This is a genomic window from Rhodanobacter hydrolyticus, from assembly GCF_044904645.1.
In genome coordinates, this window is record NZ_JADIKK010000008.1 from 2,224,543 (window position 1) to 2,281,426 (window position 56,884).

Annotated in this window: 53 protein-coding genes and 2 tRNA genes (1 of these 55 cut by a window edge); 17 read left to right on the forward strand and 38 right to left on the reverse strand. The window is 65.1% G+C overall.

The window, feature by feature from the left end:
• Nucleotides 1-841, forward strand: partial view of an aldo/keto reductase gene (locus ISP25_RS12625; RefSeq protein ID WP_404614327.1) — the 3' portion only. 152 nt of this gene lie to the left of the window's left edge; only the last 841 of its 993 coding nucleotides appear in the window; its start codon lies off the left edge, out of view; its stop codon occupies nt 839-841.
• Nucleotides 842-921: 80 nt separating this feature from the next.
• On the opposite strand, the gene ISP25_RS12630 is transcribed toward ISP25_RS12625, so the two are convergent.
• On the reverse strand, nt 922-2,886 hold the full coding sequence (locus ISP25_RS12630; protein ID WP_404614329.1) for a M1 family metallopeptidase: 1,965 nt from the start codon (nt 2,884-2,886) through the stop codon (nt 922-924).
• 88 nt (nt 2,887-2,974) lie between these two features.
• Between ISP25_RS12630 and queF the strand changes: the two genes are divergently transcribed.
• Together queF and ISP25_RS12640 are read left to right on the forward strand one after the other, a co-directional pair.
• Nucleotides 2,975-3,799, forward strand: coding sequence for an NADPH-dependent 7-cyano-7-deazaguanine reductase QueF (gene queF / locus ISP25_RS12635; RefSeq protein ID WP_404614331.1), 825 nt, complete (start codon nt 2,975-2,977; stop codon nt 3,797-3,799).
• Between the two features lie 90 nt (nt 3,800-3,889).
• Complete coding sequence (locus ISP25_RS12640; RefSeq protein WP_404614333.1) at nt 3,890-4,426, forward strand: hypothetical protein; 537 nt, start codon at nt 3,890-3,892, stop codon at nt 4,424-4,426.
• Nucleotides 4,427-4,511: 85 nt separating this feature from the next.
• On the opposite strand, the gene ISP25_RS12645 is transcribed toward ISP25_RS12640, so the two are convergent.
• The 7 genes from ISP25_RS12645 to ISP25_RS12675 form a co-directional block, all read right to left on the reverse strand.
• Nucleotides 4,512-5,447, reverse strand: a complete 936-nt coding sequence (locus ISP25_RS12645; RefSeq protein ID WP_404614335.1) for a hypothetical protein — start codon at nt 5,445-5,447, stop codon at nt 4,512-4,514.
• Nucleotides 5,444-7,837, reverse strand: coding sequence for an LTA synthase family protein (locus ISP25_RS12650; RefSeq protein WP_404614337.1), 2,394 nt, complete (start codon nt 7,835-7,837; stop codon nt 5,444-5,446). Before ISP25_RS12650 ends, ISP25_RS12645 begins: the two co-directional genes overlap by 4 nt.
• The gene (locus ISP25_RS12655) at nt 7,837-9,129 is read right to left on the reverse strand and encodes a YaiO family outer membrane beta-barrel protein (RefSeq protein WP_404614339.1); all 1,293 of its coding nucleotides are present in this window, start codon (nt 9,127-9,129) and stop codon (nt 7,837-7,839) included. Before ISP25_RS12655 ends, ISP25_RS12650 begins: the two co-directional genes overlap by 1 nt.
• On the reverse strand, nt 9,126-10,637 hold the full coding sequence (locus ISP25_RS12660) for a glycosyltransferase family 2 protein (protein ID WP_404614341.1): 1,512 nt from the start codon (nt 10,635-10,637) through the stop codon (nt 9,126-9,128). Before ISP25_RS12660 ends, ISP25_RS12655 begins: the two co-directional genes overlap by 4 nt.
• Nucleotides 10,634-11,695 (reverse strand): HEAT repeat domain-containing protein, encoded by a 1,062-nt coding sequence (locus tag ISP25_RS12665; protein ID WP_192155884.1) that lies wholly within the window; start codon nt 11,693-11,695, stop codon nt 10,634-10,636. The genes ISP25_RS12660 and ISP25_RS12665 overlap by 4 nt, the downstream gene beginning before the upstream one ends.
• Nucleotides 11,696-12,240: 545 nt before the next feature.
• A tRNA-Arg gene (locus tag ISP25_RS12670) sits at nt 12,241-12,317 on the reverse strand.
• 153 nt (nt 12,318-12,470) lie between these two features.
• Nucleotides 12,471-14,372: a M61 family metallopeptidase gene (locus ISP25_RS12675; RefSeq protein ID WP_404614343.1), complete on the reverse strand. Its 1,902-nt coding sequence runs from the start codon at nt 14,370-14,372 to the stop codon at nt 12,471-12,473.
• A gap of 256 nt (nt 14,373-14,628) precedes the next feature.
• Between ISP25_RS12675 and ISP25_RS12680 the strand changes: the two genes are divergently transcribed.
• Nucleotides 14,629-15,234, forward strand: coding sequence for an outer membrane protein (locus ISP25_RS12680; RefSeq protein WP_192155888.1), 606 nt, complete (start codon nt 14,629-14,631; stop codon nt 15,232-15,234).
• Between the two features lie 93 nt (nt 15,235-15,327).
• Here ISP25_RS12680 and ISP25_RS12685 read toward each other — a convergent pair whose 3' ends face one another.
• The 5 genes from ISP25_RS12685 to speA form a co-directional block, all read right to left on the reverse strand.
• Complete coding sequence (locus tag ISP25_RS12685; RefSeq protein ID WP_404614345.1) at nt 15,328-17,256, reverse strand: M61 family metallopeptidase; 1,929 nt, start codon at nt 17,254-17,256, stop codon at nt 15,328-15,330.
• A 168-nt stretch (nt 17,257-17,424) separates the two neighbouring features.
• A complete protein-coding gene (locus ISP25_RS12690; RefSeq protein ID WP_404614347.1) occupies nt 17,425-18,336 on the reverse strand; it encodes a DUF3667 domain-containing protein in 912 nt (303 codons plus the stop codon).
• A 384-nt stretch (nt 18,337-18,720) separates the two neighbouring features.
• Nucleotides 18,721-20,370: an Ig-like domain-containing protein gene (locus ISP25_RS12695; protein WP_404614349.1), complete on the reverse strand. Its 1,650-nt coding sequence runs from the start codon at nt 20,368-20,370 to the stop codon at nt 18,721-18,723.
• A gap of 181 nt (nt 20,371-20,551) precedes the next feature.
• Complete coding sequence (locus ISP25_RS12700) at nt 20,552-21,991, reverse strand: amino acid permease (protein WP_404614350.1); 1,440 nt, start codon at nt 21,989-21,991, stop codon at nt 20,552-20,554.
• Between the two features lie 396 nt (nt 21,992-22,387).
• Nucleotides 22,388-24,265: a biosynthetic arginine decarboxylase gene (gene speA, locus ISP25_RS12705; RefSeq protein ID WP_404614352.1), complete on the reverse strand. Its 1,878-nt coding sequence runs from the start codon at nt 24,263-24,265 to the stop codon at nt 22,388-22,390.
• Nucleotides 24,266-24,479: 214 nt separating this feature from the next.
• On the opposite strand from speA, the gene speE reads away from it, so the two are divergent.
• Nucleotides 24,480-25,334, forward strand: coding sequence for a polyamine aminopropyltransferase (speE, locus tag ISP25_RS12710; RefSeq protein ID WP_192155898.1), 855 nt, complete (start codon nt 24,480-24,482; stop codon nt 25,332-25,334).
• A 103-nt stretch (nt 25,335-25,437) separates the two neighbouring features.
• Here the strand turns inward: speE and ISP25_RS12715 are convergent, their stop codons facing one another.
• Entirely contained in the window at nt 25,438-25,632 is a 195-nt protein-coding gene (locus ISP25_RS12715) for an antitermination protein NusB (RefSeq protein ID WP_404614354.1), read from the reverse strand.
• Nucleotides 25,633-25,807: 175 nt separating this feature from the next.
• Between ISP25_RS12715 and ISP25_RS12720 the strand changes: the two genes are divergently transcribed.
• The 4 genes from ISP25_RS12720 (at nt 25,808) to ISP25_RS12735 (ending at nt 30,061) form a co-directional block, all read left to right on the forward strand.
• Complete coding sequence (locus tag ISP25_RS12720) at nt 25,808-26,869, forward strand: hypothetical protein (protein ID WP_404614355.1); 1,062 nt, start codon at nt 25,808-25,810, stop codon at nt 26,867-26,869.
• Between the two features lie 49 nt (nt 26,870-26,918).
• Nucleotides 26,919-27,551, forward strand: coding sequence for a ParA family protein (locus ISP25_RS12725; protein ID WP_192155904.1), 633 nt, complete (start codon nt 26,919-26,921; stop codon nt 27,549-27,551).
• A gap of 22 nt (nt 27,552-27,573) precedes the next feature.
• Nucleotides 27,574-28,047: a SixA phosphatase family protein gene (locus tag ISP25_RS12730; RefSeq protein ID WP_192155906.1), complete on the forward strand. Its 474-nt coding sequence runs from the start codon at nt 27,574-27,576 to the stop codon at nt 28,045-28,047.
• Between the two features lie 112 nt (nt 28,048-28,159).
• Nucleotides 28,160-30,061 carry a phospholipase D-like domain-containing protein gene (locus tag ISP25_RS12735; RefSeq protein ID WP_404614358.1) on the forward strand — a complete coding sequence of 634 codons (1,902 nt, stop codon included), beginning with the start codon at nt 28,160-28,162 and terminating at the stop codon, nt 30,059-30,061.
• 364 nt (nt 30,062-30,425) lie between these two features.
• Here the strand turns inward: ISP25_RS12735 and ISP25_RS12740 are convergent, their stop codons facing one another.
• The 3 genes from ISP25_RS12740 to ISP25_RS12750 are packed head-to-tail and all read right to left on the reverse strand — an operon-like array spanning nt 30,426 to nt 33,153.
• Entirely contained in the window at nt 30,426-31,172 is a 747-nt protein-coding gene (locus tag ISP25_RS12740; protein WP_192155908.1) for a glycosyltransferase family 2 protein, read from the reverse strand.
• Complete coding sequence (locus ISP25_RS12745) at nt 31,169-31,960, reverse strand: beta-ketoacyl synthase chain length factor (RefSeq protein WP_404614360.1); 792 nt, start codon at nt 31,958-31,960, stop codon at nt 31,169-31,171. Before ISP25_RS12745 ends, ISP25_RS12740 begins: the two co-directional genes overlap by 4 nt.
• On the reverse strand, nt 31,957-33,153 hold the full coding sequence (locus ISP25_RS12750) for a beta-ketoacyl-[acyl-carrier-protein] synthase family protein (RefSeq protein ID WP_404614362.1): 1,197 nt from the start codon (nt 33,151-33,153) through the stop codon (nt 31,957-31,959). The genes ISP25_RS12745 and ISP25_RS12750 overlap by 4 nt, the downstream gene beginning before the upstream one ends.
• A gap of 322 nt (nt 33,154-33,475) precedes the next feature.
• Between ISP25_RS12750 and hemF the strand changes: the two genes are divergently transcribed.
• Nucleotides 33,476-34,378, forward strand: a complete 903-nt coding sequence (gene hemF, locus ISP25_RS12755) for an oxygen-dependent coproporphyrinogen oxidase (RefSeq protein ID WP_404614364.1) — start codon at nt 33,476-33,478, stop codon at nt 34,376-34,378.
• Here hemF and ISP25_RS12760 read toward each other — a convergent pair.
• Nucleotides 34,356-35,300: an LpxL/LpxP family acyltransferase gene (locus ISP25_RS12760; protein WP_404614366.1), complete on the reverse strand. Its 945-nt coding sequence runs from the start codon at nt 35,298-35,300 to the stop codon at nt 34,356-34,358. The two genes, hemF and ISP25_RS12760, sit on opposite strands and share 23 nt — an antisense overlap.
• Before the next feature lie 12 nt (nt 35,301-35,312).
• A complete protein-coding gene (locus ISP25_RS12765) occupies nt 35,313-35,585 on the reverse strand; it encodes a phosphopantetheine-binding protein (protein ID WP_192155918.1) in 273 nt (90 codons plus the stop codon).
• Nucleotides 35,586-35,673: 88 nt separating this feature from the next.
• Between ISP25_RS12765 and ISP25_RS12770 the strand changes: the two genes are divergently transcribed.
• On the forward strand, nt 35,674-36,666 hold the full coding sequence (locus ISP25_RS12770; protein ID WP_404614368.1) for a chorismate transformation enzyme, FkbO/Hyg5 family: 993 nt from the start codon (nt 35,674-35,676) through the stop codon (nt 36,664-36,666).
• 149 nt (nt 36,667-36,815) lie between these two features.
• On the opposite strand, the gene glmU is transcribed toward ISP25_RS12770, so the two are convergent.
• The 14 genes from glmU to ISP25_RS12840 form a co-directional block, all read right to left on the reverse strand.
• Nucleotides 36,816-38,189: a bifunctional UDP-N-acetylglucosamine diphosphorylase/glucosamine-1-phosphate N-acetyltransferase GlmU gene (glmU, locus tag ISP25_RS12775; RefSeq protein ID WP_404614370.1), complete on the reverse strand. Its 1,374-nt coding sequence runs from the start codon at nt 38,187-38,189 to the stop codon at nt 36,816-36,818.
• A gap of 51 nt (nt 38,190-38,240) precedes the next feature.
• Nucleotides 38,241-38,780 (reverse strand): energy transducer TonB, encoded by a 540-nt coding sequence (locus ISP25_RS12780; RefSeq protein WP_404614372.1) that lies wholly within the window; start codon nt 38,778-38,780, stop codon nt 38,241-38,243.
• Nucleotides 38,781-38,997: 217 nt separating this feature from the next.
• Nucleotides 38,998-39,426, reverse strand: coding sequence for a F0F1 ATP synthase subunit epsilon (locus ISP25_RS12785; RefSeq protein ID WP_404614374.1), 429 nt, complete (start codon nt 39,424-39,426; stop codon nt 38,998-39,000).
• Nucleotides 39,427-39,468: 42 nt separating this feature from the next.
• Nucleotides 39,469-40,902 carry a F0F1 ATP synthase subunit beta gene (atpD, locus tag ISP25_RS12790; RefSeq protein ID WP_192155926.1) on the reverse strand — a complete coding sequence of 478 codons (1,434 nt, stop codon included), beginning with the start codon at nt 40,900-40,902 and terminating at the stop codon, nt 39,469-39,471.
• Nucleotides 40,903-41,086: 184 nt separating this feature from the next.
• Nucleotides 41,087-42,004 (reverse strand): F0F1 ATP synthase subunit gamma, encoded by a 918-nt coding sequence (gene atpG / locus ISP25_RS12795; RefSeq protein WP_404614376.1) that lies wholly within the window; start codon nt 42,002-42,004, stop codon nt 41,087-41,089.
• 62 nt (nt 42,005-42,066) lie between these two features.
• Nucleotides 42,067-43,617: a F0F1 ATP synthase subunit alpha gene (atpA, locus tag ISP25_RS12800; RefSeq protein WP_404614378.1), complete on the reverse strand. Its 1,551-nt coding sequence runs from the start codon at nt 43,615-43,617 to the stop codon at nt 42,067-42,069.
• A gap of 216 nt (nt 43,618-43,833) precedes the next feature.
• Nucleotides 43,834-44,364, reverse strand: coding sequence for a F0F1 ATP synthase subunit delta (locus ISP25_RS12805; RefSeq protein WP_404614380.1), 531 nt, complete (start codon nt 44,362-44,364; stop codon nt 43,834-43,836).
• A gap of 3 nt (nt 44,365-44,367) precedes the next feature.
• Nucleotides 44,368-44,838, reverse strand: coding sequence for a F0F1 ATP synthase subunit B (locus tag ISP25_RS12810; protein ID WP_404542345.1), 471 nt, complete (start codon nt 44,836-44,838; stop codon nt 44,368-44,370).
• A gap of 94 nt (nt 44,839-44,932) precedes the next feature.
• Nucleotides 44,933-45,217, reverse strand: coding sequence for a F0F1 ATP synthase subunit C (gene atpE / locus ISP25_RS12815; protein WP_450088476.1), 285 nt, complete (start codon nt 45,215-45,217; stop codon nt 44,933-44,935).
• A 63-nt stretch (nt 45,218-45,280) separates the two neighbouring features.
• Nucleotides 45,281-46,096 (reverse strand): F0F1 ATP synthase subunit A, encoded by an 816-nt coding sequence (atpB, locus tag ISP25_RS12820; RefSeq protein WP_404614382.1) that lies wholly within the window; start codon nt 46,094-46,096, stop codon nt 45,281-45,283.
• Nucleotides 46,097-46,099: 3 nt separating this feature from the next.
• The gene (locus tag ISP25_RS12825; RefSeq protein WP_404614384.1) at nt 46,100-46,465 is read right to left on the reverse strand and encodes a hypothetical protein; all 366 of its coding nucleotides are present in this window, start codon (nt 46,463-46,465) and stop codon (nt 46,100-46,102) included.
• A 263-nt stretch (nt 46,466-46,728) separates the two neighbouring features.
• Nucleotides 46,729-47,109, reverse strand: coding sequence for a phasin family protein (locus tag ISP25_RS12830; protein ID WP_404614386.1), 381 nt, complete (start codon nt 47,107-47,109; stop codon nt 46,729-46,731).
• Nucleotides 47,110-47,263: 154 nt separating this feature from the next.
• Nucleotides 47,264-47,626, reverse strand: coding sequence for a 6-carboxytetrahydropterin synthase QueD (gene queD, locus ISP25_RS12835; protein WP_192155942.1), 363 nt, complete (start codon nt 47,624-47,626; stop codon nt 47,264-47,266).
• 56 nt (nt 47,627-47,682) lie between these two features.
• A tRNA-Met gene (locus ISP25_RS12840) sits at nt 47,683-47,759 on the reverse strand.
• A 182-nt stretch (nt 47,760-47,941) separates the two neighbouring features.
• Between ISP25_RS12840 and ISP25_RS12845 the strand changes: the two genes are divergently transcribed.
• The 6 genes from ISP25_RS12845 to ampE all read left to right on the forward strand — a co-directional run bounded on the left by ISP25_RS12845 (nt 47,942) and on the right by ampE (nt 51,697).
• The gene (locus tag ISP25_RS12845; RefSeq protein ID WP_192155943.1) at nt 47,942-48,502 is read left to right on the forward strand and encodes an RNA pyrophosphohydrolase; all 561 of its coding nucleotides are present in this window, start codon (nt 47,942-47,944) and stop codon (nt 48,500-48,502) included.
• Between the two features lie 64 nt (nt 48,503-48,566).
• On the forward strand, nt 48,567-48,776 hold the full coding sequence (locus ISP25_RS12850) for a (2Fe-2S)-binding protein (RefSeq protein ID WP_192155944.1): 210 nt from the start codon (nt 48,567-48,569) through the stop codon (nt 48,774-48,776).
• Nucleotides 48,777-48,876: 100 nt separating this feature from the next.
• A complete protein-coding gene (gene bfr / locus ISP25_RS12855) occupies nt 48,877-49,347 on the forward strand; it encodes a bacterioferritin (RefSeq protein WP_192107942.1) in 471 nt (156 codons plus the stop codon).
• A gap of 74 nt (nt 49,348-49,421) precedes the next feature.
• Entirely contained in the window at nt 49,422-49,799 is a 378-nt protein-coding gene (erpA, locus tag ISP25_RS12860) for an iron-sulfur cluster insertion protein ErpA (protein WP_192155947.1), read from the forward strand.
• A gap of 11 nt (nt 49,800-49,810) precedes the next feature.
• Nucleotides 49,811-50,776, forward strand: a complete 966-nt coding sequence (gene nudC, locus ISP25_RS12865) for an NAD(+) diphosphatase (protein WP_404614389.1) — start codon at nt 49,811-49,813, stop codon at nt 50,774-50,776.
• Between the two features lie 51 nt (nt 50,777-50,827).
• Entirely contained in the window at nt 50,828-51,697 is an 870-nt protein-coding gene (ampE, locus tag ISP25_RS12870; RefSeq protein ID WP_404614391.1) for a regulatory signaling modulator protein AmpE, read from the forward strand.
• A 94-nt stretch (nt 51,698-51,791) separates the two neighbouring features.
• On the opposite strand, the gene ISP25_RS12875 is transcribed toward ampE, so the two are convergent.
• The 5 genes from ISP25_RS12875 to ISP25_RS12895 form a co-directional block, all read right to left on the reverse strand.
• On the reverse strand, nt 51,792-53,666 hold the full coding sequence (locus ISP25_RS12875) for an MFS transporter (RefSeq protein WP_404614393.1): 1,875 nt from the start codon (nt 53,664-53,666) through the stop codon (nt 51,792-51,794).
• 52 nt (nt 53,667-53,718) lie between these two features.
• On the reverse strand, nt 53,719-54,666 hold the full coding sequence (locus tag ISP25_RS12880; RefSeq protein ID WP_404614395.1) for a phosphatidate cytidylyltransferase: 948 nt from the start codon (nt 54,664-54,666) through the stop codon (nt 53,719-53,721).
• Entirely contained in the window at nt 54,666-55,283 is a 618-nt protein-coding gene (locus ISP25_RS12885) for a lysophospholipid acyltransferase family protein (protein WP_192155954.1), read from the reverse strand. The genes ISP25_RS12880 and ISP25_RS12885 overlap by 1 nt, the downstream gene beginning before the upstream one ends.
• Nucleotides 55,284-55,329: 46 nt before the next feature.
• Nucleotides 55,330-55,938 (reverse strand): CDP-alcohol phosphatidyltransferase family protein, encoded by a 609-nt coding sequence (locus tag ISP25_RS12890; RefSeq protein ID WP_404614397.1) that lies wholly within the window; start codon nt 55,936-55,938, stop codon nt 55,330-55,332.
• 101 nt (nt 55,939-56,039) lie between these two features.
• Nucleotides 56,040-56,795: a Bax inhibitor-1/YccA family protein gene (locus tag ISP25_RS12895; RefSeq protein WP_404614399.1), complete on the reverse strand. Its 756-nt coding sequence runs from the start codon at nt 56,793-56,795 to the stop codon at nt 56,040-56,042.
• Nucleotides 56,796-56,884: the final 89 nt, after the last annotated feature.

Genomic DNA, 56,884 nt, shown 5'->3' on the forward strand with positions numbered 1-56,884 from the left:
TACCGCCGACGCGTATGGCCCGCATCTCAATGAGGAGCTGGTGGGCAAAGCGATCAAGGACCGCCGCGAACAGGCCTTTGTCGCCACCAAATTCGGCCTCGTGCGCAACCCCGCGGAACCGCTGTCGCGCGGCGTCAACGGACGCCCCGAATACGTGCGCGCCGCCTGCGAGGGCAGCCTGCAGCGACTCGGCATCGAGACCATCGATCTGTATTACCAACACCGCGTGGACCCGAACGTGCCGATCGAGGAAACCGTGGGCGCCATGGCCGAACTGGTGCAAGCCGGCAAGGTGCGGTACCTGGGCCTTTCCGAGGCCTCCGCCGCCACGCTGGAGCGCGCCAGCAAGGTGCATCCGATCGCCGCGCTGCAGAGCGAGCTCTCGCTGTGGACCCGCGATCCCGAGGACAACGGCGTGCTCGATGCCTGTCGCCGGCTGGGCATCGCCTTCGTCGCTTATTCGCCGCTGGGTCGCGGTTTCCTTACCGGCGCGATCCGCTCGCCGGATGATTTCGATGCCGACGACTACCGCCGCTCCAGCCCGCGCTTCCAGGGCGAGAACTTCACGCGCAATCTGGCGCTGGTGGACAAGGTGAAGGCGCTCGCTGCCGACAGGGGTTGTTCGCCCGCGCAGCTGGCGCTGGCCTGGGTGCTGGCGCAGGGCAAGGACGTGCTGGCGATTCCCGGCACCAAGAAGCGCTCGCGGCTGGACGAGAACCTGGGTGCGCTGGACGTGACGCTGTCATCCGCTGACCTGGCCGCCATCGAAGCCGTATTCCCGCCCGAAGCGGCTGCAGGCGCGCGGTACGCAGCGGCGAGCATGGCGCATGTAGGTCGATAGGCCGCAGACGCTGTCACCTGCCGTTGCAGGAGCGCACAAGGTGCGCTCCTGCATTTTCGTCCCACATCTGGCCTAGGGCCTCAGTGCATCATGTAATCGTTGTTGGAGCGATCCGCGTCAGGCAGCTTGTGCTCGGGATCCAGCTCCAGCTTCGCGATGCGTTTGTCCGTATCCAGCGTGAGCTTGGGCGTGGCGCTGAAACGCCAGGTTTCCACCGGCAGACGGATGTCGCGATGCGTGCCGTCGGCGAAGTCCACGCGCAGCGTGGCTGGCATCACCAGCTTCTGTTTGCTGACCAGCGTTACCGTGACGCCCTTGGCCGGGTCGTTGCCCACGTAGCTGGCGCCGGTGATACCCATGTCGAGCTGCCAGTTGTTGAGGTACCAGCCGCGCCACCACCACGACAGGTCCTCGCCCGCCGCGCTGTCCATGAAGCGGAAGAAATCCGACGGCGTGGGATGGTGGTAGGCCCAGGTGCGAATGTAGGCACGGAACGCAGGATCGAAGCGCTCGGGGCCGAGGATCTGTTCGCGCAACAGGATCAGGCCCAGTGCGCCCTTGAAGTAGGTCACCGGGTGGCGGTACTTCTCGCTGATGGAATCGGCATGCGCCATCAGGGTGGGCGCATTCGGGTCGGCCAGCAGCGGCAGGATGTCGTCCACCGGGTTGCCGCCCTGCGGCGCGTATTCGCCGTCGCGCTTGGGCCCGTATTCGCCATGGTTGAAGGCGTCCGACGCGTATACGTCGATGAAAGTGTTGAAGCCCTCGTCCATGAACGCGTTGCGGCGCTCGTTGGAGCCGACCACCATCGGGAACCAGGTGTGGCCGATTTCGTGCGCGCTGATCCAGAACAGCGGCGCGCCGCTGTCGGTGTAGCCATCAAACACGATGCCGGGATATTCCATGCCGGCGCCATGGCCGCCGAGGTTGATCGCATTCGGCCACGGGTACGGGTACCACTTGGACGAGAAGTGCTCGATCGCACCCTTGACGTATTCGGTGGAGCGGTTCCACTTGTCGGCGCCGACACCCTCGATCGGATAGATCGACATCGCCATCGCGTGCTTGCCATCAGGCAGGTTGATGCGCGCGGCATCCCACACGAAGGCGGGCGAGGCAGCGAAGGCCACGTCGCGCGTGTGTTCCATGTGGAAGCGCCAGGTCTGCGTGCCGCTGTGCGTGGGGCGCGAGGACGGGTCGTTCACTTCCTCCGGCTTGCGGATGTATACGGTGCGGTCGCTGTCGGCTGCCTGCGCCAGGCGCTCACGCTCGGTGGCGGTGAGCACCTGGTCGGGGTTCGTCAGCTGGCCGGAGCCTTCCACGAGGTAGTTCCACGGCACCGTCACGGCATAGTCGATGTTGCCGTATTCGAGATAGAACTCCTGGCCGAGGTAGGGCAGCGTGTCCCACCCGCGCAGGTCGTCGTACACCGCCATGCGCGGGAACCACTGTGCGATCTCGTAGATGTCGCCGTTCTTGGTTGGCGTGACCGCGGTGCGGCCGCCCCACTCGCCGGGCACCGTGTAGTGGTAGCGGATGCGCAGCTTGAGCTGGCCGCCCTTGGCCTTGAGCATCTCCGGCAAGTCCACGCGCAGGCGCGTGTCGTCCACCAGGAAGTGGACCGGCTTGCCGTCCACTTCCACCGCGTCGAGCTGGTAACCGTCGGTGGACTCGCCATGCTTGCCCGGCCATGGCGAGGTGATCGCACCGCGCGAATCGGGCTTGTAGATGTTCTGGTCGAGCTGCACCCACAAGGCGTCCAGCGCGTCGGGGCTGTTGTTGGTGTAGGTGATGGTTTCATCGCCGGCAAGGCCGTGCGTGGCCGGGTCGATGCTGGCCTTGATGTCGTAGTCGGCGCGGTTCTGCCAGAACTCGGGGCCGGGCCTGCCGGCGCCGTCGCGGAACGCATTGACCGGGTACGGCAGGGAAAGCGGCGCGAAGAGCACCTGTGGATCGAAAGCCGAAGTCTTGTCCTGCGCATGCACGGGCGCGCACAGCGCGGCGGCGACGAACAGGGCGGCACAGGCCGGGAGGGAAGTTTTCATCGTGGGGATGGACTCGTGGGAGGCCTATCCATTATGGAAACCACGGCGCGCCGAGGGATAGGCCAGAAGTCACCGTTACACTAGACAAATGAGCACTCCTGACCAATCCCAGCTCGGCAAGGCCACCGTCTATGCCGACCGCTACGATCCCGGCCTGCTGTTTCCCATTCCGCGCTCGGCCAAGCGCGCGGAGATCGGCGTGGGCGATGCATTGCCCTTCTATGGTTGCGACATCTGGAACGCCTACGAACTGTCGTGGCTGGATGTGCACGGCAAGCCGCAGCTGGCCGTGGCGGAATTCCGGGTGCCGGCCAGTTCGCCGAACATCATCGAATCCAAGTCCTTCAAGCTGTACCTCAACGGCTTTGCGCAGGAACCGCTGGCCAGCGCGGACGCGCTGCGGGCCGTGCTGCAGAAGGATCTGGGAAACGCCGCCGGCAACGCGGTGGAAGTGATCCTGCATCCCGCACGCACCGCCGCGCATGCATTCGCCGACCTTGCGGGCGAGTCCATCGACACCCTGCCGGCGACGATCAGCGACTACGGCCCGCCCAGGGCCGATTACCTCCGAGCGGATGCGAACGCTGCCGTGGTCGAGGAATCCCTGGTTTCCGACCTGCTGCGTTCCAACTGCCCGGTCACCGGGCAGCCCGACTGGGGCAGCGTGCAGATCGCCTACCGCGGCGCGCCCATCGACCGCGAAGGCCTGCTGCGCTATCTCGTCTCCTTCCGCACCCACAGCGAATTCCACGAACAATGCGTGGAACGCATCTTCATGGACGTGATGGCGCGCTGCGCACCCGAGCGGCTCAGCGTGTACGCGCGCTATACCCGCCGCGGCGGACTGGACATCAATCCTTTCCGCAGCAGCATGCCGGACGTGCCGGACAACCCGCGCGGCGCCCGGCAATAAGCCCTTGGTAATTCGCGCTTCAGACCCCGGCCGCTAGCCTCGACGGGACTCGACTGCAGCGGCATCGCCGCCACCACCACGGGGTTCGCCATGCACCGCTACGCCCAACCACTCGCCTTGTGCTGCGCCATCGCACTGCTGTGCGGTTGCCACCGGCACAACGGTACGGCAACCGCGACGGGCACTGCAGCACCCGCAAAAGCACAAAGCAGCAAACCTGCGCCCGCTCCCGCTGCCAGCGCAGCCAAGCCCCTCGCCGCGAACGACAATGGCCTCCGCGTCGCCACCCTTACCCTCGGCACGGCCATCGATGCCGGCTATGCGGTGACCGCGCCTGCCACACGCTTCGGCACCGACACCCACACGATCTACGCCAGCGTCGCCACCACCGGCCGCGCCGCCAGCGCCAAGCTGGAAGCGCGCTGGCGCTATCTGGAGGGCCAGGGCGTGCTGGTCAACGAACTCGGCCAGACCATCTCCGCCGACGGACCTGCCGTCACCACGTTCGAGGTGCAGAACCCCAACCGCTGGCCCGCCGGCAAATACGTGGTGGAGATCTCGCTGAACGGCAAACCGGCGGCGCAACGCGACTTCGAAATGGTCGACGGTGCCCTGGAAAAGAACTGAGCGGTAGGCGAGACCCTCGCGCCAACGGCCCACACCCTGGCGCCCTCTGGACGATGGGCCTGGCAACGCGAATCGAAATTCCCGCTCAGTCCTGGTTCCGCTCGATCCAGCTCCGATACGTGCGGTAGTGATGGATGGCAAAGCCCGCGAACGACGGATCGTTGCGCAACGCCTGCTCCACGGTGCCCAACGCCTGCTCGAACACTTTCGGCCCGGCCTTGTCGAAGGTGACCTTTTCCGGTTCGTCCGGCGACACCTGGAGACCGATCACCACCTTCTTGCCGACACGGTCGGCGTAGGCGATCTCGCTGGCGGCGTGCGAGAGGATGCTGTCGCTGCCCTCGGCCTTGTGGCGGTAGTCCATCAGCGCGACGTAATCGAACAGGTCGATGACGTGCTCGCTGACCGGGCGCCTGACGCCCTTCCATTCCAGCTCGATGCCGTCCAGCCAGAACGGGATGGCCGGTCCCACGGCCAGGGTGGCGTGGTATTCCCGCTTGATCTTCATCAGCGCGTCGCCCATGTCCAGGAAATCGGTGAGCAGGCGCTCGCGGGTGTCGTCGTTCCACTCGTCGAGGATGTGCGGCTCGATGTCCAGGTTGGCGCCGTCGAAGCGCGCCGCCACCGGCGCGTCGGCGTTGTACTGCACTACCCGGCGGAACATCCCTTCGGCCTGCCTGCGATAGGCGGGAAGCACGTAATTCTCGGTGTGGAGGTAGGCCGAACCCAGCAATGCATACACCTTCATGTGCTGCCGATGCAGCCGCTCGATGAAGGCGCGATACAACCCGGGTTGCTCGACGATCAGGTCGTGGCCCTGGTATGCGTCAGCGTAGAGGTACACCGTATCGATGTGCTGCGACTTCAGGTAGGCCGCGGCTTCCCGTGCAACGGCCGGATCCCTGACCATGGCGTAGGACTCGGCTTCCCAGGTCCAGACGGCGCGGCTCGCCTGCGCCATTGCGCCCAGCGGCAATGTACACAGCAGAAGCAGCAGGCTGAAACGGGAGAAGCGTGTCATTGCGTGCGGTCGACGGCGGCATTGGCATCCACCGGCATGTGATATCGCCCCTGTCCCATGGCCTTGCCGGTCTGCGGATCGGACGGAAACACCGAAACGTAGCATCGGCTGCTGCAGGCTTCGGGACGCGGCAGACCCAATTGCACCTGCCGTTGTCCATTGGCGGGAAGCTGCATGGCGGATCCGGAGATTTCCTGCAGTTCGTGGCCGTCCTCGGCGGTCAGCACCGCCAGCGGCACGAACGAGCGACTCGGTTGCGCATCACCGTTGCTGAACGTGGCCGTCAACTGTACGCCGTGGCCGGCAACGGTCACCTCGGCCGAGTCCGTCGACAGGCCATGCATGACCGGTGCCTCGCCAATGGGCTGCGCTCTTTGCGCAGGCTCCTGGTAAGCCACCAGTTTCGGCGTGGCTCCGTCGGGGGCAAGCACAAGCTTCTGCATGAAGATCGCATTGGCCTGCGCATAGCGCTGGAGGCGACGGGTTACCCATTCGAGGGCGAAAGCATCGTCGGCAGGCGTGAGATGCATGCCGTCCTGCAGCTCGAACAGCTGCCCGTTGTGCAGCCACCAGCGCCCAGCCAGGTAATCCGGCGCGCTGGTCTTGGTCTGCTGCAAGGGCAGTTGATGGATGTTGCGGAAGCTGTCGTCCACGTCCAGGCCGGTGCCCAGCCAGGGCGTTTGCGCCGGCCGCTTCAATCCGTAGGTATGCGACAGCAGCGCCAGCAGCGACGGTGTGACATCCAGCTGCGAGGACACGGCACGGAAATGCCGGGCCTGCTTGAGCAGCGGCGAGAAGACGATGAGCGGCACGTGGTAGCGGTCGATGTGCTCGCCCATCGGGATCTCCGGCAGGCGATGGTCGCCGGTGATCACGAAAACGGTGTTGGCGTACCACGGCAGCTTCGCCACCGCATCGAAATAGCGGTGCAACTGGTCGTCGGTGTAGAGGACGGTGCTGTAGATGTCGGCGTTGGCCCGATAGGCCCCCAGCTGGTCATCCGGGATGTGCAGCTCGTGCAGGCGTTGCTCGAAGCGGGCTCGGTAAGCGTCCTGTCCCGGGAACTGGTAGGCGGTGTGCATGGAGATGGTCTGCATCGCCAGCAGGAAAGGCGTTTGCAGTTGCGCGCTGTCGGCCAGCACGCGCGACACCAGCTCCTTGTCCGGATAGCCCCATTCGCTGAAGGGATTGAGCTGGTAGCCGGGACCGAATTCCTTCTTGTCCACCAGATGCTGCACGCCCTGCAATTGCATGAAGGCGCGTTCATTGTCGAAGGTGGTATCGGTGCCGTTGTAGAACGCGGTGTGGTAGCCCTGTTGCCCCAGCAGGTTGAACAGTCCGGGACCCGGCGGCATGTGTTCTGCCAGCGCGGTGAAGCCTTCCTTGGCCAACGGCGCCGAGTTGAACAGGCTGGGCAGCACGCCGAACGTGCGGCCCTGGTTGGACAGGAAGTTGTCGAAGTACAGGCTGCGCGCCGACAGCTCGTCGAGGAAGGGCGTGAAGCTGCCGAGCGATGCCTGCGGGCCGGAGAACGAGCGCCCCAGCCCTTCGACCACGATCACCACCACGTTGGGCGGGCGACCGTCGGAAGTGGGGGAGAAGTACGGGCCGAGCGTGTCCAGCGTCTGCTCGGGATGCAGGAACGGGAACTGCGGATCCAGCGGCGGCTCGTCGGCACTGGCGGCGGCCGTTGCCGCGTTGCCCGATGCAGGCGCTACGACGGTGCTGCCCTTCGACCAGCGCCAGACATCGCCGCAGAACCACGCGAGCTTGTTGCTGGCCAGATCACGCGCCGCGTCATCCTTCAGCACATGCGCACCCATCGGCAGCGGCATAAGCCACGCGAACAGGCCGGCGACCAGAAGCAGGGACGTCCACCGCATGGAGCCGCTGGGCCATTTGCGGGCACCCATGTACAAACCACCCCAAAGCAGCAGCAAAGGCAGGGCGTATGCCAGCATGCTGCGCGGATCGAGCGGCGTGTCGCCGGACAAGGTAGTGCGGATTTCCGCGGCGCTGTAGCCGAACAGATCCGCGCCCAGCGGCACGTGCGCTACCTGGAAGTACTGGTTGAGTCCGACCTGCGCCACGATGAGCAGCGACCACAGCACCGCCAATGCCACGAGGCGCAGACGCTCCCGGCGCAAGGCCAGCAGCGGAAGCGAAAGCAGCAGCAGGATCGGCATCACGCGCAGCAGCACCAAGACTGCCTGCGCGAGCGCGACACCGGCGATGGCCCACCTCTCGCTGCCGTTCCAGGCGGTATCGGCGACGCCGCTGACGACCGCGCACGCCAGCAGCGCGAACTGCGCCAGCAGCAGCGCCGGAAACGCGGGGGCAAAGCGCGACCAGAAGTTGCCTCGCTCCGCAGAGGCCGATGACGATGCCATCACCATAGCGAATACAGGGTCAGCGAGAAAAGTTGCTCATTGACGCCGGGGAAATCGCTGCCTTCGGCATAACCAGCGCTCAGCTTGAAGCCCCACTGCGACGACAGATAGTGGCTCCAGGCGACGCCAAGGGTCGCACTGTTGTTCATCACCTGGGTGCCATAGCTATTCAGGTCGGTGCTGCGGCCGTTGCCGACGCTCACTTCCCAGTAATCGAACGCGTCGCCGCGGTAGTAGTTGCGCAACAGGAAGCGGTTGCTCCAGCTGCCGGAGCCCACGCCGGGCACGTGTTGCAGCTTGTAGCGCGCGTACCAGTCGCCCCAGTAGCGCCCTATGCCGACGCCATAGAATTGGGTATCGCTGGAGAAGCGCAGATTGTCGATGCTGGCCGACAGCTCCCAGCCGCGTCCTACGCCCTGGAACACTTCCGCGCGCCATTCCTGTTCAGGCAATACACCGGAACTCGGGCCTTGCTGGTAACGAAGATTGGCATAGGCGCGTGACCACAGCGGCACGTAGCCGTCCAGCGCCCAGGCATCGTTGCTGGTACCGAAGTGATTGGAACGCAGCAACTCCAGGGCGAGCGAGCCCTGGCTGAAGTAGCGGCGCAACGACAGGTCGACGTCGTTCCAGCCCTGCTGTCCACCGGTGAAGCCGGTATGGTCCCAGCTGAGGGAGGCGCCCCAGTTGTACCCGGCATTGAAGTCTGTCGTGCGCGGCAGCAGGCTTTGCCGCAGCGCGGTTATTTCGGCGGCATTCGCACCCAGCGCCGCTGCAGCATCGAAATCGCCCCGGGCGGCGGCGAGTTGCCCCATGTCGCGCTGGGCGCGGCCACGCGCGATGTACGCATCCGGGTTCTGCGGCGCCAGCTTCACCCAGTGCGAATAGGCATCCACCGCCTTTTGCGGGCTGCCGCTCCAGCGATAGACGTCGCCCAACGCCGACCAGGCATCGGCATAACCCGGACTGTGCTGCACCACCGTACGCAGATCACTTTCGGCCGCGGCGTACTGGCCGTCCCAGGCGTAGGTGCGTCCGCGCCCCAGCAGCAGGTCACCGTTGCCGGGATGCGCGGCAAGCAGGGCCGTGTAGCGCTGGATGGCCAACTGCCGCTGGCCGCTGGTGGCGAGTTGGCGTATCTGCGCCATCTGTTCCGTCAGCGAGCCGGAAGTGGCGGCCTGCGCCATCAGGCAGGGCGAAAACGCCGTCAGTGCCAGCAGCAGAGGCCACAGTGCGCGGGACGCGCGGGAGGAACGCGGTTGCGTGACCACGGAAGGATTCCTGCGCTTCATGGTTGGCTGCTCCGGGCCGCATGCGGGTCGATGGGCATCGCTTCCTCTTCCCCGGCGTCGTGTTGCCACGAACCATCGCGGTTGATGTGGCCCCATCGGTGGTGCTTTCGCAGTCCGAACAACCAGAGCAGGGTGCCGTAGAAACGCCAGCAGGAATTCATCTGCCGGTAGCCGAAGTTTTCCAGCACCGCCACCAGGAACAACCGCAACTGCTGCATCGGCCGCGCATACAGGCCGAAGGACAGCTCTTCCAGCAACATGGCGTTGACCGAAAGCAGCATGCCCATGCCTATCGCCGCCGCGAGGAAGATCAGGAAGCTCTTCAGCGGTACCAGCCCGGCCAGCGCCAACACGATCATCGAGACATAGCCGACCACCTCGATCAGCGGTCCGAGGAATTCGAACACCAGCATGAACGGGAACGCGATCCAGCCCACCGCGCCACCGTAACGATTGAACATCAGCCCGATGTTCGACCACAGGCTTTCGGCCAGCCCGCGCTGCCAGCGCACCCGCTGGTGGGCCAGTGAAGCAACGTCCGTCGGCACCTCGGTCCAGCACACCGGGTCCGGCACGAACACGATGCGGTAGTCGCGCTTTTCATCGCGCAAGTTGCGATGCAACCGCACCACCAGGTCCATGTCCTCGCCTACCGTGTCGTCGCGATAGCCACCGATGGCGATCACGCGCTCCTTGTAGAACACGCCGAAAGCGCCGGAGATGATCAGCAGCGCGTTCATTGGCGACCACCCCATGCGTCCGAACAGGAAGGCGCGCAGGTACTCGATCACCTGGAAGCTCGGCAGCCAGCGATCAGGGAGCCCCACCTTGGAAAGCATGCCGTTGGCGACCGAGCAGCCGTTGAGCACGCGCAGCACGCCGCCGCTGGCCACCACGCGCCTGTCCTCCAGGAACGGACGCACCACCCGCGAAAGGCTTTCCGGCTGCAGGATGCAATCGGCGTCCACCACGCAGAACAGCGGGTAGCGCACGCAGTTGACGCCGGCGTTGATCGCATCGGACTTGCCGCCGTTGGCTTTGTCCACCATGCGCACCCGCGGATACCGCGCCGAGGCATAGACGCCCTTGACCTCTGCCGTGTGCAGGCGGGCCCGATACGCCTCGGGCACCTTCACCAGGCCAAAAGCCTCGATCAGTGCGTCACGTGTGTGGTCGCTGGAGCCGTCGTTGATCACCACGATCTCGAACTCGGGGTAATTGGTCTGGAGCAGCGAGTGCACCGAGGCCACCACCGACTTCTCCTCGTTGTGCGCGGGAAGCACGATGCTTACCGGGGGCTGGTAGTCGCGCAGGCCGGGCGGCAGGTAGTTGGCCCGGTACTCGCGCATGTAGCGCACGATCTGGTAAGCGGAGATGTAGTTGAGGATCAAGTAACCCAGGTTGATCGCCACGAAATAGATCACGAAGACCCATTGCATGGAGACCAGCAGGTGCTCCCAGGGCCCATGCTGGAGACTGGCCACGGTCGCGCTCAGGTACGGGTTCATGCCGCGACCCCCATGTCGTGTTCCGAAAGCACCTGGTCGATGATGTCCCGTCCGTAGGCATCACCCTGGCGCTGCTGCATCTGGCGCAGTGCCGCCGCCCCCACGCCCGGCAGCGCCAGCAGCGCCTGCGCGGTGCGATAGCGCACCCACCACACCTTGTCAGTCAGCATCGGCTCCAGCCGTTCGCTGTCGACGGCCTCGCCGATGCGTCCAAGCGCCGACGCCGCATGCATGCGCACGTGCCAGCGCGATGCGTCGAGGAAGCTGGCCACACGTTCGCGATCCTGCTTGTCGCTCACCAGCTGCAGGCAGACCGAGATGGCGTGGTCGTCGATCGAGCTGTCCAGCAATTGCCGGATCACCAATGCAGCCCGCTCGGGATCGATGTCGGCCAGGAACCGCACCAGTTTCACCATCGAGCTGGTGTTGGCGCGCAGCAGCGTGTTGTCGAGTTCGCGCGCAGCGCTGCCGTCCTCATTGCGGGCCAGGATGCGCGCCACGTTGCCCGGCATCCAGTCGTCGCGCTCGAGAATCATCGGGACGAACATCGCCATTGCCCGGGGGCCATCCACCTGGCCCAGCGCGTGGGCGGCGCACAGCGAAACGATCGGGCTGCGGTCGTTGAGGAACGGTACCAGCTCGTCAAACACACCGAGGTCACGCAAATGCCCGAGCGCAACGATGGCCATCGCGCAATCGTGGTAGTTGCCCCGCAGCATGCGCCGCGCGGCATCCGCCAAGCCCACGCGATGCCCCAGCGGCAACAGACGGATCGAGTCCGCCTGGGGCAGCGATTCGTGGGTGGCGTTCCAGACCTCGATGAAGCCGGTGACTTCATCTTGCCCCAGGGCACGCACCTCCACCTCGTCGCCGGCCAGCACGTGCTGGATCACGTGCTGCCAGTGACGTTGGGCAAGCTTGTCGCGCCGCGTGCGCCATTGCGCCCGTGCGCGCAAGAGGACAATGACCGTCAACAGGCCAAAGGCAAGCAACAGGGTGAGCACCGCCACCCAGGACGCCACGGTCAATAGCGTCGTCCCATCGTCAGGAATTTCCATCACGCCCCCTCCCCATCTTGCCCTTGCGATACGCGGTCCGAACCGCGCTCAATCCATGCACATGCACAACTCATTCCAAGTACCGGCGGTAACAGAGCGCTCCCAACTCCCCACGGAAATGCGTCGCCACACGACCGCCATGGCCCAATCCGGCACCGATGCTTTTCGGTAAATGGACCGATGCTGCCGCGGCACGGCCGGCAGGCATCGTTCCTGCGCGCTGGGACAATTCAGCGAGAAACGCCGCTGCTCGACCACGACGGACAGCCACGGCCGTCGAGCCTGATGCTGTGGCTCAGAGACCGGGTGCGAGTGGGCCTGAGCGCGACAGGCCGGAAACGGATGCGCGAGGCATGGCCCCCCTTCCCTTGGAGGGCATGGTCAAGCCATGCCACAAATTTGTGAACTACGTCACATTAATGCAATCTGTGACCAAGATAAAGGCGGGTTGTCCGGCGGCTGGTCCTGTTGAAAAGCAATCGGCAACAAAAAACCCCGGATAGCCGGGGTTTTTTGTTGAATCTGGATTTGGCCGGACTCAAAGATGGCGCGCCCGGAGGGATTCGAACCCCCGACCAATGGCTTCGGAAGCCACTACTCTATCCGGCTGAGCTACGGGCGCATGATGTTGCGAAAAAGCGCGTGGATCGTTGCGATCCACCAGCGGACGCGCAGTATAGCGGAGATGGACGGGGCCGCCCACGCGGCGGCAAGACGCTCGATCCGTAGCACCGCCAGCCCCTCTCCCGCGAGCGGAAAAGGGGCTGCACAGCACTCAGAGCGCCTTGAACAACGTACCCAGGGTGTCGGGCTTGCTGGTGTCGCGCACCAGGTGCGGGTACTTCAGGCCATCGTGGTAGTCGATGCGGATGGTCTTGTACTGGTCGAAGTCCTTCACCAGCAGTTCGATCGACTGGTTCTTGTCCTTCGCGGCAGCGGTGACGGCATCCTTCAGGTCGTCCGGGTCGAAGTCGCGGCCGTTGATGGCAACGATGGTCATGCTGGGCGCGAGGCCGGCCTTGAAGGCGGGGCCGTCCCACAGCACATCGGCGATCTGGCCACCCTTGCCCACCGACACGCCCAGCGAATAGGTGAGGTCGGCGAAGTGGCGGCGTGCTTCGATGGCCTTCACCGCGGCGCTGGGCTTGTCGGTGTAGACCAGCTTCCAGCCGTGCGCCTCGAAACCGCCGATCAGCGGGCCGTGGCCGTCGAGGCGTTCGCGCAGGTACTTCGCCCAGTCGTAGGGCTGGACGTCGTTGAGCGTCTTCACCACGTCGTCGAAGGTATAGGTGTTGGTGACGAAGCTGCCGTTGTCCATGCCGAAGAAGGACTTGGCGAAGTTGTCGATGCTCTTCTTGCCACCACTGAGTTCGCGCAGCTTGCCGTCCACGTCCAGCCAGATCAGCTGGCCGGCGCTGTAGTAGTCCTCACTGCTCTGGTAGTTGCGGTAGGGCAGCGGCGCGCGCTGGGCGATGATGGGGTCGTTGGTGGTGTCCTGCACGTTGCGCCACGAGGCGAGGCCGGGGCGGCCCTTGTCGTAGGTGGCGGCCACGTAGGCCCACATGTCGTGCGCCTGCTCGTCGTTCCACAGGCCGGAGCGCGAAGCCATCACCTGGCCCCAGAACTGTGTCTGGCCTTCGTACACCCACAGCAGCGAGTCCTGCATCGGCACGTTGAAGTTCGGCGTCCACAGGTCGGCCGGGCGGCGGTACTTGCCGTCCCAGGAGTGGTTGTACTCGTGCGAGAACAGGTCGCGGCCCAGCGCGTTCTTCTCCCACGCCGAGAAGAAGTCGGCACCCGTGCCGTCCTCACTGGACTGGTGGTGTTCGAGGCCTTCGCCGCCCATCTTGTCGCTGAGCGAGACGAGGAAGTCGTAGTGCTCGTAGTGGTGCGCGCCGTACAGCTTGTACATCTGCTGCACCAGGTTGTGGAACGGCTTTTCCTGCTCCGGCTTGATCTCGAGGTACTTCGGATCGTCGGCCACGATGTCCATGTGCACCCCGGCCTTGGCGCCCGGATCGAGGTCGAGGCGCTTGAAGTACTTGCCGGCGTAGATCGGCGAGTCCACCAGGGTGTTGAAGGTGGTGGTCTTGAAGTGCACGGTGTCGCCGTCGTGCGAGGCCGTTTCCAGCGCCGTGCCGAACTGCCAGCCGGCGGGGAATTTGGCGCTGGCATCGACCTTGATCTGGCGCGTGTAGTAGCCGGCCGGATACACCGTGTTGGCGTTCCACTGCAGATCGAGCATTTCCGGCGTCATCACCACGCGGCCCTGGCGGCTGTTCTGCGGCGTGAGGTACTGGAAGTCCACTTCGACATTGCTCGCGCCCTGCGGCACGTCGACGTGGAAGGCATAGACGTTGAGCGGATCGCGCGTCCACGGAATCACCTGGCCGTTGGCCTTCACCACCAGGCCGGCGAACTTGTCGATGGGACCGCTGGGCGAATGGTTGCCGGGCAGCCACTGCGGGTAGAGCAGGGTCAGCGCACCGGCCTGCGCGGGGATGACTTCATGCACGCGGAAGATGCGGTGCGCGAGATCGGTGGCATCCACGCTGATCTGCAGCGTGCCCGGATAAGCCACGTCCTTGGGCGGCGGCACGTCATCGGCGAGCACGTTGAGGCTGACCAGGCCAATGGCACCGGCGACGATGGCGGAAGCAAGACGTGAGACTTTCAATGGATTCTCCCTTGGGCAACGGCCCGCACGACGAACAGGTGGCGGGCAAGTCCGTTCGATCCTAGCCCCGCAGCGCGCGCGGCTCCCCTGCCAAAGGTCATTCGCACAGCTGAACGGATGCCCTCGTCGATTGTTAAGCGAAAGCTTCGTGCAAGGCGGCCAAACCACCGTGGCCGCCGTCGCGTATCCCCGCGCGGCACACCACGGGCATCCCCACCTGTGGCGATCGCAAGAAAAAAAACAGGAGTCCACTCCCATGAACAAGCTTTTCCTTACGGCCACCGTGGCCGCCCTGCTCGCCTCCCCGCTGCTCAGCCAGACGGCCCGCGCAGACGACAACAGCAACGGCAACCCCGACCAGCTGCAGAACTTCTACGTCGCCGGCAACCTGGGCCAGACCCAAAATCGCAGCAGCGACTTCGGCCACGACAACAGCGTATTCCAGAACGTGCGCTTCGGCTGGCGCTGGAACGGCTACGTCGGTCCGGAAGTCGGCTACGTCTACCTGGGTCGCCCAAAGAACGTGACCGACGGCGTTGAAACCAACCTGAAGTCGCGCGCCGCCACCGTCGGCGTGAACGGCAAGTACGACATCGGCAGCAGCCGCTGGTTCGTCACCGGCCATGCCGGCTACATGCGTTCGACCAGCTACATGGGCGAGACCTACGGCGATGCCGAATCGCGCGAGAAGAGCTGGAACAACGGCTGGTTCGCCGGCGCCGGCGTGGGCTACGACGTCACCCGCAACGTGAGCCTGGCGGTGAACTACGACAACTACCGCCTGCAATACGGCCGCCCCACCAGCGGCCAGGACCGCTCCAACGTGGCGGCGTTCTCGGGTTCGCTGGAATACCGTTTCTAAGCTAGGCGTCGAGCCCCTCCCGCACGAGTGGCGGAAGGGAGAAAACACAACGGCCGCCTTCGGGCGGCCGTTGTTCTTGGAGCCGGCGGAAGATCAGTTCTTCCTTGCCGTGGCGATCGCGTCGAGCAGATCCTTGCCATCCGCCCGTACCAGGTGCGGATAAAGCAGGCCGCCGTGATAGTCGATCTTCGCCGTACTGTAGATGTCGACGTTCTTCACCAGCAGTTGGATGGGTGCGCTGCCGGTCTTGGCTGCTGTGATCGCATCCTTCAGCGCATCGGGCGAATAGTCCTTGCCGTTCACTGCAACAATGGTGAGGCCCGGCACCAGTCCGGCCTTGAAGGCAGGTCCGTTCCACTGCACGTCGTAGATGTCGCCACTCTTCGACGCGGAGAGACCGATCGAGGCGGCCAAGTTGACGCCGTGACGGATGCCTTCCATCGCCTTGGTCTGCGCATTGGGCTTGTCGGTGTAGACCAGCTTCCAGCCGCCACGCGCGATGCCCTGCTCGGGCAGGTTCGGGCCCGTATAGTCCAGCCGCTCGCGCAGGAATTTCGCCCAGTCGAACGGTTGCACCTGGTTGAGCGTGCTGACCACGTCGTCGAAGGTGTAGGTCTTGGTGACGTAGCTGCCATTCTCCATTCCGTAGAAGGCATGCGCGAAATCGTCCAGCGAATGCTTGCCGCCGGAGAGTTCGCGGATCTTGGTGTCCACGTCCAGCCACAGCAGCTGGCCTTCGGGATAGAAGTCGGTGCCGCGGCGCCAGTTGCCCCAGCCGCCGCCGCCGTAATAGGTGAGCGGCGCGGCGTCGGCGGTGTCCTGCAGCGAACGCCAGGCGCGGCCGGTGCGTTCGCTCATCTGCGCGGCTATGTCCGCCATCGTGTCGCGGAACTGCTCGGGCGACCACAGGTCCGCACGCGCGGTGAGCACGCTGCACCAGTAATCGGTAAGGCCTTCGTAGACCCAGAGCAGGTCGTCCTGCATCTTCACGTTGAAGTTGGGCGTCCACAGGTCGGCGGGGCGACGGAACTTGCCGTTCCACGAGTGCACGAACTCGTGCGGCATCAGGCTGGCCGCCAGCGTGTGCATGTCATCGTCGGTGAAGAAATCGGCGGGCAGGCGATCATCGCTGGACTGGTGGTGCTCTAGGCCGAAATGACCGGTGTGGTCGGACAGCGTGAGCAGGAAGTCGTAATGATCGTAATGGTGCGCACCGAACAGCAGGTTGGTCTGCGTCACCACCGCGCGCTGCTGCTCCAGCTGCTTGTCGGTGAGCTTCACGTCCTTTGCACCGTCGCCCACCACGTTGAGGTGCACCGGCACCTTGGCGCCCGGCGCCAGATCCACGCGGTTGAAGTACTCGCCCGCGATCAGCGGCGAATCCACCAGATTGTTGAACGTCACCGGCTTGAACTGCACGGTGCCGCCGCTCTGGCTGGCCACTTCCATCGCAGTGCCGAACTTCCAGCCGGCAGGCAACTGCACGGTGGGCTGGATGTGAATCTGCCGCGAGTAGTAGCCGGCCGGATAGAACGCCACCTGGTTGAACTCGACGTCCACCAGGTTCGGCGTGGACGAGGCGCTGGCGCCGAACAGGCTGTCCTCGCCTGGCGCCGGCGAGAGGAACTGGAATGCAAGGTCGAGCTGGCTCACGCCATCCGGCACGTTGAGGTGGATCGCGTACATGTCGCGCAGGTCGCGGCGCCAGGCGAGCTGCTTGCCGTTTGCACTGATGATCAGCCCGGCCACGTTCTGGATCGGACCGGACGGTGCGTGCTCGCCGGGGATCCACTCGGGATACAGCAGTGTGACTTCGCCCGCCTTCACCGGGATCGCTTCCTGCACGCGGAACATGCGCTTAGGTGCGTCGGTGAGGTCCACATTCACCGTGAGCGTACCGTCGTCGTACGGCGTATCGGCCGGTGCGGCGCGCTCGGCGTCCTGCGCATGGACCACGGAAAGCGAAAGCGCACCGACCACAGCGGCGGCGATCAGGCTGGAACGGAAGAGAGGACGATTCACGGGCGGCTCCGGGCAGGCACCGACCCACGCGGAAGCCGCGCTGCCGGCAGAAAAGCGTCGTTCGTCGTGACGGCGAGCGGCGGGACCGGTCGATGGTAGATCGCGATGCGCACGCGGCACCCTGCCAGAGGTCACGCGCAGGCGGCGCATGATTTTGCGCCGGCACGCTCAGTGCAAGGCATACACCGTCACGAAGAACAGCAGCACGCGGTACAGCTCCAGCGACAGGTACAGACCCGCCATCGTCCAGACACACAAGGCTGCGCTGCCCACCCAGCTGAACCGGAAATTGTTCCTCAGCGCGCAATAGAGGTAGGCAAGAACCAACAAGCCCAAGGTCGCACTGCCATAACCGTCGGTCTGCAGGAACGCCGGCAACTCTCCCCGGAACCACAACATCGCGTTGGCCAGACCTTTCCAGGCCCAGCCGAAAACCAGGAGTATCAGCAACAGCGCCGCCCAGGCATGGGTCGCAAAGATGGACAGCTCGGCCAGCCCGCGCCGCCAAGGCACCAGTGCAAGCCACAACCAGCACGCCAACATCGGCACCAGGGCTATCACCAGCGCGCGCGAGAGGGCGTCGGTGCGTTCGTCGTAGCGTTTGCCGTAGCTCTGCAATGCCGCCAGCACATTGGCATCGTGAGCAGACATGACACCGCTCGCCGACTCCATGGCGGTTGGCTCGGCGTTCTTGCCGGCATTCATCACGAACGGGTTCTCCGAGCGCCAGTAGTCGCCCGCAAGCGCCGCACTCTCCGTGCTGCCGATCGGCACGCCAGCCGCGCGGCGCATGACCATGACCTGCTTGACCCCGGCGAGCGGAGCCATCTCCAGCTGGGTATTCAACGATGTGTTGAAGGTCTGCAGGACCGCCAGCAGGAAATACAACAGGTTCGCCGCGAAGAACAACGCCACCGGCCGCGTATAGGGAACACGTCGTCCGCGAAAGTATTCGCGCGTCAGTTCACCCGGTTGGAACAGCAAGGTACGCAGGGATTTGAGCAGGCGGCCTTCGCCATGCGAGAACGCCTCGAACCACTCGCCCACGACATGCCGCAACGTGTGCTCGTCCGGATGCATCCGGCGCTCGCTGCATTGCGCGCAATACTCGCCGCCCAGCGGCGCACCGCAGTTCGCGCAAACTGATGCGGCTTCATTCGTTGAACTTGTCGATTGGCACATTCCTCGCCCCCTGCCCCATTCCGCAGCAGCACAAGTTCCCCGAAACGATTGGCAATTGTGCGACAAAATGACCAGTGCAAGTCAACAAGGCTTCTCCTTGAGCCATTCAATCCTCTATTACGTCACCGATATACATCTTCCGCGTTGTCTGAGATTGCGCATGGTCACGTATCGGCGCAAGTGGCAACACGGAAGATGTTTCGCCCACGCCCTCACACAAAAGCATGCGGACTGAACAACGTAGGACTGGCGTGCAGAACGAAGTGCCATCCAATACCCGGCTCACGGCTTTTGCAGCGCGCCCATACCCGGCAGGACATGACTGCCGCTAACGATGGGCGTCGCTGGAATCGGCGACGCCCCTGCAGACGCGGCCGGTTGAACGGTCACGCCCGCAGATGCGGTTCCACCCAAGCCATTCGATATCGTGTAGCGAAAGCTGGCCACACTGCTGAAATTGGCAGGTGGTATATATAGGATTTCGTTGCCTTGTATGACGGCACTGCCCTGCGATGGCCGCGTGACAGCAACGATGTTCAATGGGGCGCCGCCCGGACTCTGATCGTTCGCCAGCACGGGGAGCAGCATCGGCTCGCGGCTTGTTGCTAGATAATAATCGTTGTTGGCAATCGGCGACGTCTGGCTATTTCTGATGATGGTCACCGGCGCCTCGGCCGTCGCCATTCCGTAGTGCACCTGATAGGTAAAGCTGTCAGTACCGATAAAGGGCTCTGTCGCCATGTAGGTCGCCGTATTGCCGTTGATGGTGACGGTTCCATACCTGGGCTGGCTAGCCACGCTGTAAGTGAGCGTGCCGCTGTCACCAATCGAACCCTTGAGAGGGATCAGACCCGTACTGTGATTGTAGTAGATGGTGGTAACGACTGCCTGGGCAGCCAACGGACTGTACATGCGCAGGAAACGCACGCCACCGGTCACCGACACCATTAGCAATGAGCCGTCGCGAGAAAGTCGGGTGCGGCCATCCACGAAGGCGTAGTTCCCGTTGCTGGTGAAGGTGTCCACGAAGTCGAAACTGCCGGTCTGAGTGAATGTCTTCGTGTCGTAGACGCGCACCTCACTGGTGCCCTCCCACGGCAAGAAAACCTCGGGTTCGACCGGATGGTAGGCCACGCCGATCGGCTGCTGCCCGGCATACGTGCCTAGAGTTGCCAGTTCGTTGGCCGACGTGTCGACGAAGAACGTGCCGCCGTAGGTGGGTATCGAAAACTGGCTACCATCGGCATTGGCCGCAATCTCGTAATTGAACCAGCCCGTGCCGAGTGTGCCGACGAACTCGGTGAACTGCCCGCTGGCAAGACTGTAGAAACCCCACCTGCCGTCCGAGATGTTGCTTTCGGCAATTGCAATCGTCTTGCCATCGCCGCTCGCGGAAACCATGCTGTTCTGCCTGATGCCAATACTGCTGGCTACGCTCGTCCACTGCCCGCTAGAGGGATTGAGATGCAGCAACGGCACCCAGCCAGAACCGTTGAACTCAGACGTCACCAGCAGACTGCCGTCGGCGGCAAAGGCCACGGCATACGTTCCTGCCTCCAGGGAAAACCAGGAATCCGGGCCAGGCAGCGTATACATCGCCTTGGTATCGACCAAGGTATTCAGATTGACCAGATGCACCCACGAATTGGTGCTCGTACATGCCGCATCGGCTACCGCCAGCGTATTGCCGTCAGGCGAGAGATCGACGCCCTCGAGTTGCCCGCCCAAGTTGAGCGGCGACAGGAATGCGCCAGCGGTAACGTCATAGCGCAACACGCTCGAACCGTTGGCGATGTAGATCAGGTCGCGCTGGGCGTCATACACCATGTCGGTGCGGTTGGCCGCAGGTATGAACGTGCCATCCGCCTTGGCCGCGCCCGTGTGAAATGCGAGCAGCAACGTGACGGCAAAAGCCATCTGCTTCAATGTCATGACATCCCCCTGTTCGTATGGAAATCCGGCGACGCTTCCTGCGGATGCCGAGGCAAGCGCCAAATTTTGCGACTCACATTCCCTGATACGGAACATCCCCCGATGCTCCGACCATACGCAAACGACAACGTCAGATTGTAACCACACGCAGACCCGGTGGGTCCAACGCTGCATCTGTCGTTTATTGTTCCGTCCGTTCCAGCTTGCTGTGCCGCATGCCGTAGACGAGGTAGATCACCATGCCGAGGCTGACCCAGATCAGGAACACCTTCCAGGTGATCGCCGGCAGTTCGGACAGCAGCCAGATCGAGAACGCGATGCCGATCAGCGGCACCCACGGCACCCACGGCGTGCGGAACGCGCGGTGCAGCTCCGGCTTGCGCAGGCGCAGCAGCATCACCGAGGTGCAGATCACGATGAAGGCCGAGAGCACGCCGATGTTCACCAACTTGGCGACTTCCTCGATCGGCAGCAGGCCGGCCACCAGCGCAGTGAACACGCCGATCGACACCGTGGGCCGATGCGGCGTGCCGTAGCGCGGATGCACCTTGGCGAACCAGCCCGGCAGCAGACCGTCGCGCGACAACGCGAACCAGATGCGAGTGGCGCCGAGCATGAAGGCGAACAGCACGCTAATCAGGCCGAATACCGCCGACACCGACACGGTCAGCGCCACCCAATGCAGGCCCAGGCCCTGGAACGCATCGGCGACGGGAGCGGCGGTATTGAGCGTGGTGTAGTGCGCGATGCCGGTGAGTACCAGCGACACCGCAAGGTACATCGCCATCGAGATACCCAGCGACAGCAGCACCGCGCGCGGCAGGTCGCGCTGCGGGTTCTTCGATTCCTCCGCCGCAGTGGTCAGCGTGTCGTAGCCGAACACCGCGAAGAACACCACGGCCGCCGCCGCGCCGACGCCCTGGAAACCGAAATGCATCGCGCCGTCGGTACCCACCGCACGCGCGGGAATGAACGGCACCCAGTTGGCGGGATTCACATAGAACACGCCGATGCCGATCACCAGCGCCACCGCGGCCACTTTGATCGCCACCACCAGCGTGTTGAAGCGCGCACCCCATTCGGTGCGGAAGATCAGCAGCGCCGACACGCCCAGCGTCACCAGCGAGGCGATCACGTTGAACACGTGGCCCTTGCCCGTGCCGATCGCGCCCTGCGCCCACACGGGAATGGCGATGTCCATGCCGGTAAGCGCCGATTGCACGTATCCCGACCAGCCGATCGCCACCACCGCCACGATCAATGCGTATTCCAGCAGCAGGTCCCAGCCGATCAGCCACGCGGCCAGCTCGCCGAGCACGGCATAGCCGTAGGTGTAAGCGCTGCCGGTGACCGGAATCATGCCGGCGAACTCGGCATAGCACAGTGCCGCCGCCGCGCTGGCGATGCCCGCGATCAGGAAGGAGATGATCACCGCCGGGCCGGCGTTCAGCGCCGCCTGCTGGCCCGCCAGCACGAACACGCCCACGCCGATGATGCCGCCGATGCCGATGGCGGTAAGCTGCCACAGGCCTAGCACCCGGCGGAAATCGCTGCGTTTGCCCACCTCGCCCTGCAACTGCTCGATGGATTTGTGGCGGAGCATTTTGCTCAGCAAAGACATGGCGCACTCCCGCGGAAGACCGGCGGATCATAGCGAATCGCGGGGGCGGGTCATGGGCTGGCGGTCGTACCGGGCCCTCCCGCCCGCTGCGATGCCCTTTGGCGCCCATGGAATCTCCGCGCAGCTCGCAGCGGCAATGACGAAGGTGGCAGCCTTCAGCACCAGGATATGGCATGGCCGCACCGGCCATTGCATAGGCAGGAGCCGCCCTTCGACAGGGTTGCTGGCAATGCCGGCGCATCGGGCCTCTACCTGGTCACCTTTGCCTTGGCCCTGCATGACAAGGCGGCTCGGACGCGGCAGACGTCCGAAACCGTTTCGCTTCTTGCAACAGTCCGCTCGTCCCGCAAGCTGAAGCGGGAGGTTGAGTTATCGAACGGGTTCTCGGCGCGTGTCTCAGGCGAGATAGGTATAGGCCGTGAGTCCACCGTCCAGCGCAGCATAGAGCGCCTCGGCCTCGCCGCTCACGACGCCTGCGGCAGCGATGCGTTCGCGGTAGCTGGCACGCAACGCGGCGAGGTCGTAGCCCACGTAGTCCAGCATCAGATCGGTCGTGTCGCCGCGGCGCTTGTGCGCGAACACGTAACCGTCGCCATCCACACGCACGTTCACTGCATCGGTGTCGCCGAACAGATTGTGGATGTCGCCCAGCGTTTCCTGATAGGCACCCACCATGAAGATGCCGAGGCAATAGCTCTCGCCTTCCTTCAACGCGTGCAGCGGCAACGAGACGTCCACGCCCTCGGCATCCACGTAATGGTCGATGCGGCCGTCGGAATCGCAGGTCAGGTCGACGATCGCGCCACGCCGCGTCGGCTGCTCGTCCAGCCGCGCGATGGGCGCGATCGGGAATATCTGCTCGATCGCCCAGATGTCGGGCACCGACTCGAATACCGAGAAGTTGACGAAATACTTGTCCACCAGCTTCTCGTCCAGCTCGTCCAGCGCGGCGCGATGCGAACGCTCGCCGGGCAGCAGGCGCGCGCGCACCGCGTTGGCGATGGCGTAGTACATCTCGTCCAGCCGCGCGCGGTCGGCCAGCGCGAGCTGGCCCAGCGCGTAGAGTGTCTGGCCTTCGGCAAGGTGATGCTGGGCTTCGTGGAACAGCTCAAGCGCCGGGCGTCGGTCGAGTTCGTCGTGCACCTCGCGCAGGCGGCGCAGCACCGCCGGTTCGTGGGCGCCCGGTGCGGGGATCGCGCCTTGCGGCACCTCCTCGACCTCGCTCACGTTGACCACCAGCACGGCGTGGTGCGCGGTCATCGCGCGGCCGGCCTCGGTGAGGATATGCGGCGCCTTGAGGCCTTCCGCCTCCACCGCCTCGGCCAGCGACTGCACGATGGTCGCGGCGTACTGCTCGATCGAGTAGTTGATCGAGTTGTGGCTGCGCGAGCGCGAGCCTTCGTAGTCGACGCCCAGGCCGCCGCCCACGTCGACGATCTCCAGCGGCACGCCCATGCGGGTGAGCTCGACGAAGTAGCGGGTGGCCTCGCGCATGCCGTTGGCGATGTCGCGCACGTTGGAGATCTGCGAGCCCATGTGGAAGTGCTGCAGCTTCAGCGTGTGCTTGAGGCCGGCCTTGTCCAGCCGCTCGATCAGGGTGAGTACCTGCGCCGGCGACAGCCCGAACTTGCCTTTGTCGCCGCCGGTGTTCTGCCATTTGCCGGCACCGATGGAAGCCAGGCGCACGCGCACCCCGAGCAGCGGCTCCACGCCCAGGGCTTGGGCCTCGGCGAACACATGGTCCAGCTCGGAGAGCTTCTCGATCACGATATGCACGCGCAGGCCGAGCTTCAGCCCGATCAGCGCGAGTCGGATGTATTCGCGATCCTTGTAGCCGTTGCAGATCACGATGGAGCCGGGCCGCGCCATCGCCAGCACGGCCATCAGCTCGGGCTTGGAACCGGCCTCGAGGCCGAACCCCTCGGTGCCGGCAGCCACCAGCTCGCCTGCCACGCCGCGCTGCTGGTTCACCTTGATCGGGTAGATAGCCGTATAGCCGCCCGCGTAGTTCCATTCGCCGATGGCCTTGGCGAACGCACCCTGCAGGCGCGCGAGGCGGTCGGCCAGGATGTCCGGGAAGCGCACCAGCAACGGCAGGCGCAGGCCTTCGGCGCGGGCGCGCTCCACGATGGCCGGCAGCGACAGCGCGGGGCCGCGCGTCCCGTGCGGTTGTATCGCGATCTCGCCGGTGTCGCTGACGTCGACGTAACCGTCGCTCCAATGGGTTACGGCGTAGGTATGGCGGGCATCGTCCACGGTCCAGGGCTTCGACATGGGAATGTCTCCTTGTGCAAACGGAAAGAAGGCATGTCGTCGCAGCGGCGAGCCTTGACGCAGCTAAGCACGAAGGGCCGGAAGCCTCGCACGCCGCGGGGCCGATCGCACCAGCCGGTACGCGCCGCGCACCGGAGCCGCCATTGTAACAGCCCATCCGCGACAGCTCGGCTACAATACGCGGCCAAACTTCGCGCCTGACCCAGGAACACCCATGTCGCAGCAGATCAGCTGGTTCACCGAGGCCCACCAAGCCTCCGGCTCCTCCATCGGCTTCCGCACCGAGCAACTGCTGCACGCGGAGAAGACCCCGTTCCAGACCATCGAGATCCACCAGACCACCGACTGGGGCAAGTTGATGGTGATCGACGGCTGCGTGATGCTCACCAGCCGCGACAACTTCCTCTACCACGAGATGATGACCCATCCCGCGCTGTTCACCCATGCGCGCGCCAAGCGCGTGGTGATCATCGGCGGCGGGGACTGCGGCACGCTGCGCGAAGTGCTCAAGCACGAAGAGGTGGAGCACGCGGTGCAGGTGGAGATCGACGAGCGCGTCACGCGCCTTGCAGAGCAGTATTTCCCCGAACTGTGCGAGTCCAACAGCGACCCGCGCGCCGAGTTGCTGTTCATCGACGGCATCAAGTACATGGCCGAGGCTGAGCCGGAGTCGATCGACCTGGTGATCGTGGACTCCACCGACCCGGTGGGCCCGGCCGAAGGCCTGTTCAACGCCGCGTTCTACGCCAGCTGCTTCAAGGCCCTGCGCCACGGCGGCCTGCTGGTGCAGCAGAGCGAATCGCCGCTGGCGCACATCGAACTCATCAAGTCGATGCGCGCGGCGATGCGCACCGCCGGTTTCAGCGCGGTGAAGACTCTGCCGTTCCCGCAGCCCTGCTACCCCACCGGCTGGTGGAGCTGCACGATGGCGCGCAAGGGCGGCGACCTCAGCGGCTTCCGCGAGCGCGGCGCCCTGAGCAAGAACTTCCCCACCAGGTACTACAACGCCGAGATCCACAAGGCCGCGCTGGCCCAGCCGGAATTCATGCGCGAAGCTTTTGGCGAATAAGCCAAAAGCTTCAAATAGACATGGTACGGATCGCCGAAGCGTGGCTTAAAGCAAGCGCGCTCTGATGGTGCCTGGGTTCACCTCGATCCAGCAGTTTCACCCCTCAAAACAGCTTGGCCCGCTCCTTGGGCAGCAGCACCAGGACCAGGGTCGCCAGCGGGCCGAACAACAAGGACAACAGGAACCACAGCAGACCGCTGCGGTTCTTGCCTTGGGCCAGCCCCGCGTTGATCAGCGCCAACGTGCCCCAGCCGACAAACCACGGCGCGCCATCGGCAAAACTGGAAAAATGAGCCACGACTATCCTCCGCCCCCTGTAGTGGGTGGAGCGCGCACGCGCGCAATCGAGCGGACATCCTAACAACACGGGCCGACACGAGGCCGCCGCAGCGGCGCGGGGCTCAGAAATCGTTCAGAGCATCCTCAAGGCACGGCCGCTAAGCTGACGGCTTCATCGATTGCTGGAGCACCTCATGCGTGGATGGCATTGCCTCGCCCTTGCCGGCGCCCTGACGCTGGTTGCCGCGACTGCGGCGGCGGACGATACGAACCCACCCGCCGCTGCTTCGGCCCCGGCCATTGCCAACGATGCGCGCGACCAGGCGCTGCAATCGTTCCAGCGCGACATGGTCAGCGTGCTCGCATTGCGCGCCACGGCGGAGCCGCTGCTGGGTGCGGCCTTGCTGGCCCGCCCGTTGTCCAACCCGAGCAAGACCGGCAGCTTTCACGCGTTGATCAACCGGGCCGCCGCGGCCGACGATTCCGGCCCTGCCGTGCAATGGGTGCGCCTCGCCGACTGCGACGCGAAGGCCGACGCCTGCCCCAACGCCACCGCGTTGCGCAAGCTGACGGAGGAAGCGCCGGACAATGCCGCGGTGTGGCTGCTCAAGCTGGGCATCGACACGCGCGACATGAAGGCCAAGTCCACGCGCGAGGATCTCGCCAAGGCTGCCAACAGCAAGATCTATGACGACTACGCCGGCAACAGCCTCACCGCGCTGGCCAACGTCGTGGATGCGTTGCCCCCGCCGCCGGCCACGCAGGGCGCAGCCGGACCCGCCGGGGTGCAGGCACTGATCGTGCTCGCCAACGCCCGGCTGCAACCGCAGCCTGCGCTGCCGGTGGTGGCCAAGCTGTGCGAAGGCGCAGGCGGCGACGATGCCCTCAAGGCTGACTGCCTCAAGCTGGCCAAACTGCTCGGATGGGGTTCCAGCCCGCTGTCGCGTTCGCTGGGCCTGCATCTGTTCGAGACCCTCGGCGACGCCACCGAGAAGGCAACCGCCCAACAGCAGCGCCGCGACCTGATCTGGCAGGTGCAGAACTATTCGCAGCTGGCGCTGCACGCGCAGGACGATCCCACGGTGGCACAGCTGCTGTTGGCAACCGCGAGGCAGGGCGGTGCCGAGATGAGCCAGATCGCCACCGTGCTGCGTACCCGTGGCGTCTCGATCACCGCCCCCGGCAGCTGGCAGCCGCAACCCCAGTCGCCCGATGCCGCGCAACAGGACACCTCTGCATCGGCACACTCCCCTTGATCGCTCATAGCGGGTAGGCTTGCGCCAACCTTCGCGACGAGGTGTCCCAATGCTTACGACGCTGGTGGCAAGCAGCAAGGGCGGGTGCGGCAAAAGCACGCTGGCGACGCAACTGGCCTCACATTGGGCACAGGCGGGGCAGAACACCACCATCGTGGACGCCGATCGGCAGGGTTCCAGCTACCGCTGGGCCAGCCGCCGTCCCGACAACGTGCCCGGAGTACTGGGCCTGGAAGGCGGCCGCAAGGCGCTGCAGAAGGTGCCCGCCGACACCCAGCAGCTGCTGATCGACACCCCGGCCGGCGTCGGCGAGCGCGAGCTGGAACCCTTCATCGACGTGGCCAACGTGTTGCTGGTGCCGGTATTGCCGTCCAGCTTCGACCTCGACGCCACCGCCCGCTTCCTCGGCGAATTGCAGGACATCAAGCGCGTCCGCAACGGCAAACTTCCGGTGGCCTTGGTGGCGAACCGCCTCAAGCCGTGGACGCGAGCCAGTCAGGACGCAGTGGAGCAACTCGCCGCCGCGTCGCCCTTCCCCGTCGTTGCCCAGTTGCGGGACAGCCAGGCCTATGTGCTGCTTGCCGCGCTAGGCAAGGGTATCTTCGACTACCAGTCAGAGCAGGTGCGCAACCACCAGGAAGACTGGAAGCCGCTGCTGCGCTGGATCAAGCGCCAGGCCTGACCCTCATCTACCGGAGCCGTCCATGCACGAACTGATCCTGCTGCGCCACGCCGAAGCCCTGCCCGCCGACGGCGGCGACGACCGTCAACGCGCGCTGAGCGAACACGGCCAGCGCGAGGCGCAGGATGCCGGCACATGGCTGGCCAGCCACGGTGCGCAACCCCAGCGCGTGCTTTGCTCGCCCGCGCGCCGCACCATGGAAACTGCGAAATTGGCATTGGCCGCGCTGGGCAGCGCCCCCCCGCTGCAGGAAGCCGGCGAGATCTACGACGCCACGCCTGGCGAACTGCTGGCCCTGCTCGACCAGCACGCCGACGCCGGCACCGTGATGCTGGTAGGCCATAACCCGGGCATCGAACGGCTGGTGGCGCTGCTCGTGGAAGGCCGCTCCGACGAGTTCCGCGGCATGCCGCCGGGCGGCCTCGCGGTGTTGCACCTGAGCGGCCCGCTGGAGCCGGCCTGCGCGCGACTGGATGCGTTCTGGTCCCCGCGCTGAATCCGGTAACGGCAAAACGCACCCCTTCGACTCCGCGCCCCCGGTGCTACGCCCAGGACGAATGGATTTTGGGATAGCTTCCACCACACGCCCGGGGCATCACGCCTCGCCCATGCCATCGTTCATGTCGTTTCGCCGGTTATCGCTGCTTCCCGTCCTGCTGATCATCGTGCTGCTGCAAGGCTGCACGCTGAGCCGCGCGCAGATCCGCGAAGCCGGTGACATCGTTGCCGCCAGTCCCAACCGCGCGGACACCTGCCAGCAGGCCGACCACTGCGCCAAACCGTCGCCCCTGCTGGCTGCCGCCCAGCAGGCGCTGGCCGACTCCACACCCGACCACCCGGTCAACACCGTCACTCTGCTCGACGACAGCGAAGCCGCGCTGGCCGCACGGATCAATCTGATCCACGCCGCGCAGCACAGCATCGACGTGCAGACCTACATCTGGGACGAGGACGACGTCGGCCAGCTGGTGCTCAACGAGCTGGTGCAGGCCGCGCGACGCGGCGTGAAGGTGCATATCCTCGCCGACCAGCTGTTTTCCTTCGGCGACCTCGCGCTGCTCGACCGCCTCGCCCGGGTCAGCCCCAATCTCGAAGTGAAGCTGTACAACCCCACCTTCCATGATGCCCAGACGCCACCGCTGCAGTTCGCCGCCGGCGTGCTGTGCTGCTTCATGAAGTTCAACCAGCGCATGCACAACAAGCTGATGCTGGTGGACGATGTCATCGGCATCACCGGCGGCCGCAACTACCAGAACCGCTACTTCAACTGGGACCCCGACTTCGACTATCTCGACCGCGACGTGATGGCCGGAGGCCCGGTGGGCAAGGAGATGGCCGACAGCTTCGCGCTGTTCTGGAATCACAAGCGCTCGGTGCCGCTGATCCGCCTGCGCGACGTCAACCGGCGCATCCGCAGCGACAGCGCGCCACCCGGCTGGCTCGCACCGACCTATACCGACCCCGCGCGCGTGGCGCGCCTGCTGTCCGACGCGGAAGACCCCGACTGGCTCGCCGCGTGGATCGGCGACGACACCTTGCGCGTCAGCCAGGTGAACTACTTCAGCGACCTGCCAGCCAAGACCGACGAGCCGCACAAGCGCGACGCCCGCGATTTCACCGTCCAGCTGATGCGCATGGTCGCCGATGCCAAACACGAGGTGGTGCTGCAGACGCCCTACCTCGTGATGAGCCGCCGCGCGCAGGACATCTTCAAGAAACTGCACAAACAGAATCCGTCGCCCGACATCATCGTCTCCACCAACTCGCTGGCCGCCACCGACGCCTTCGCGGTCTACGCGCTGTCCTACAAGCATCGCCGCCGCTACCTCACCGAATACGGCTTCCAGATCCATGAACTCAAGCCGCATGCCGACAGCGCCGAGGAAGCGTTCGAGGAGGCACGCGACGCCGGGGACGACAATCCCGCCGACACGTCCATCGCACAGGCGGACAAGAGACGCCGTTTCCCCGGCAACGAGCGCCGCCCCGGCATGTTCGGCAGCGGCGGCAGGCGCAACCGCCCTGCGCCCCTGCACAGCAGCGGACGCCGCTACAGCCTGCATGCCAAATCAATGGTGGTGGACGACAGCTTCGCCATGGTCGGCTCGCACAACTTCGACCCGCGTTCCGACCACTACAACACCGAAGCCGGCGTGATCGTGCAGGACCCGCGCTTCGCCAGCCAGGTGCGCGACTCCATCCTCGAAGACACCCTCCCGCAGAACGCCTGGACCATCGGCAAGCGCGAACCAAGCATCCCCGTGCTCGGCGACATCAGTCTCGCCATCGGCGACGTCTCCGCACGCCTGCCCCTGTTCGACCTGTGGCCGTTCCGCTATGCCACCAGCTACGAAATCAAGCCTGGCTGCGGGCCGCTCGCACCCGACAATCCGAAGTTTCAGCAGTGCTACACGCCCGTGGGGGACTTCCCCGACGTGGCGATCTCGCCGAAATTGATCTATACGCGATTGATTACGGCATTTGGTGCGGGGGTGAAGGGGATTCTGTGAGGCGCGAGGTGTATGGCGATTGTCGCGCCGGAAGCGAGCTGCTTTAGGAATCCTTCGGCGGCGGTGAGGCATGGACGATCAGGCCATACAACGAACATCGCTATGAGCGGCGATGCCTTTTCGATCAGGCAGGAGGCCGGCCGGAAAGCCGGTTCCACCTCTCACGCACCCGCAGGGCGCGATGCCCGGAGAGCGTCTTCGCGGAGCGCGTTTTTCTCTTGGCTACTTCTCTTTGACTCGGGGTCGGATTTGCCGTTCGCCCACGCTTCCGCATGGGCACGCAAAAGAGAAGTGGTCCAGCCGTCGGCAGGCAGACGAAACCGCCTTGTTCCTCGCGAAAGCACCAGCTCTCCCAAGCGCAGCACTACCTTCGAACTATCCGCGGCGCCGCATGCGATCGCCGATAGCTCTCCACCACCTGCCCGTAATGCAGCACACGACCAATTGTGTAGAGCGTGATGCGCATGGTGTCGAGCACCGGGCGCAAATGGCTGGGACGCGCATCCAAGGGATAACGCGAAGCGATCGGCACCGACACCACACCCATCTGCAGCTCGCGCGAAGCAGCGATGAGGATAGCCGCTTCGAATACGAAATCCTGCGCGGCGAGATCGACCAGATCCAGCGCCGCACGCGGATACCAGCGCTGTCCGCTTTGCGTGTCCGCCACCGGCTGGCCGCATCCCCATGAAATACCCCAGTCGGCGACGGCGTTGGCGCGACGGCGGCTCTGCGGCTGCTGCGCCTTGTCGAGCAGGCGCGCGGCGATTACCAGGTCGCCGGGATGCGCGGCGGCGGCGGCCACGATGCTCGGGATGTCGGACGCCAGATGCTGGCCATCGCCATCCATGGTCAGCACGGCTTCGTAGCCCAGGCGCAACGCTTCGCGGAAGCCATCGCGCAACGCCTCGCCCTTGCCGCGACGTTCGTCGTGGCGAAGCAGCGTAACCGGCAGCGCCGCCAGGATTTCCGGCGTGCGATCCGTCGAGCCGTCGTCCACCACGATCACGGGCGCGCCCAGCGCGAGCACGGATTCGACTACGCGGCGGATCGCCGCCTCTTCGTCGAGGCAGGGGATCAGCACGCACCAGCGGGGCAGGGACGCGCTCAATCGGCGACCTCGACGTCGACGAGCAGATCCATCGCCGTGGCGTAGCCGACGCGGCAGACGCCGCCCCGCGTGGCGAGCAGGGCGAGCAGCGGCAACGCGGCGGCGCAGGGGTTGCCGGCCGCTTCGTCCCGGAGTGCGGCAGGCGCCGGCGTAGGCGCGGGGCAATCGTCCGCCATCCGCACGCGCAAGCGCGCAAGCGCGTTCGCGCCAGCCACGGGCGTCAGAAGCAGGGCACAACCGAAGGCGCTGCTGCAGCCGGTCATCTCCAGCAACGGCCCGCTTCCAGCGGTATCGCTGCACACCAGCAGCACCGGGCGTTGTTCGGCCAGCGCCTGCGTCGCCGCTTCCAGCAGCGCGGCGCCGAAGGTGTACGCACCCGCGCACACGGCGCTGGATGGGGCGCGGCAGCCGGTGGCGATGGTCCAGTAACCAGCCGACGCGTTGTGCACGGAATGGTGGAAACGGGTGGGCGACAGCTCCGTGGGCGCGCGCGCCAATGTGGCGCAGATTTCGTCGGTGATGGACTGGTCGCCGTGGGCCGAGGCGAACACGCAAGCCAGGGCGGTCGGATCGTACCCCCCCATGCCCAACGCCTGACCGGCCACTTCCACCGCCAGGCGCACGCTGCCGGGCGCACGGCGGCGTTCGTTCGCAGGCAGCAGCGCGGCAATGGGTGCGTCGGACGCGGCAGGTGCTTCGCCTGCAAGCAGGGCACGCAGCGCGGCGAAGTCGCCAAGACGTGGCGACCACAGGCCGATGCCCTCGACATGCAGCTCCATCGACGTCATGGTGCGCGTCCGAACACGAGGCAGGCATTGTTGCCGCCGAAACCGAAGGAGTTGCTGAGTGCCACGTCCACGCGGCGTTCCTCGCCTTGCCACGCGAACTGCGCGCCGCAGGCGGGATCGGGCGTGGCCACACCGATGTTGCCGGGTACGAAGCCGTGTTCGATGGCCTGCAGCGCGATCGTCGCTTCCACGATGCCCGCCGCGCCCAGCGTGTGGCCGGTGCAGCCCTTGGTGGAACTCGCGCGCGTGGTCGCCGGGAAACGGCGCGCCACCAGAGCGGCTTCCATCGCGTCGTTCGCGCGGCTGGCGGTGCCGTGCAGGTTCAGGTAATCGACCTGCGACGCGTGGATGCCGGCGCGCGCCAGCGCAGCATCCAGCGCCAGCTCCGCACCGTGGCCGTCGGGATGCGGCGACGACATGTGCCACGCGTCGCTGGCCTCGCCATAACCGAGCAGGCGCGGTGCGTGCGGCGCGGTGTCGATGCGTTCCAGCAGCGTGAAACCGGCGGCCTCGCCAAGCGAAATCCCGTCGCGGTTCGTGTCGAACGGGCGACAGGCGTCGGGCGAGATCAGCTCCAATGCGTTGAAGCCGAAGAGCACGTTGTCGCACAGGCTGTCCACCCCGCCCACCACCGCCGCATCGGCCAGGCCCAATGCGATCATGCGCGCCGCGCTGGCGAACACCTTGGCGCTGGACGAACAGGCGGTGGAAATCGTGAGGCACGGCCCCTGCAGAGCCAATGCTGCGGCGACGAAGGCTCCCAGCGAATGCGGCGCATGCAGTGCGGGCTGGCGCAGGTCGGTGGGGAAGCGCCCCGCAGCATCGAGGCGGCGATAGGCTTCCTCGGTGGCGCCGATGCTGGCGGTGGAGGTGCCAAGCAACAGCGCCACGCGGCGCGCGCCGTGACGTTGGCGGGCATCATGCACGCGGCCGAGGAAACCGTCCTGCTGCAGGCCGAGCCAGGCGAGGCGGTTGTTGCGGCAATCCCAATCGGCCAGCGCGGGCGGCAATGCCATGGCTTCCACGCCGTCCACGCGGCCAATCCAGCCCAGCTGCGGCGCGCTGCCGAAATCATTGCGCCGCAATCCCGTGCGACCCTGCCGCAGTGCCGCGAGCTGCGCCGCCAACCCGCGACCAAGCGCGGAGCTGACGGTGCTGGCACTGATCGCCAGCGGAATCGTCGGTGTCGTCATCGCATCAGCCTAGCGAGCGCCTGCCTGGCTGCCTAGCTTGCGCGCGCCCGTCGTTCAGGTATGAATTCCGGTGTTGGGCAATCACTGCCATTGCGTCACCCGACGCCATCTGCATTGCAGGTCCGGACCGATGGTCGACGACACGTTGCAACGGCAATACCTCACATCCAGTCCACGGGGGCCGCGGGCAGCAGCGCACGCAACGACGAACCGCATGCGCAGTCCGTGCATTTGGTCCATCGCAGGACGCGCGACGCCTCGCCGCAGCGGCAACGGGGTCCGCTCTTGCTAAGCTCGCAATGATGCAAACCGGATGTCAACGATGAGCGAACAAGCCGACCTTGCCGAAGCCTTCCTGCGTTCGCTGCAGGATCGCATCTGCACCGAACTGGAACAGCTGGACGGCTCCGCGCGCTTTGTCGAGGACGCGTGGACGCGCGCCGCTGGCGGCGGCGGTCGTACCCGTGTGCTGCGCGACGGCGCACTGTTCGAACAGGCCGGAGTGAACTTCTCGCGCGTGAGCGGCACGCCGTTGCCGCCCAGCGCCACTGCACACCGCCCGGAACTTGCCGGCGGCAGTTTCATCGCCACCGGCGTGTCGCTGGTGCTGCACCCGAAGAACCCTTACGTACCTGCCGCACACGCCAACGTGCGCTATTTCGAGGCCGGCAAGGAAGGCATGGAACCGGCGTGGTGGTTCGGTGGCGGTTTCGACCTCACGCCGTTCTACCCGTTCGACGAGGACGTCGTGCACTGGCATGGCGTGGCACGCGACCTTTGCGCGCCGTTCGGCGCGGACGTCTACCCGCGCTATAAAAAGTGGTGTGACGACTATTTCTATCTCAAGCACCGCGGCGAAACGCGCGGCGTGGGCGGCCTGTTCTACGACGACCTCAACGAAGGCGGCTTCGGGCGTTGCTTCGACTTCACCAGGGCCGTTGGTCAGGGTTTCCTCGACGCGTACCTGCCCATCGCCGCACGCCGCCGCGACACGCCCTACGGCGAACGCGAGCGCGAATTCCAGCTCTATCGCCGCGGCCGCTACGTGGAGTTCAACCTCGTCTACGACCGCGGCACCCTGTTCGGCCTGCAATCCGGCGGACGGACCGAATCCATCCTGATGAGCCTGCCGCCGCGCGTACGCTTCGAATATGCGTACCAGCCCGGACCGGGGTCGGCAGAGGCTCGCCTGGCCGATTACCTCAAGCCGCGCGATTGGGTGTAACGCCCGGGTCGGCGGATTCGCCTGCCGCCCAGAAGTCGTGGAAGTTGAACCAGTTGTACGGCACCACGCGCACGTAATGTTCCAGCCGCGCGGCATAGCGCGCGAGCAGCATATCCAGCGCGGGGCCGCGCTGGTCGCGCGGAATCGCCACGGGGTCGGCGAACGGCTCGAACACCAGCCGGTAGCGGTTGCCGCCGAGGTACAGGCCGAAGCAAAGCAGCACCGGCACCTGGAGCGCATTCGCCAGCAACCACGGCCCCACCGGCAGCGGCGCGGGCGCGCCGAGGAAATCCACGCTGCGCTGCGCTTCGTGTTCGCCCGCGCGATCGGCCAGCAGCGCCACCATCGCGCCCTGCCGGCAGGCTTCGGCGGCAGCCAGCACCACGTGGGCGCCACCGCGTGAGGCATCAATCACGGCCTTGCCCACGTCGGGTGCAAGAGCCTCCAGCAGCTCGGTCATGATCGGCGTCTTGCCTTTGTCCAGCACCACCCGCAGTTGCGCGCTGGGATGGCGCGTGCTGACCGCGCGCAAGGCTTCGAAGCTGCCCTGGTGCGAACCAATGAGCAGCACGCCGCGCCCTTCGTCCAGGCGACGTTCCAGTTCCGCCAAACCCTCGACTTCGATATGGAAGCCGCGCTCGCCCCGGACCAGCAGGAAAACCCTGTCGAGCGTGGTGGCCGCGTAGCCATGGAACTGGCGCAGCATCGCCCACACGCCCGGTGGACGGCCTAGCGCGCGCGCGAGGTACTGCCGCGAGGCACGCCGCTCGGCGCCACGGCGCAGGAAGTAATACAGCGTGATCGGATACAGCAGGAGCCGCGCAAAACGACGGCCGCCATGCAACGCCAACGCCAGGATCAACTGCAATGCGAAGCGTCCGCCGCCTTCGCGCTGCTCGCGCCAGTGCGTAGTGTCGCCCATGCGCGGGAGGCCTCAGCCCTGGCCGCGATGCGCTTCGACAAATGCACTCAGCTCGCGCAGGCTGGCGAAGATGCGTTTGTTGTCGGGGTGGTCGGAACGCAGTTGGAAGCCATAGCGCTTGGACACCGCCAGCGCGATCTCCAGCGCGTCGATGGAGTCCAGCCCCAGCTCGCCGTCGAACAGCGGGGCATCAGGGTTGATCTTTGCGGGATCGACCGCCTCGAGGTTCAGGCTTTCCACGATCAGGGTGGCCAGCTCGTGCTGGGCAGCGGTCAGTTCGGCCATGTGCGCGGAAGCTCGGAAAACATCGTCGAAACGTTGGAAAGCGGCGGCAAAGTGTAACATGGCGCTCTTGTCATTCCCGGTTGCAAGCATGGTCGAGGGTCGTGAAAGCAGGAGGGTCGAGAGCGGCCCGGTACGCGCACCGCACGTTTCCTATCGCATGGACGACGCCACCTCCCTGCTGGCCGAACCCGGCACATTGGCGGTGTTCGGCTTCGACGACCGCGCTGCCGGCAGCGCGGACCCACGCCTCCTGCGCGTGCCGCTGGAGACCTTCGACACATCTGCGCCCTGCGAGCTGTGGCAGGTGGATGGCCCGGTGGAACATGGCCGCGATGGGGCATTGCGCTGGTCGATCGGCGGCGGCTGGCTGTTTGCTGCGCTGGAATTGGACGAGCGTGCGCACGGCGGCCCCGCCGGCGCGGCTCGCGTTGCCTACGCGCAGTTGCGCGATTTCATCCGCGGCCACGAGCAGCAGCAGGTGTTGCGCATCTGGAACTATCAGGGCGCGATCAACCGGGGCGAAGGCGACGCCGAACGCTACAAGTTGTTCTGCGATGGTCGCGCCGAGGGTTGCGGCGATTGGTTCGCCGCCGGCTATCCGGCCGCCACCGCCATCGGCCACCACGGCGATCCGCATCTGCTGCAGGTCTACCTGCTTGCCAGTGCGCGTACCGGCACCGCGGTGGAGAACCCGCGCCAGACCAGCGCATGGCGCTATCCGCGCCAGTACGGCCGCACCTCGCCCGGTTTCGCCCGCGCGATGCGCCTGCCAGCGGAGGACGCCCTGGCTATCTCGGGTACCGCCGCCGTGGTGGGTCACGCTTCGGCCCACGAGGGCGATACCGTCGCGCAACTCGACGAAATCCTGCTCAACCTCGAGGCGCTGCTTGCCAGTGCCGGCATGCCGGCCGGATTCGACACGCACGCGCCGCTGAAAGCCTACATACGTCACCCCATCGATGCACCGCGTGTGCGTGCAAAACTCCAGCAACGCCTGCCCGGCGTGCCCGTGCTGCTGCTGCATGGCGACGTGTGCCGCAGCGAACTGCTGGTTGAGCTGGATGGTTGGCGCTACGCCTGAAGGCCTGTCCGAGGGCGTGCCTTGTCGTCGCTGCCGTCAGGCCTGATCGCGCATGCCGCATGGCGGCGGCTCGACGACAGGCTGCGGAGACCGCGCCTGCTGACACAGCACGACGACGGTGCACGGAGACATCGTCCATCCTGCCAGGCTCACGATTCCTTCTTCGTCGGCCGCTGCCAGCCGGAAAGCGTGATCTGCCGCCCACGCGCCACGGTAAGTTCGCCCGCCACTGCATCCTTGGTGATGACCGAACCGGCACCGATGGTGGCCTGGGCACCGATGGTCACCGGCGCCACCAGGGCGCTGTTGGAACCGATGAAGGCGCCGTCCTCGATTCGCGTGGCGAACTTGTTCACACCGTCGTAGTTGCAGGTAATGGTTCCGGCACCGACGTTGACGCCGCGGCCGATCACGGTGTCGCCGAGGTAGGTAAGGTGGTTGGCCTTGCTGCCCTCGCCGATACGGGTCTTCTTGGTTTCGACGAAGTTGCCCACGTGCACGCCGGCGTCGAGTTCGGTGCCGGAACGCAGTCGCGCAAACGGTCCGATGGTGCAGGGACCGTGGGTGACTACGCCTTCCACGTCGCAGTGCGCCAGCACCACGGTGCCGGCGGCGAGCCGCACGTCCTTCAGCCGCGTGAACGGGCCGACGCGCACTTCGTCGCCGAGGCTCACGCTGCCTTCGAGGATCACGTCGACGTCCACTTCCACGTCGTGGCCGTGGCTTATTTCGCCGCGCACGTCGATCCGCGCCGGATCGGCGAGACGCACGCCCGCCAGCATCAGCGCATGCGTGGCGCGACGCCGGTATTCGGTCTCCAGTCCGGCAAGCTGCAGTACATCGTTCGCGCCCGAGGCTTCCAACGGATCGGGACATTCGACGCCAAGCGCGGGACGTCCTTCGTCGTTTGCCATGCCGAAGATGTCGGTGAGGTAGTACTCGCCTTGCGCGTTGTCGCGGTCGAGCCCGGCGAGCCAGACGCGCAGCGCGGCAGCCGGTGCGACGAGGATGCCGGTGTTGACCACATCGATCGCTCGCTGCTCGTCGCTGGCATCCTTCTCCTCGACCACGCAGCGCACATGGCCATTGCCATCGCGCAGCACGCGACCGTAGCCGCGCGGATCGGCGACGCGGATCGCCAGCAGGCCGAAGCCGCCCTCCACCTGCACGAGCGTGCGCAAGGTGTCGGCGCGGGTCAGCGGCACGTCGCCGTAGAGCACCAGCACCTGGGCATCGTCGGGTATGTCAGGCAGCGCCTGCTCCACTGCGTGGCCGGTGCCAAGGCGTTCGGCCTGCAGCACCCAATGCAGGTCGCCCTGGCCCTCAAACGCGGCCTGCACCTGGTCGCCGCCGTGGCCATAGACCACGTGGATCGCCACCGGCTGCAGCGCGCGCGCGGTGGCCAGCACGTGGCCGAGCAGGGGGCGTCCGGCCAGCGGCATCAGCACCTTGGGGCGCGTGGACTTCATGCGCGTACCCGCTCCGGCGGCGAGGACAATGACGTGCAGCGGAGTGTTGTTCATGCGTGCCTGCCTTGACGGGTGCTGGCCTGGAAGTCTATCAGCGACGCCGGCTCAGCCTTTTGTCGGTGCAGATGTCACGGTTGCCTTGCCGGCGTGGCATTCGAAGCGGAATGCGTACATCAGGCTGAAAGGTTTCGTGGTGCTGTCGACTTCGTGGGTATTGCCGTCCGCGTCGGCCGCCCAATGGTTGATGCGCAGCGGATTGAACCGCCACTGCAGCACGGCGGTGCGCACCGCGGCAAGGAATGGCGACCAGGGCGGCATGGCCGACCCGTTTTCGGCGAGAACACCCCGAACGTCGCTCACCTTGCCCGTTTCGTCGACGATCACCTGCGCATCTACCTCTTGCATCGGCGCGCAAGCGGCGAGTTGGCTCGGCGGGTAGACAGGCAGGATGCGCTGGAACGGTGTGGCGCCCGTAGCGATGTCTCCTATTGCCAGTTGGTAGTGCTCCATATGGCTATCGTCCAGCATCCGATAGCTGGCAGAACCTTCGTTCGGCGCCTTGGACGGCGGCGCAGCGACGGTGGCGCAACCCGCCATACCCAGCGCCAGCAGGCCGGTCAGTGGCGTGCTCATGCGTTTCGTCACGGTGCATCTCCTTGCTTCGGGCGACCGCGACGCTATCAGACTACAATTGTAATTTGAAGTAACCAACCATCGTCCGGGCATCGGCCAAATGCAAAAACGCCAGCACGAGGCTGGCGTTTCGAACAGCTTGCCGCCAAACGAAGCGGCGGCTTTTGCCGGGAGTACGACCGCAGATGACCGCTCCTCCGATCCTCGCGATCAGCTGGATCGCAGAAGCTCAGTGCTTGAGGTTCTTGCGCAACCGCTCCAGCGCCTGCAGCTGCGCCATCGCCATCGCCAGCTTGGCCTGGGCCTCGGCCACTTCAACGGCATCGCTGCGGTTGGCCAACGCGTCCTCGGCTTCCTTCTTGGCGCGCTGTGCGGCAGCCTCGTCGATGTCCTCGGAACGGATCGCCGTGTCGGCCAGTACCGTGACGGACTGCGGCTGCACCTCGAGGATGCCGCCGCCGGTGAGCGAGATGTCGATCTTCGCACCGTTGGCTTCGGTCACGACGACCTTGCCCGGCTTGAGGCGGGTGATCAGCGGGGCGTGGCGGGGCGTGATGCCCAGCTCGCCAATTTCGCCGGTGGCGACGACCATCGTCGCCTCGCCGGAATAGATCGCGGCCTCGGCGCTGACGACTTCGACGCGGATGGTGGTGGTCATGATGGTTCTCGCTGCGCTCGAAGGGGTTCGGAAGGAGGTCGCTTACGCGGCCTTCTTCGCGCCCATCTCCTCGCCCTTCTTGATCGCTTCGTCGATGCCGCCGACCATGTAGAACGCCTGCTCGGGCAGGTGGTCGACGTCGCCTTCCACGATCATCTTGAAGCCGCGGATGGTTTCCTTCAGCGACACATACTTGCCGGGCGCGCCGGTGAACACTTCGGCCACGTGGAACGGCTGGCTGAAGAAGCGCTCGCACTTGCGGGCGCGCGCCACCACCTGCTTGTCCTCTTCGGACAGTTCGTCCATGCCGAGGATGGCGATGATGTCCTTCAGCTCCTTGTAGCGCTGCAGCATGCCCTGCACGCGGCGGGCCACGTCGTAGTGCTCCTGGCCCACCACCTGGGGATCGAGCTGGCGGCTGGTGGAGTCCAGCGGATCCACGGCCGGGTAGATGCCCAGCGAGGCGATCTGGCGCGACAGGGTCACGGTGGAGTCGAGATGCGCGAAGGTGGTGGCCGGCGACGGATCGGTCAGGTCGTCCGCAGGCACGTACACGGCCTGGATCGAGGTGATCGAACCGGTTTTGGTCGAGGTGATGCGCTCCTGCAGCACGCCCATTTCGTCGGCCAGCGTCGGCTGGTAGCCCACCGCGGACGGCATGCGGCCGAGCAGCGCGGACACCTCGGTACCGGCCAGCGTGTAGCGGTAGATGTTGTCCACGAAGAACAGCACGTCCTTGCCCTTGCCGGACGCGTCCTTCTGGTCGCGGAAGTACTCGGCCATGGTCAGGCCGGTCAGCGCGACGCGCAGGCGGTTGCCCGGCGGCTCGTTCATCTGGCCGTACACCATCGCCACCTTCGACTCCGGCAGGTTGTCCAGCTTGACGACGCCGGCGTCCTGCATCTCGTGGTAGAAGTCGTTGCCTTCGCGGGTGCGCTCGCCCACGCCGGCGAACACCGACAGGCCCGAGTGCTGGGTCGCGATGTTGTTGATCAGCTCGAGCATGTTCACGGTCTTGCCCACGCCGGCGCCGCCGAACAGGCCGACCTTGCCGCCCTTGGCGAACGGGCAGACCAGGTCGATCACCTTGATGCCGGTTTCCAGCAATTCGTTGGCCAGCGCCTGGTCGGCATACGACGGCGCTTCGCGATGGATCACCCAGCGGTCTTCGGCGTTGATCGGGCCGACTTCGTCGATCGGGTTGCCGAGCACGTCCATGATGCGGCCCAGGGTGGCGTTGCCCACCGGCACCTTGATGCCTTCGCCGGTGTTGCGGGCCACGAGGCCGCGCTTCAGGCCGTCGGTGGAACCCAGCGCGATGGTGCGCACCACGCCGTCGCCCAGCACCTGCTGCACTTCCAGCGTGATCTCGGTGCCGTCGATCTTCAGCGCGTCATACACCTGCGGCACCTGATCGCGTGCGAACTCGACGTCGATGACCGCGCCGATGATCTGAACAACTTTGCCCTGGCTCATGGATGTGCTCCGGATGGATCTTTGTGATTTCGTATCAGCGCCGACAAAGCGTCGCTTTATTAAGAGTGCAACCACGGATGGTTGCCTTTTGATTTTGCTCTGCGGTCACGGATGACCGCCTTTGTCCAACAGTGCGGCCACGGATGGCCGCCCATTTGATCTTCGCGGTCATGGATGACCGCACTTATACCGCCGCCGCGCCACCCACAATTTCAGAGATTTCCTGCGTAATCGCCGCCTGGCGGGTCTTGTTGTAGACCAGCGTCAGCGTGTCGATCACCTTGTTCGCGTTGTCCGATGCGCTCTTCATCGCGACCATGCGCGCGGCGTGTTCGCTGGCGAGGTTTTCCAGCACACCCTGGTACACCACCGACTCGATGTAGCGGCCCAGCACGTGTTCCAGCACGGTCTGCGCATCGGGCTCGTAGATGTAGTCCCAGTCGTGGACCTGCTCCAGCTTGATGCCGGCATACGCCGACTCGCCGGACGCCTGCTGTGCTTCCATCTCCGCCGCCACCAGCGGCAGCGGCAGCAGCGCATCGATGGTGGGCTTCTGCGTCATGGTGTTGACGAAGTCGTTGTAGGCGAGAAACACCCGATCCAGGCCATTGGCCTCGTAGGCATCCAGCACCACCTTGATGACGCCGACCAGCTGCTCGAGCTTGGGACGCTCGCCCAGGTGGGTGACGCTGCCGACAAGGTTCACACCCTTGATACGGCGGAAGAATTGCAGTGCTTTCTGACCGATCGCCAGCACGTCGACCTGCACGCCCTTGTCCTGCCACTCGCGGATCGCGGGCAGCAGGCGGCGGAACATATTGGAGTTCAGGCCACCGCAGAGTCCGCGGTCGGTGGACACCACGATGTAGGCCACGCGCGCGACGTTGTCCCGCTCGACCAGGAACGGATGCTTGAAGTCCGTGTTGGCCTGCGCCACGTGTGCGATCACCTTGCGCATGGAACGCGCATAGGGACGCGAGGCCTTCATAAGATCCTGCGCTTTGCGGATCTTCGAGGCCGAGACCATCTCGAGCGCGCGCGTCACCTTGCGCATGTTCTGCGTGCTCTTGATCTTGGTTTTGATTTCGCGTCCGCTAGCCACGTATGCCTCAACCTGTCGGGTCTGTGCTATGCCGGTTCACGACCGGCGCGCCGTTCCTGGGATTACCAGCTGCCGGTCTTCTTGAACTCGTCGAGACCGGACTTGAAGGTCCCCTCGATGTCATTGTTCCAGTCGCCGGTGGCGACGATCTTCTTCATCAGATCACCATGGTTCTGATGGAAGAAGTCGTGCATGCCCTTCTCGAACGCCAGCACCTTGTTCACCGGCAAGTCGTCCAGGTAACCCTTCTCCGCGGCATACACCGACAACGCGAGCTCGGCGATCGACAGCGGCGCGTACTGCTTCTGCTTCATCAGCTCGGTCACGCGCTGGCCGCGGTCGAGCTGGGCGCGGGTGGCCGGATCGAGGTCGGAGGCGAACTGCGCGAACGCAGCCAGTTCGCGGTACTGCGCCAGCGCCAGCTTCACGCCGCCGGACAGCTTCTTCACGATCTTGGTCTGCGCCGAACCGCCCACGCGCGACACCGAGATACCGGCGTTCACGGCGGGACGAATGCCGGCGTTGAACAGATCGGTCTCGAGGAAGATCTGGCCGTCGGTGATCGAGATCACGTTGGTCGGCACGAAGGCGGACACGTCGCCGGCCTGCGTTTCGATGACCGGCAGCGCGGTGAGCGAACCGGTCTCGCCCTTCACTTCGCCGTTGGTGAATTTCTCGACGTACTCCTCGCTGACGCGCGAGGCGCGCTCGAGCAGGCGCGAGTGCAGATAGAACACGTCACCCGGGTAGGCTTCGCGGCCCGGCGGACGCTTCAGCAGCAGCGAGATCTGGCGATAGGCCACGGCCTGCTTGGACAGGTCGTCATAGACGATCAGCGCGTCCTGGCCGCGGTCGCGGAAGTATTCGCCCATGGCGCAGCCGGAGTACGGCGCGATGTACTGCAGCGCAGCCGATTCGGAGGCCGAGGCGACCACCACGATGGTGTTGGCCAGCGCGCCGTTCTCTTCGAGCTTGCGTACCACGTTGGCGATGGACGAGCGCTTCTGGCCGATCGCCACGTAGATCGAGAAGATGCCCGAGTCTTTCTGGTTGATGATCGCGTCGATCGCCAGCGCGGTCTTGCCGGTCTGGCGGTCGCCGATGATCAGCTCGCGCTGGCCGCGGCCGATCGGAATCATCGAGTCGACCGACTTGTAACCGGTCTGCACCGGCTGGTCGACCGACTTGCGCCACACCACGCCCGGCGCGACCTTCTCGATCGGCGAGCTGAGCTTGGCGTTGAGCGGACCCTTGCCGTCGATCGGGTTGCCCAGCGCGTCCACCACGCGGCCGAGCAGCTCGGGGCCGACCGGCACTTCGAGGATGCGGCCCGTGGTCTTGGCGACGTCGCCTTCGCGCAGGTGCTGGTATTCGCCCAGCACCACGGCGCCGACCGAGTCTCGCTCGAGATTCAGCGCCAGCGCAAACGCGTTGCCCGGCAGTTCGATCATTTCGCCCTGCATCACGTCGGCCAGGCCGTGGATGCGCACGATGCCGTCGGACACGCTGATGATCGTGCCCTCGTTGCGGGCTTCCGCGCCAAGCTTGAACTGCTCGATGCGGTTCTTGATCAGTTCGCTGATCTCGGACGGGTTCAGGGTGGTGCTGGACATGGGTCGATATCCTGAAATTTGAAAGCTCTTTTAAGAGTCCAGCCATGGATGGCTGGTTTTTGCTCTTCGCGAAACGGATTTCGCGTGAAACCTATGATTGTCCGGCCATGGACGGCCGGTTTTGCTCTTTTGCGAAAGGACTTCGCATGAAACTTTTAGTTGTCCAGCCACGAATGGCTGGCTTTTGCTCTTTTGCGAAATGGATTTCGCTTGAAACTAGGCCAGGACGCTGCTCAGGCGCTCAAGGCGCCCGCGCGCGGAACCGTCGATCACTTCATTGCCGGTATCGACCACCACGCCAGCCAGCAGCGAGGCATCGACCGATGTTTCCAGTTCGATCTCGCGCTTGAAGCGGCGCTTCAGCGATACCTTGAGTTGCTCGGTTTGTGCGGCGTCCAAGACCATCGCACTGGTCACCTTGACCAGCAGCTGCGATTCGGACTCGCGGCGGTACTCCTCGTACAGCGCCGCCACTTCAGGCAGCAGCGCCATGCGGCGGCTCTCGGCCATTTCGCCCAGGAAATGCGCGAACGGCGCATCCGACGGCATGCCAGCCGGCAGGTGCAGCGCTACCAACTGCGCGGGCTGCACGCGCGGGTCGGTGCCGAGCACGGCCACGCGCGCGTCCTGCGCCACCGCGGCGGCGAACGCCAGCGCCTGCGACCACGCAGGCAGCGTGCCGCCGGCATGGGCCAGCTCGAACGCGGCGCGAGCGTAGGGACGGGCGAGGGTGATTGCCTGGGCCATGGATCAGACCTCGGCGGCGAGCTGGTCGAGCAACGCCTTGTGCGTGGAGGCATCCACCTCGCGCTGCACGATCTTCGAGGCACCTTGCACGGCCAGTGCACCCACGCGCTCGCGCAGCTGCTCGCGCGCCTGCTGCGCCATCGCGGCGATGTCGTCCTGCGCCACGGCCTTCAGGCGGTTGATCTCGACGATCGCGTCGGCACGGGCCTTGTCGAGGATGCCGTTGGCCTGCTGCTGCGCCTTGTCGATGATCTCGGACGCCTGCTGGCGCGCCTTGCGGATTTCGTCCGCCACCTTGGTGTCGGCGTCCTTCAGCTCGGCGTGCGCGCGCTCGGCGGCGCTCAGGCCGTCGGCGATCTTGATCTGCCGTTCCTCGATGGCCTTGTTGATGTGCGGCCAGATGAACTGGACGCAGAACCAGATCAAGATGGCGAAAGCAATCATTTCGCCGATCAGAGTGCCGTTGGGAAGCATCGCTGCGTTACCTGCAAATACGGAATGAAACCGGTGCGGGCCGTTATAGACCCCGCACCGAAAGGATGGCGGCACCAAGCGCCGCCAGCGACACTCAGCCCAGCTTCGACAGCAGCGGGTTTGCGATGGCGAAGTACATGGCCAGCGCCACGCCGATCAGGAACGCCGCGTCGATCAGGCCGGCCAGCAGGAACATGCGACCCTGCAGCAGCGGCACCAGCTCCGGCTGGCGGGCGGCGGCTTCCAGGAACTTCGAACCCATCACGCCGATACCGATACAGGCACCCAGTGCACCGAGGCCGATGATCAGGCCGAGCGCGATAGCGGTGAAGCCCTGCACCTGGGCGATTTGAACGATGTGAGCGGCGACTTGGTCCACGGTAATCTCCTCGAAAAAACGGTTGTTGCGTTGAAGGGTTGGAAAGTTGAAGCAGAACTGGAATCAGTGATGATCGTGCGCCATCGAGATGTACACGATGGTCAGCACCATGAAGATGAAGGCCTGGATCGAGATGATCAGGATGTGGAAGAGTCCCCACACCGTGTAGCCGATGACGCCCATGCCATAGAGTGCCCAACCGGCCGCGCCCGCGCCCGCGCTGAACAGGCCGGCGATCAGCATGAACACCAGCTCGCCCGCGTACATATTGCCGAACAGTCGCATCGCCAGACTCACCGGCTTGGACACCAGCTCAACCAGGTTCAGCGCAAAATTTGGGAGCCATAGCAACGGGTGCTTGCCGAACGGCGCAGTGAACAGCTCGTGCATGAAGCCGCTGGCACCCTTGGCCTTGAAGCTGTAGAAAATGATCAGCAGGAACACCGTGATCGACATCGCGAACGTCATGCTGGTGTCCGCAGTCGGCACCGAGCGGAAATGGCCGATGCCGAACTTCTCGGTGATCCACGGCAGCAGATCCACCGGCAGCAGGTCCATCGCGTTCATCAGGAACACCCAGACGAATACGGTCAGCGCCAGCGGGCCGAGGAAGCGGCGGTCACCGTGGAACACGTCCTTGACCTGGCCGTCGACGAACTCGAGGATGATTTCCACGAAGGCTTGGCCCTTGCTTGGCACGCCGGAGGTGGCCTTGCGCGCCTTGGACCAGAACCACAGGCAGAACACTAGGCCCAGCACCAGCGACACCGTGATCGAGTCGATGTGTATTGCCCAGAAGCCTTCCTTGCTCGTCTGCGGAACGAGGTGGGTGAGGTGGTGCTGGATGTATTCGGTAAGACCGCCCGGCTCGCTTGCCATGCATCAACCCTTGAATCTGAACGCCATCAGGTAAACCGCGTAGGCAGCCACCAGCCCCGTCACGGCAGCCAGCGGCGGCAATTTGTACTTGAACAGGATCAGTCCCAGCCCGCCCACGACCACTGCCCATTTCAGCAGCAGGCCGAGCAACAGGCGGAAGAAAGCCGCCGCACCGCCGACCAGTCGACCGAAGGTCTGCACGGACATCAGCGCGGTACCCAGCGCCACCGTGAATCCTCCGGCCATGGCCGAAACCGCCTCCCGGTGCCCCTTCAGCAGGAACACCGTACCAACCAAGGCCGACACCGCGAACTGCAGCAGCACAGTGCGCAGCGCGAGGCGTCGACCGGCGTCGAGACTGTTGAGCACGCGACCCCTCCGCATCGGCCCCGCCAGGCGGCACCGATACCAGCCACGAACGCGATCCAATCCGTAAAAGTATATCAGTGCCCCGCTTGCAGCGACAAGCCGCGAACGTTGTAAAAACTCGTCCGCACGGCCGATCCACGACCATCGACCTGGCCACGCCCACGCTCGACGCCACCCAAAAGAAAAGGGCCGGACTTGGGGAAGTCCGGCCCTTGCTGCCGCGCGACGGGGAGAGGCCGCCGGCAGGGTGCTGCTTGACTCTCTTACTTGGCGGCCTTCTTGGCCACCGGGGCGGCCACCGCATCGTTCGCGGCCTGACGCTGTTCCTGCGCGAGCGCCTGCAGCGACTCCGCAGTCTTCTGCGTCACGGCGATGATTTCCTGCGAAACCGCCACGGCGCGCTCGGCCTGCTCGCGGCCCAGGGTGGCGCCCTTTTCCCACAGGGTACGCAGCGCGTCGGCGTCGCGGGTTTCCAGCGCCTCGGCCACGAACGCGGCGGAATCACGGGTCTGCTGCTCGAACGCCTTCAGCTGCAGCGCGGCGACCGTTTCCAGGCCCTTCAAGGCCAACGTCTGCGCCTTGAACGCGCTCTCGGTGGCTTGCTTGGTGAAAGCGAAAAACTGGTTGTTGAACTGCTGCGTCATGAGCTTGCCCTCGTTGGGGTATGCGGGTAGTGGCAAGCACTCTAGCAAGTCTTTTTGTGCAATGCAATATATTTTTTGTCGGGCGACCAGACCAGTCTAGAAATATTCATGTATTGCAGCCATTTGCATGTCACGAATCTGTCATCGCACCGCGTCAAGGATGGCTTCGCCCGCAGCTGGCGCCGGAAGTGCAGGTTTCGTGCACCACCACTTCGTCCAGACCCGGTAAGCGCACCTCCAGCCGCTGGAAGATCCAGCGCGCCAGCATTTCGCTGGTGGGATTTTCCAGGCCCTCGATATCGTTGAGATAGTGATGGTCGAGCTGCTCGAACAACGGCGCGAAAGCCGTTTTCACATCGGCGAAGTCCATCACCCAGCCGCTATGCGCATCGGGCTCGCCCGCCACATGCACTTCCACGCGAAACGAATGCCCATGCAGTCGCGCGCACTTGTGCCCGACAGGCACGTTGGGCAGGCGATGCGCCGCCTCGATCTGGAAAACCTTGAATATACGCATGCTGCTGCTCCGGCGATCCGTCGACCGCGGATCGCACGGGCGCGGGATGGAGCGCATGGTGGCTATGGGTGGACTCGAACCACCGACCCCAGCATTATGAGTGCTGTGCTCTAACCGGCTGAGCTACATAGCCATGGGGTGGGCCGCCGCGCCGGATTGCAACGATGCCGGAGGCGGGGCGCGGCAGTTTAATGGCGCACACGCTCATGTTCAACCCATCCGGCTTGCCGCGATTTCGCCTGCATGGTTGAATCGGGCCATCGCCTAGCGCGCATCGGCTGCTGCCGCCGCGTGGCCTGGCCCGAGGATGACGAGATGATCGACGTCGATGGCTACCGTCCGAATGTGGGCATCGTGCTGCTGAATGCAGACGGTCGCCTGTTCTGGGCGCGCCGCATCAACCGCGACGGCTGGCAGTTCCCGCAGGGCGGCATGCGCAGCGACGAGACGCCGCTGGAAGCGATGTACCGCGAACTGGAAGAGGAAACCGGCCTGGCGCCCGAGCATGTCGAGGTGATGGCCTCCACCCGCGGATGGTTGCGCTACAAGCTGCCGCAGCGCTACGTGCGCCACCATCAGCACCCCACCTGCATCGGCCAGAAGCAGGTGTGGTTCCTGCTCAAGCTGGTCAGCGACGAAACCTCGCTGCGGTTGGATGCCTGCGACAAGCCCGAGTTCGACATCTGGCGCTGGGTGGATTTCTGGTACCCGGCCGCCCATGTGGTGAATTTCAAACGACAGGTATATGAGCGCGCCCTGCGCCATTTCGCGCCGCTGGTGGAAGGTCTCTGCCAGGTCGAACTGGGCCACGCTCCGCCGCGCGATGACGCCGACGCCGCGCTGGGCGAACCGCCGCACGGCTGGCGCGCCGCCTGAACGACACGGAACCAGCGCCGCCAAGTAGTTGACAATCATTCGCGTTTGCGTTTAGATTTGTCCCATGTACATTTGCCTGTGCAACGCCGTAACCGATCACGACATCCGCCGCGAAGTCGCCGACGGCGTGGGCTCGTTCGCCGAACTGCAGGCACGCACCGGTTGCTCGGATTGCTGTGGATGCTGCGAATCAGAGGCCCGCGCCTGCCTCGCACAGGCAATCGAGCAGCACGTATCTGCGACTGCACTCCCCGCCTTCGTCGCGGTCGCCTGAACCATCCGCGCGTTCTCGCGCGCAAACCATTGCCATTCGTGTTTCGCCCTTGAAAGGACGAACTCCGTATAGTCGTTGCATCCAGACAACGGAGACGGCCATGAAGGGCGACGCCAAGGTCATTGAATTCCTCAACAAGGTGCTCTACAACGAGCTGACCGCGATCAACCAGTACTTTCTGCATTACCGCATGTTCAAGGACTGGGGCTACGCAGAACTGGCCGAGCACGAATACAAGGAATCCATCGAGGAAATGAAGCACGCCGATCGCCTGATCGAGCGCATCCTGTTCCTCGACGGCCTGCCCAACCTGCAGCACCTGGGCAAGCTGCGCATCGGCGAGAACGTGCTGGAATGCATCCAGGGCGACCTCGACCTGGAGTTGGCCGCCACCAAGGACCTGCGCGCGGCGATCGCGCACAGCGAGGGCATTGCCGACTACGTCAGCCGCGATCTGTTCAAGGGCATCCTGCACGACGAGGAAGAACACATCGACTGGCTGGAAACCCAGCAGAGCCTGGTCAAGGACATCGGCGCGGAACGCTACCTGCAGAGCAAGATGCAGAGCTGACCAAAGCCAGTCATGCCACCGCAAGGCGGGCGAAGTATCCTTGTACCGCCCGCCAGCATCCCCATGTGAGTGCCATGGATACCGTCGTTTCGCTTCCCTCCGTTCCCGATTACCGCAGCAGCGGCGCGCCGCTGGTGTTCACCGAGGCCGCCGCGCACAAGGTGCATGAGCTGATCGCGGAGGAAGGCAATCCCGGGCTGAAGCTGCGCGTATACATCTCTGGCGGCGGCTGTTCGGGCTTCCAGTACGGCTTCACTTTCGACGAAGCGCAGGCCGAGGACGATTTCGCACTGGAGCGCGAGGGCGTGACCCTGCTGTGCGATCCGCTGTCGCTGCAATATCTCACGGGCGCCGAGATCGATTACAGCGAGAGCCTCAACGGCTCGCAGTTCGTGATACGCAATCCGAACGCCAAGACCACCTGCGGCTGCGGCTCCTCGTTCTCGACCTGACGTTGCACGCCATGTCCGCGACGCCACCAAATACTTTCGCCGGACTCAGCCTGATCCTGGACCGCATGGCCGAACGCCGCGACGATGCGGAATGGCTGGGCGTGCAGGCTGCATCCCCAACGGCGCGCTACCTGCTGCTCGACACCGAAGGCCGCGCCTTCCTGCATGTCGACCGCGACGCGTTGCGCTGGCTCGATGCGGACGAACGCCGGCGGCTGAGCATCGACGTAAGGGCATGGCTGCTCGGCATCGCCGATGGACGCCCGCATTTCCTGCTGGTGCTGGAAGGCGACACGCTTATCGGCGCCGCCGAATCCGACTTGCGGGCCCGCCGCGCAAGTCTGCGCGAAGCGGGCTTGCTGCTGCCTGCCGATGAAGCAAGTCTGTTTGCCTATGCCAAGGGCCTTGCACACTGGCAGCGCGAAACTCGGCATTGCGCCTACTGCGGCTCGCCGCTCGTCGCCGTTTCCGCCGGGCATCGCCTGCAATGCACGAACACCGACTGTGGCCGCATGCATTTTCCGCGCACCGATGCGGCGGTCATCGTGATCGTGGAGCACGAAGGCGCTTGCCTGCTCGGCCGACAGAACGGCTGGCCGCCCGGACGCTATTCCACGCTGGCCGGCTTCGTCGAGCCAGGCGAAGCCCTGGAAGATGCGGTGCGCCGCGAGGTGCTGGAGGAATCCGGCGTGCGTGTGGGCGCAGTTCGCTATCACTCTTCGCAACCCTGGCCAATGCCGGCCTCGTTGATGGTGGGCTTCACCGCCGTGGCGCTCGAGCCCACGATCCACCTGCGCGACGGCGAACTGGAAGAAGCGCGCTGGTTCACGCCACAGCAGATTGCGGACGGCATCGCCGACGGGAGTTTCGTGCCTTCTTCGCCATTGTCGGTGTCCTACCGGCTGCTTCAGCACTGGCTGCGCGAGCGTGCCGGCATGGAACTGGACGCACTGACCACTGCGCGCACAACCATGTGATGGCAAAACGCCTCGCATACAATGCGAGGCGAATCTCCGGAGTCCTTGCGCATGGCCCTTCGTCTGCTCGCCGCCCTGATTGCCCTTGGACTGCTGCACTGGCAACCGCGCCTCGCGCATTGGCGCAACGACGGCGGCTTCCGTCGCTGGGTCGCGCAGTTGAGCGACACCAGCGGCGCCGGGCGCGTAGCCCTGGCCCTATTGGTTCCATTGGTGCTGTGCGCGGTGGCGACCTGGCTGCTGCGCCACTCGCCGTTGTCCGACCTGCTGCATTTGCTGTTCGCGCTGGTGGTACTGCTGTTCTGCTTTGGCCCGCATGCGTTCGAGGCCGACCTTGAAGCGATCCTCGCCGCGCCGGACGACGCCAGCCGCGAAGCCGCGGCGCAATCGCTGGGCGAGGACGGGCAATACGTGCCATGGCGCGCGGTGGAGCTGGGCGAAGCCACCGTCTATGCCGCCTTGCGCCGACGCTTCGGCGTACTGTTCTGGTTCTTCCTGCTCGGGCCGGCGGGTGCGTTGCTGTACCGGCTTGCACGCACGCTGGGCCGCGACGACACGCTGCCGCTGGATGCGGAAGCGCGTGGCACAGCCCACCAGCTGGCCAATGCGCTGGATTGGGTTCCCGCGCAACTGATGGTGTTTACGCTGGCCCTCGTGGGTCATTGGGATGCGGTGATCGGCGCATGGAACCGCTGGCACCAGCAAGCCTTGCCGAACAGCTGGCTCAACGAAGGCCCCGGCTTCCTCGGTGCCACGGCGCGCGCGGAGATCCAGGTCGACATCGAGGGCGGCGAAGGGTATGTGGAAGAGCGCAGCGATGCATTGCTCGAACTGCGGCGCCTGCGCAGCGCGTTGCTGCGCGCCTTGCTGGCGTGGCTGAGCGTGGTGGCGTTGATCGTGATCGGCGGTTGGTTGCGCTAAGCAATCGGTAGGAGCACACCCTGCGCACGATCGCTCTTCGCTCTGATCAAAACGCAGGGCAATCGCGCACAGGATGCGCTCCTACAACAACGCATCACGCCATGTCGCCGCGCAATTCCCGAACACGCGCTTCCAGCGCCGCTGCCCTGGCGTGTTCCGGCGACACCGGCGCATCCACCACCAATTCCACGCGCGCACGGAAGCGTCGCGGCAAGCGCGCGCGACCCAGCGCGGAATCCCGCCGGCTCCACATGCTGCCCCACAACCCGCGCAACGCCATGGGTACCACCGGCACCGGACGGCGCGCGAGGATCTTTTCCACGCCCGGACGAAACGGTGCGATGGCACCGTCGCGAGTCAAGGCACCTTCGGGGAAGATGCACACCAGCTCGCCGTCGGCGAGTGCCGCATCCACGGCGTCCCATGCCTGCTGCAACACCGCCGGGTCTTCCTTCTGTCCGGCGATGGGAATGGCTTTTGCAGTCTTGAACAGGAACTTCAGCAGCGGGATGTTGAAGATCCTGTAATACATCACGAAGCGCGCCGGACGGCGCAGGTTCGCCATCAGCAGCAGCGGGTCGACGAAGCTCACGTGGTTGCAGACCAGAAGTGCCGGCCCTTCCTCCGGAATGTGCCGCAAACCATCGGCACGCACGCGATAAAGCGTATTGGCAAGCGTCCAAGTGAAGAAGTGCAGGATGAATTCGGGCACCAGCGTGAAGATGTAGCCCGCCACCAGTATGTTGAGCAATGCCGCGGCGAAAAAGATTTCCGCCGCGCTGAAGCCCAGCGCTCCCATGCCCAGGCCGAAGCCGGCCGCCGCCACGATCAGCACGGCGTTCATGATGTTGTTGCCGGCGATGATGCGGGAGAGCTTTTCGCGCGGCGCACGCGCCTGCACGAAGGCGAACAACGGCACCACGTACAGGCCGGCGAAGGCGCCGATCAGCATGAGGTCCAGCGCGATGCGCCAGCTGCCCGCGCCACGCAGGAAACCGAGCCAACCCAGTCCACGCACCGGCGCGACGCCGTGGCGCGCGAAGTAGAGATCCACGCCGAACGCGGTGAGCCCGAATGCGCCCAGTGGCACCAGGCCGATTTCCACGCGCTTGCCGGAAAGCTTCTCGCACGCCAGTGCACCGATGCCGCTGCCGATGGTGAACAGCGTGAGCACCAGCGTGTACACCGTGTTGTCGCCGCCCAGCGTCTCACGCGTGTAGATCGGCAACTGTGCGATCAGCACGGTACCGAAGAACCAGAACCACGAGATACCCAGCACCGCGTTCCACACCGCACGATCCGCGTGGGTGATGCGGATGACCCGAGCGGTTTCGCCGAACGTGTTCGGGTTGAACTTCAACTCCGGCGCCGTGGCCGGAGCGGCCGGAATCGCACGGCACGCGAGATAGCCGACCACCGCCACGCCTATCGTGATGCAGGCGGCGAGCCATGGCCCGATCTCTGCCGCACCCATCGTCGTGGTGCCCACGATCATGCCCAGCAGGATGGCCAGCTGCGTGCCCATCTCCACCAGCCCGTTGCCGCCCACCAGTTCCGCCGACTTCAACGCTTGCGGCAGGATCGCGTACTTGATCGGCCCGAACACGGTGGAGTGCAACCCCATCATGAACAGCACCACCAGCAGCAGGCTTACGTGGTGCATGACGAATCCCACCGCCGCGATCACCATCGCGGCGATCTCGAACCATTTCACCCAGCGGATGATGCGCGTCTTCTCGATCTTCTCGGCAAGCTGCCCCGCGCTGGCGGAGAACAGGAAGAACGGCAGAATGAACAAGGCGGGTGCGAGGTTGGTGTAGATGGCCGCAGCGTGGTCGTCCAACCCCAGTTGGAACGCCACCAGCACCAGCAGCGCGCAGCGGAAGGCGTTGTCATTGAACGCCGCCAGCGCCTGCGTCCAGAAGAACGGCGCGAAGCGGCGCTGGCCCAGCAAGGCGAACTGGCTCATGTGGGCTCCATGTCAGGGCGATGCCGGCCAGCGTAACCGCAAGGGCAGGGCTTCATGCCCAGAAATATCGCGTCATGTGGAAGAACACCGGCGCGGCGAAGCAGACCGAATCCAGCCTGTCCAGCACACCGCCATGTCCCTCGATCATGTGGCCCCAGTCCTTGATGCCGCGGTCGCGCTTGATCGCCGACATCACCAACCCGCCGAGGAAGCCCATCAAATTGATGACCAGCGCCATGCCCAACGCGCCAAGGAACGAAAACGGCGTGATCCACCAGAGCAGTCCGCCCAGCAGGCTGGCCGACGCCACGCCGCCGACGAAACCCTCCAGCGTCTTCGAAGGCGACAGCACCGGTGCGATCAGCCGCTTGCCGCACAGCTTGCCCCAAACGTACTGCAGCACGTCCGAAGACTGCACCACGATCACCAGGAACGCGATCAACAGCAACTGGCGATGCTCGTAACCGGGGATCTTCAGGGTCAGCAAAGCCGGCACGTGCGAGATGCAGAACACGCTGATCATCAATCCCCACTGCACCTTGGCTGCACGTTCCAGGAAGCGCGTGGTGTCGCCGCCAGTCGCCGCCAGGATGGGCAACAGCAGGAATGCATAGACCGGAATGAAGATGGCAAACATGCCATACCACTCGACGCCCACCAGCAGATACTGGATCGGCAGCACCAGGTAGAACGCGGCCGCCAATGCCCAGTAGTCACCGCCACGCGTGGGCAGCAACGTGATGAATTCCCTCAATGCCAGCAACGACACCAGGAAAAACAACACCAGCACGCCCGGCTTGCCAAACATGAAGGAGATGCCGACCAAGGCCGCCATCGCCCACCAGGCGTTGATGCGTGCATTGAGGTTGTCCACCGCCGAACGACCCGCCGGCGACACGCGCAGCGCCAGCACACGGCCGATGAGGGTGGCCAGCAACAGGACCGCGCCGATGCCGGCGAACAAGGCCATGGCCTGCTGATGCGAAGTCAGGTGCGACATCACGCCTCCTTGGGTGCCAGCGCAAGCAACGCAGTACGCGTCCGTTCGAGAAAACCCTGCTTGTCCTCGCCCGCAGCCAGACGCAACGGCATGCCGAAGCGCGCGGTGCACAACAGCGGCAACGGAATCAGGCGCCCCTTCGGCATCACCCGGTTGAGGTTTTCCAGCCACACCGGCACCAGCTCCAGGTCCGCGCAGCGTGTGGCGAGGTGGTACAGGCCGCTCTTGAACGGCAACAGGCCTTCCCCCGGATTGCGCGTGCCTTCGGGGAACAGGATCAGCGCATCGCCCGCCTCGATTGCCGCCGTCATCGTCGTGATCGGATCCTCGGTGCGCTGTGCGGCGTCACGCTCGACCAGCACGCCCTTGAACACGCGCCGGATCAGGTAACGACGCAAGGCGCCGCGCCTCCAATATTCCGCCGCTGCCACCGGACGCGCCTGCGCACGCAGCGCCGGAGGCAGCGCCGACCAGATCAGCACGAAATCGCCGTGGCTGCTGTGGTTGCCGTAATACACCCGGGGACCGGGCGCGAGCTGCTCGCTCCAGAACACGCGACTGCCGGTGAGCAGGCGTATGAAACCGGTCAGCGACCGGGCAACCAGTGGTTCAAGCATGCATCCCCCATGGCCCTGCGGCAGGCGCCTGCCGCGCCGGCCCGTGTCATTCGCCCAGTTCGCGCAAAGCCGCGCGGGCTCGATTGAATACCGTCCACGCGCACAGCAAGGCCAGCGCCCACACCACGTTGTCCCAAGACCGAACCGGCACGCCCAGTGCCAGCAGCAATCCCAGTACACCGAACACCAGCGCACGATCGCTTTTGCCCAAGGGGCCGTCGTAACGTCGCGAGGCGCCGATCTGCACGCCGATCACACCCGTCATTTCGGTCCACGTGGCCAACAGCACGAACACCGCCAATGGCCATAGCGAAAACGCCGGCGTCAGCGCCAGCGGCAGGTACAGGCCAGCATCGGCCACCACGTCGCCCAGCTCGTTCAACACCGCACCAAGCCTGGAGGACTGCCCATGCTCACGTGCCAGCATGCCATCGATGGCGTTGAGCGCCATGCGGAGCAGCAGCCATAGCGGCAATATCCCCCAAACCCAGCGTTGGCCACCGGCCGCGCACCCCACGACCAGGCCCACCAGCAGCGACACCAGCATCGCTGCGACCGTCACCTGATTGGCCCGTACGCCCATGCTCGCCATACGCCGCACCAGCGGCCTCAACAGGGCCTGAAAGCGCGGTTTGATGTCGTACACACTCGGCATGAATCAGCTCCTTCCGAAATCACACCCGGAAACCAGCGGCGGACTTGCGCCTCGCCCTTCCGTGTTCCGATGGCGCAAGCCATCGCCCCCTGGAATCGCGGCTAGTTGCGCGACTGCAGCTTCGACAGCAGGCGCAACATCTCCAGGTACAACCACACCAGGGTGACCACCAATGCGAAGGCGCCGTACCACTCCATGTACTTCGGAGCGCCGGCGTTGACACCCTGCTCGATCATGTCGAAGTCCAGCACCAGGTTGAGCGCCGCGATCGCCACCACGGCGAGGCTGAACAGGATGCCGATGCCGCTGCTGGCGCCGATGAAGCCGAAGGAGTGGCCGAAGAGGCCCATCACGAAGCTGGCCAGGTACACCAGCAGGACGCCGCCGGTGGCGGCGGCCACGCCCGCGCGGAATTTGTCGGTGACGCGGATCAGTCCGCTGCGATAGCCCATGAGCAATACGGCCATGGTGCCGAAGGTCAGCGCCACGGCCTGCATCACGATGCCGGGATAGCGCATCTCGAAGATCGCCGATAGCGCGCCCACGAACACACCCTCGGCCAGCGCATAGAGCGGCGCCGTGACCGGCGCCCAGGTCTTCTTGAACGTGGTGATCATCGCCAGCACGAAACCCACCAGCGCGCCGGCGAGCACCAGCGGCCCCAGCGCAGGCAGGCTGGCCGGGCCAGCGAAACGGCTCCAGCTGAACATCGCACCGATCATCACCAGCACCAGCATCAGGCCGGTCTTGTTGACCGTGCCGTTCAAGCTCATCGCGCCGCCGTCGCGACTGAACACCGCGCCGCTGGCCGCGTCGAGGAAGGTGTTCTTGTTGAGTGCCGGATTGCCGCTTTGCATGTCGTACTCCTGTCGGGTTGTCACCATCCTAGCCTGCCGCCGCGCGCCTTGCAGGCAGCGACCTTGCCTGCACGCCTTCGGTGCAAAGA

Excerpts from the sequence above, each read along its gene's own strand:
- ISP25_RS12730 (WP_192155906.1), top strand. The coding sequence starts at position 27,574 with ATGCACGAACTGATCCTGCTGCGCCACGCCGAAGCCCTGCCCGCCGAC.
- ISP25_RS12850 (WP_192155944.1), top strand. The coding sequence starts at position 48,567 with ATGTACATTTGCCTGTGCAACGCCGTAACCGATCACGACATCCGCCGC.
- ISP25_RS12640 (WP_404614333.1), top strand. The coding sequence starts at position 3,890 with ATGCACCGCTACGCCCAACCACTCGCCTTGTGCTGCGCCATCGCACTG.
- ampE (WP_404614391.1), top strand. The coding sequence starts at position 50,828 with ATGGCCCTTCGTCTGCTCGCCGCCCTGATTGCCCTTGGACTGCTGCAC.
- ISP25_RS12895 (WP_404614399.1), bottom strand. The coding sequence starts at position 56,795 with ATGCAAAGCGGCAATCCGGCACTCAACAAGAACACCTTCCTCGACGCG.
- ISP25_RS12655 (WP_404614339.1), bottom strand. The coding sequence starts at position 9,129 with ATGAAGCGCAGGAATCCTTCCGTGGTCACGCAACCGCGTTCCTCCCGC.
- glmU (WP_404614370.1), bottom strand. The coding sequence starts at position 38,189 with ATGAACAACACTCCGCTGCACGTCATTGTCCTCGCCGCCGGAGCGGGT.
- nudC (WP_404614389.1), top strand. The coding sequence starts at position 49,811 with ATGTCCGCGACGCCACCAAATACTTTCGCCGGACTCAGCCTGATCCTG.
- ISP25_RS12750 (WP_404614362.1), bottom strand. The coding sequence starts at position 33,153 with ATGACGACACCGACGATTCCGCTGGCGATCAGTGCCAGCACCGTCAGC.
- speE (WP_192155898.1), top strand. The coding sequence starts at position 24,480 with ATGTCGCAGCAGATCAGCTGGTTCACCGAGGCCCACCAAGCCTCCGGC.
- ISP25_RS12630 (WP_404614329.1), bottom strand. The coding sequence starts at position 2,886 with ATGAAAACTTCCCTCCCGGCCTGTGCCGCCCTGTTCGTCGCCGCCGCG.
- erpA (WP_192155947.1), top strand. The coding sequence starts at position 49,422 with ATGGATACCGTCGTTTCGCTTCCCTCCGTTCCCGATTACCGCAGCAGC.
- ISP25_RS12660 (WP_404614341.1), bottom strand. The coding sequence starts at position 10,637 with ATGAACCCGTACCTGAGCGCGACCGTGGCCAGTCTCCAGCATGGGCCC.
- queF (WP_404614331.1), top strand. The coding sequence starts at position 2,975 with ATGAGCACTCCTGACCAATCCCAGCTCGGCAAGGCCACCGTCTATGCC.
- ISP25_RS12735 (WP_404614358.1), top strand. The coding sequence starts at position 28,160 with ATGCCATCGTTCATGTCGTTTCGCCGGTTATCGCTGCTTCCCGTCCTG.
- atpA (WP_404614378.1), bottom strand. The coding sequence starts at position 43,617 with ATGTCCAGCACCACCCTGAACCCGTCCGAGATCAGCGAACTGATCAAG.
- ISP25_RS12785 (WP_404614374.1), bottom strand. The coding sequence starts at position 39,426 with ATGACCACCACCATCCGCGTCGAAGTCGTCAGCGCCGAGGCCGCGATC.
- ISP25_RS12645 (WP_404614335.1), bottom strand. The coding sequence starts at position 5,447 with ATGACACGCTTCTCCCGTTTCAGCCTGCTGCTTCTGCTGTGTACATTG.
- hemF (WP_404614364.1), top strand. The coding sequence starts at position 33,476 with ATGAGCGAACAAGCCGACCTTGCCGAAGCCTTCCTGCGTTCGCTGCAG.
- ISP25_RS12845 (WP_192155943.1), top strand. The coding sequence starts at position 47,942 with ATGATCGACGTCGATGGCTACCGTCCGAATGTGGGCATCGTGCTGCTG.
- ISP25_RS12765 (WP_192155918.1), bottom strand. The coding sequence starts at position 35,585 with ATGGCCGAACTGACCGCTGCCCAGCACGAGCTGGCCACCCTGATCGTG.
- ISP25_RS12805 (WP_404614380.1), bottom strand. The coding sequence starts at position 44,364 with ATGGCCCAGGCAATCACCCTCGCCCGTCCCTACGCTCGCGCCGCGTTC.
- speA (WP_404614352.1), bottom strand. The coding sequence starts at position 24,265 with ATGTCGAAGCCCTGGACCGTGGACGATGCCCGCCATACCTACGCCGTA.
- bfr (WP_192107942.1), top strand. The coding sequence starts at position 48,877 with ATGAAGGGCGACGCCAAGGTCATTGAATTCCTCAACAAGGTGCTCTAC.
- ISP25_RS12810 (WP_404542345.1), bottom strand. The coding sequence starts at position 44,838 with ATGCTTCCCAACGGCACTCTGATCGGCGAAATGATTGCTTTCGCCATC.
- ISP25_RS12690 (WP_404614347.1), bottom strand. The coding sequence starts at position 18,336 with ATGCATCCGGACGAGCACACGTTGCGGCATGTCGTGGGCGAGTGGTTC.
- ISP25_RS12720 (WP_404614355.1), top strand. The coding sequence starts at position 25,808 with ATGCGTGGATGGCATTGCCTCGCCCTTGCCGGCGCCCTGACGCTGGTT.
- ISP25_RS12680 (WP_192155888.1), top strand. The coding sequence starts at position 14,629 with ATGAACAAGCTTTTCCTTACGGCCACCGTGGCCGCCCTGCTCGCCTCC.
- ISP25_RS12830 (WP_404614386.1), bottom strand. The coding sequence starts at position 47,109 with ATGACGCAGCAGTTCAACAACCAGTTTTTCGCTTTCACCAAGCAAGCC.
- ISP25_RS12650 (WP_404614337.1), bottom strand. The coding sequence starts at position 7,837 with ATGGCATCGTCATCGGCCTCTGCGGAGCGAGGCAACTTCTGGTCGCGC.
- ISP25_RS12665 (WP_192155884.1), bottom strand. The coding sequence starts at position 11,695 with ATGGAAATTCCTGACGATGGGACGACGCTATTGACCGTGGCGTCCTGG.
- ISP25_RS12880 (WP_404614395.1), bottom strand. The coding sequence starts at position 54,666 with ATGTCGCACCTGACTTCGCATCAGCAGGCCATGGCCTTGTTCGCCGGC.
- ISP25_RS12745 (WP_404614360.1), bottom strand. The coding sequence starts at position 31,960 with ATGACGTCGATGGAGCTGCATGTCGAGGGCATCGGCCTGTGGTCGCCA.
- ISP25_RS12890 (WP_404614397.1), bottom strand. The coding sequence starts at position 55,938 with ATGCCGAGTGTGTACGACATCAAACCGCGCTTTCAGGCCCTGTTGAGG.
- ISP25_RS12695 (WP_404614349.1), bottom strand. The coding sequence starts at position 20,370 with ATGACATTGAAGCAGATGGCTTTTGCCGTCACGTTGCTGCTCGCATTT.
- ISP25_RS12760 (WP_404614366.1), bottom strand. The coding sequence starts at position 35,300 with ATGGGCGACACTACGCACTGGCGCGAGCAGCGCGAAGGCGGCGGACGC.
- ISP25_RS12725 (WP_192155904.1), top strand. The coding sequence starts at position 26,919 with ATGCTTACGACGCTGGTGGCAAGCAGCAAGGGCGGGTGCGGCAAAAGC.
- atpB (WP_404614382.1), bottom strand. The coding sequence starts at position 46,096 with ATGGCAAGCGAGCCGGGCGGTCTTACCGAATACATCCAGCACCACCTC.
- ISP25_RS12875 (WP_404614393.1), bottom strand. The coding sequence starts at position 53,666 with ATGAGCCAGTTCGCCTTGCTGGGCCAGCGCCGCTTCGCGCCGTTCTTC.
- atpD (WP_192155926.1), bottom strand. The coding sequence starts at position 40,902 with ATGAGCCAGGGCAAAGTTGTTCAGATCATCGGCGCGGTCATCGACGTC.
- queD (WP_192155942.1), bottom strand. The coding sequence starts at position 47,626 with ATGCGTATATTCAAGGTTTTCCAGATCGAGGCGGCGCATCGCCTGCCC.
- ISP25_RS12700 (WP_404614350.1), bottom strand. The coding sequence starts at position 21,991 with ATGTCTTTGCTGAGCAAAATGCTCCGCCACAAATCCATCGAGCAGTTG.
- ISP25_RS12885 (WP_192155954.1), bottom strand. The coding sequence starts at position 55,283 with ATGCTTGAACCACTGGTTGCCCGGTCGCTGACCGGTTTCATACGCCTG.
- ISP25_RS12770 (WP_404614368.1), top strand. The coding sequence starts at position 35,674 with ATGGTCGAGGGTCGTGAAAGCAGGAGGGTCGAGAGCGGCCCGGTACGC.